Below are 57,671 nucleotides of genomic sequence, written 5' to 3' on the forward strand. Positions count from 1 at the left end.
TGAATTGTATTCAGCAAAGGCAAAGACACGCTCGTAAACCGTGACCGAGCGGCCTTCAAAACTCACCGAAGCGCGCAGGGTTTGATGACGCATTTGCTCTCGAACATCAGACCAATCCACCAGAATAATCGGCATTGGATTAGCGCCACATAGAAGCAATTGACGCCACATTAGGTAGTGATTTCATTAGCGCATTTACAACAACCTTACTTGGTTTATCGGTTTTACAATGTTCTTCAATAGCTCCAACAACCTCTAAAGCATCTTCTTTTTCTTTAACTGACAACTCCAAACGATTTATTTCTGCTTTTAATACATCAAGACTTTCACCCAACTCGTTGTTTATATTTACAACATTATTGGAATTGTCTGTTGAGTTATTATTCACGCGGGCGTTTGGACCGCTAATATTATATGTAATTGACTGAATTGCTTTTTCAGATTCAGGGAGCGCAAGCTTTTTAACTTTCATTTGATAGTGAGCTGGAATGGAATGACCAGCTCCCTCGTGAAAGCCAGGATCAATAACTTGAAATGTTTCAGTTCCTCCATTGGACATAACACGTTGAATCAAGTCATTAGGTTCAACCAGAATGTCAGATCTCATTAAGTAAATGCCTTTAATCTGAACACTTGCATTCATCTCTGTACTTTTAGTGCCATCAGACTTTAAAACTTGAATTTTATCTTTCATCATATCGGAAAATGACATAGAGCCCTCCTTTGCAATTTAACAATTTATTAATGCGACCTTATAAGGTTGGCCTACCTTGCAAGGTAGGTCGTCACCCCAATAATTATCAAAAAAATTTAAACCAATCATACAGTAACCGCGCTAAGCGAGAATCTGAGCCAGCTCACTATTGGCAATACTTCCATCAATAAAATCTTTCTTCGCGATCGGTAAGTAATGCATCGCATGAAAGAAATAGCCAAAGGCCGTTTGAGCGGAGTGAGTTCCGCAGGAGCTCTGGTGTGGGAGAAAAACTACGAGGGTTATAGTTGCGGAATGGTTTTGGGAAGTGGCTTTGAGAGTTTTAAAGGTATGGGGGCATACTTCGATAGTCTCAGTACGAGCGAGACCTAAAATTAGCTAGAAACAAAAAAGCGAACCCAAAGGTTCGCTTTTTTATGTTGGCCTATTAACGCTTTAACGCCATGTAAGCGGTCTTAAAGCTAATTCAACGCACCCAAATGTTGGATGCGTTAAATTAAGTTTGTGAGAGAGGCCCCCAAGGGGCGGGGCCTTGGGAGCCTCTTAATATTAATTAAGTTTGTGATAAATCGTCTACTGGATCGAATCCCGCTCGCCGGAGAGTTTAATTAAGTTTGTGACTGGAAATCTTTTTCTAACGAGCTTGCTCCGGCAGTTAGCTAAAGCAAATGCATCCTTGATGCCTAATCGACCTCACGCACCTCAAGAACATGGGTGATCTTTTGTGCTTTGTGGCTCCAAATGTACCGGTAATGCCCTGTCTGTGAGACAGGAGTTACGGCTTTGGGCTTGAAGGCGGCAACACACTCTCCACCAGAGCTTCGGACACTGTTATAGAGTAAGCCGTCACTCCCATCACGACGCATCTGTTTGCCATAAGCCTGTGGTGCAGCATAGTTCTCTGTAAACAGTTCTTCCCACTTCTTGCCCCGCAAGTCGTGCATTGGCACTGCTACCTGATTCACATAGCATCGCATTGTTAACTCAGCGTCAGGCTCGTCCGTCGCTTTTAGGAACACCTCACGGTGATGCCTTGTTTCTGCGATCGCAGTTCTTAAATCTGAAGCCGCATAATAGATGCCATAGGTACCGTCAGAAAAACGACTCACTCGCTCAGGGCTAATGTGAGTAAATGCCGCCATAACGGGGGAGCTGCCGTGTCCCGAGATGCGATCATCCGGAGCCACTAATAGAAGGTCGCCTGCCTCATCGAGTAAGCGATCATTGGTCAGCGCCTCTAGTGCAAACACGATCTCTAAATCGGCTGGGTCGGCGACATCTTCAAACAACGAGATTGGAGGGAAATGGCTGGCGATCAGTCGATAAGCATCATCCCAACTGACTGCGACTTTGTTAGCCCCGCTGGGCATCTAAGTATCTCCGCATTTCTACCATGTTCAGGATGTTGCCTTTACTCATGTGCTCCAGCGCCGTCAAGCCTCCAAATGTGCTGTTCGGGCGGTTAACCCACGCATCGGCACGTTCACGAATTGGCATGAGGATGCCGATCGCTTTATAGATACCAAGCACCAGCGAGATCCGTGTTTGAACGTCTTGGGACAAACGCGCCGGGGTCTTTCCTTTCTTCCAGTTGAACATGGTGGATTCAGCTGGATTGCCCAGTAGAGCGCACTGTGATGCAGTGTTAGCCTTCCATGCATTCATAACATTGAAAAACACCATGAGGGCAACCTCTGCGGTACGCTTAGGGTTCTCATCAAGCAGAGCTTTGCCGTCAGTTACTGTTTGTTGGCTCGGGTCTTGTTTAGCGACTGTCATGGTTAAACCAAAACAATGATTGAATGGTTTAACCATAGTTCAAAATCGGAGTTAACTCAAAATTTACCTCAAAATTAGAGTTTCTTGCTGGGTCTGCCATTGAGGTAATAGCGTATTACGGTATTACCTCAATGGAGACAGGATAGAAGGTGATGTAAAACAACTAGTAGGTGTTGGCTGGAAGAGGTGCAGCCACGAATCAGGCAGAAGCAAGCCGCCTCTAGGGCAAAGGTTACTCTCATTTGTTTTACTAAACCCAACCAGTACCAAAACAATGACGGCATGGCGGCTTTTGCTGAACCCCTTCGCATTTGGGGCAGTATTTCTTCCCTGGCGGTATTTTGGTTTTCGCTTTGCTGACTTCTTTGTTAGAGCCATACGAGGGCTGTGCCGACAAATTTGTTTTGGCTACTTGTGTGTTGAACTGCTTTGGGGCGGCCTGATGAGGTTTGCTATCCAATTTTGTAATTCGGAACTTGCCGCCTGAGAGTCCATAGCTTGTGGAATAGCGTTTCCACCAGCTTTTGGCCTCGTCTAGTGATGGGAAAGTGGCTATCAACTTGTGTTTCGTACCCAAAGAGACTTTGTCTCCCGTTGCTGAGACCGTTGCATATGGGTTTTTCCAATTTCGTAAACCAGCAGGGATCAGGACTCCATCAAAGGTTAGGTCACTTATGACATCATCGCCGCTTTGCTCAATAGATTTTGAGTGACTGCCAGCGGAGGAGGATGTTACCGGTGTTTGCTCTTTATCAATATAGGTAGCCGGATCCCGTCCAAAAATAGCACGCAAATCATTGGCATGATCGGTGGTGAAGTAGATAGAGCATTGCTCACCAGCCAACACCACCTCAATCTCATTGCCTCTCATGGTCAATAGACTATCAAGCAACCCCAAACGGTCATGGAGAGCATGTTTGAACATCGCGGCATGATTGGGGCATAGACAAAGGTTGTTTTGGTAGTAGTGCTTATCGGCCTCGCCAACAAAAGCAGCTGCCTCAAAATAGAATTCCCCATCAGATTTTTTAAACGGCAGTTCACATTGGCAAACTTGGCAAATAGTAGAACCAGCTTCAGAGTACTGAGCAAGAAGATACTGCTTCGCTTCGGCCTGTTCTGACGAAGTTCCAACCGAAACAGAGCGCTCACGAATAGTCGTTTGTTTGAGTGGAGCATTCGTCAACTCTGATTGAACCTTCAGTGCCCTTCGCTCTGGGTTTCCGGAAACCTTATTTGGTAGGTAGTTAGTTAGCTCAGGTGTTGCTCGTCGACTATCAAAAAACGCGTCTCTCTCGCTCTTTGGTATGCTAAGAAAATCCGATAGGTGAGCCAGGTCGTCTGGGCTACTTATCGGCAACCCTAATGTCTTTGCCGCCTCAACTTTCTCCTCATGAGCATGTGCAGACTCCAGTTCATATTTACAAAATTCTACTTTGCGTGCCCATTCGCTTTTTAGTTCGCTTTTGAAGTTAGTGGGCAGAAAGGATTTCTTCGAATCACAAGGGCGAGCAAATTGACCATTGGTGAGCGGTACCCAAGCTTTCGTAGACAGGTGATGTATCAATAGCGATGGAACGGCTACCGCATAGTTACTTTGGTTTCGGCTATATCGGGCTTCAAGAGCATATGAGCCAAACCGGCGAGAGCGCATCAAGTCCAGCACCATGTTTGCTATATCTTTCGATTTTGCGGCGAGTAGGCGCTCGATTCCGTCAATCGTGTAATCTCGGTTTATTCCTGAACCAGTATGTATTGCGCCTGGGGCTTGCTTTCTAAGGTTTGTCCACTTCGGGTTTTGAGAGCAGGTTATTTCAACTATTTCTAAGGAGCTTTTTGCGCCGAGTCCTTGGAAAAATTTGGCTAACTCCTGGTCTGGTATATCAGAAGAGCTATACAAGTTACTTAATGGATGAAATCTATCTGAGTTCAGCGCATCATAGACCAAATCCATGCGCCTACTGGTGTAAGGGGGGGACAAATAAACTTCAGCTGGTATTACATAGTCAAATTCAGAGTTTTGAGCAATACGGTATTTTGAGAGCACGCTAGAGCTGTAGCGCTCTCGCTTTGTAAATTCAATGAAGCGCTTTAGGTGCTGAATGTGAGTTTCGAAACTGACACTTGCTCGCTCGTGGCGGTAATACCTCTCAAGCAGTCCATGGATTTCTTCACTTTCTCCAAATGTTTGAATGCCAATGGTTTCGAAAAATTTTCTAACTCTCTCATCGCAACTTTTCGGCTCATTGTCATATTTTTTCAATAGACCAGAGTGCACAAACAAATGCGAGGTATTGTGGTGTTTTCCAACAGTGGGGTAATAACAGTTTTCTGCTTGAGCAAATTTATCTGATGATGTTTTTATAAGCTTAACCGCAGCTATTTCATGTGCGAGTTCATCTTCCAATTCGCTGTAGAGCAGAGCGTAAAAATCCCGAAGCCAGACTGCGGGTTTAACGGAAATCCAATTGTTGAACTCTATGTGTTCTAGTTTATTGGCTCGCTTAGAGTTCCCAAAAAAGGATGACTCTGAGTAATAGGTCAAAGCATCGCTTAACTCCTGCTTTGACCAATCTTTAACTCCTACAGACTTTAGAAACTTATCGATGCGGCCGTTTTTCTGATTTGCGACGACAGACCATGAAGATATATAGATATCATCCCCCAAAAAGAGCGACATATCTTCCATAGAAAAAACTCGGTGAAAACTGCTCTTAGACTGCAAAAGCTGTCGCCCCGGCGCGAACTCTTTATTAAAGGTAGGAACGTAAGGACCAGTACTCATGCAATCCAATAGTAGGCTTCGGATTATGTTGTATCGCTCTGGGATTCGATCATCGTTGTTGGGTAGGACGGCTAAGAAATTTGAGTTTAGCAACCCAAGTTCTTTGATCTCTTTTAATGCCTCGCAACAAAGCTCTGCAATAGACTCGTAGAGCTTGGCATTTTCACGTGTATCTTTAACGCTGGCGCGGCTTAACTCGGTAACAAATGGCGCGTGTATATTGAAATATAACCCCGATGACTCTTTTTCAGCAGGAAAGAATGCTGACACAGAGCCATTTACAGGTTCAATTTCGAACCTGTCGCTCAACTGCGTTGTGGTTCCATCGTTAGATTTATGGCTTTTCCGCTGTTTTAGAGCAAATGCAACCGAGGAGTAGAGACTTGATGAATCAGTAATTGGCTTTAAGAACCTTAGCCAATGTTTGGATTCGTCTTTGGCGTTGGTTCTACTGACTATTTCAATATGTTCGTTAGTGTGGTGTATACGTTCTAAACAGTGACCCTGTTGGCCACTAATCTCCCAGCGAATAGACTTGATATTTTTAAGAAAAAGAAGTGATGTGTCGTTAAGCAAGTTAAGGGCCTTGCGAATATCGCTGAAAGATTCTTCAGGCGATTTTTTCTGGCTATTGAACGGAAAGTAGAATTTGGTGCTGTCGAAGCTCTCATCAAAAGAGTGGAAGTTGGGAACAACAAACCGCTCGATGGAAAAATTCACATTACCTGAGTGAATTTTTGGGGACTCGGTGTAAACAAATACAGCCTTAAAACCAATCCCAAAACGCCCAATAGTGTCCTCATCATCACGCTTACTGCTTTCGCCTATGTCCGTGATTGCATCAATATCACTTTGGTTGAACGGCCTCCCGTTGTGCTCATACATTAGCTCATCAGGAAGCAGCTGGAATGAAACTTCGGTGGCTTCTGCATCCTCAGCATTTTGCAAAAGCTCGTAGATAAAGTGAGCCTTGTCCGGATATAAATCCTCTACAATCCTGCGCAAAGCAGGCTTCTTTTCAAGCCAACCGGCATACTCATTTCTGTCTTTTATGAGTTCCTCGTAGAAAGTGTTCATTGTTGGCTGATTACCTCAATAGTGCCGATGCATAGTTCGGTCGCGTGGACATCACCGCTCTCAGCAGCAATTTCTAATGTGGATAAACGTTGTGTGAAATCGGCATTGGCGCGAGCTAACTCACTTTCTTTCATGCGGCGAATTTTGTCGTTCGTAGAATTGTCCATTTGGTTAAAGATTGTCTGACAGCGAGCTTTATGACTATTGGTTAGACTTTGAATTCTGTATTCGGACAATTGGCGATTACTCGCCGCGTGATTAGCTTGCTCTGTGACCCATAACGAATGATGTCGCTGTCGCAAAGTCTCATGTTCACGCTCCTCAACGTTTCCTGAAGAGCTTGTGGTGTCGGCATTTACAAGCCAATGAACAAGTTGTTTCTCAATTTCTTCAGAGCTGCTGACTCCTACTAGCAGTTCATCGGCCTTGATTCCTTTCTTGCTCCACCGATATAGAGCAAAAGGGTACCTGCCAGGAGGAATTGAATTGGTCGCGATAGATACATGGCTTTCTATTTTTTTAGTCAAAGCCAGTGCGGAAGCTGCTTGCTGAACCAGTGGGTGAGATGTCGTGAGTAGAACTGCTTCCTGCTTGGCGTCAATCTCTTGTGGATCGAAAGTAACTCTAAGCTTGCTCGCCGAACCTTCGAGCCAGTTCAGCCAGAGTTTATGCGCAGGGGAAGTGTTGCGAGATGATGATGAAAATTCTCGCCTCAGCAATCTTCTCTGTTCAGCATTCAGCGACAGTGTGGTATGAGCGGAGTCATCGATGAAGTCCTCTTTCACACCTAGAGTGTTTGACAAGTAGGTGTTTAATAAAACAGCGAGCGTTTGAGGTTTTAGTAAAGCCTGTTCGAACAGAGCGTCTTCTTCCGCGTTGCTTTCAGTTGGAATTGCCAAACCAAACAACTCACTTTGCTTCGAGCTCAGTTCGTTATGTTCTTCTATTAAGCGAATTTTGTTATCGGCCAGTTGCTGTAGTTTTTGTTTACGCTCTGTGTCTGATAAGTTGAAGTTGTCAGCGATGCGTAAAATTTCCGAGCTAATATCGCCAAGAATTTCCTCACAGCCGCCAATGGCATGTTCAAAAACTCCGATACGATTCAAGCAACGTTCGTATATGTCTGCATCAACTGTCTCTGGAGTAATGAAGTTTACGATGGCTACGGCTTCGCTTTGTTGTCCGTATCTATCTATTCGTCCAACTCGCTGCTCAACCTTCATAGGATTCCACGGCAAGTCATAATTAAACAAACAGTCGCAAAACTGAAAATCCAACCCTTCACAGCCAACTTCGGAGGATAGAAGGACATCAACACAGCTAGGTTCAGTTGACGGAAGCGAAAACCGGTATCGAATGTCTCGACGCTCTTCATCTGAGATGGCTCCATGAATCACTCCAAACCGACAACCATTCTCTTCGAGCTTGTCTTTGAGGTACGCGATTGTGTGCCTGAAAGTGGTAAAGATGATTATCTTTCGATTTTCTAGTCGCTGTTTCGTAGTGATCATTTTCTGAAAAGCTTCCGCTTTAGGATCATGCTTAGACAGCGATTCAGCCAAAGAGAGTATCTGTTTGATGTCATCTTTTATCTCTGAGAGTTCTATGTCAGAGATGAGGGATGAAACGCCTGCATCAATAGAGTCTCCGCCGTAGAAACTGTCCAATTTCTTGCCAAGGATGTCATCAAGCATCGGGGCTAAACCATATAGACAGCTGGCGGCTTGCCTGCGTATGGTCGTCATCATAAATTTGATATTTTGTTTGCCATGGGTAGCGCTCATTATTCGAGCGATGATGGCTAGTACTCCGTCATGAAGTGCTTTTTGTTCTGGAGTAAATGAGATCGATAAGGTTTCTGGTTTACGTATCGTAAAGTCCCCAATATCTCTTCGACGCGTACGATTAATAAGAGCCCTGAAGGTATTTAGACTTTCAATTTCTGAGATGAGGCTCACCCGTCGCTGCTCACTGTGCTTATCTTGACCCAACGCATCGAAAATTCTCTGGAACTCAGGGGTTTCTCGTAAAAACATGCGCCCCCACTCTGTCGCGGATGCACTTTGCAAAGCAGCTTGAGCTCTTTTGGGCCAACCCATTATTGCTTCTCGGCAAATGTGTACGGCTTCGTTTGTGTATCGATTTGGCGCAGCCATCGCATGAAAGCTGTTTTCGTCAATAATTAAATCTGGACGGAGTACATTGAGTAATGTGAAGAGATCCTTGCTACCCAGCTGAACCGGCGTAGCGCTGAGAAATACGACCGCATTCGCGTTATCACAAAAATATTTCACTGCTTGATGGAGATAAGTGTCGGCGTTTCGAATATGGTGTGCTTCATCGACAATGACCAAATCAAACTTTGGTGGCGGATCTAGGTCTAGCAATCCGAGTTGCTTTCTCCTCTTACTGTCATCGCCATTCAAAAGGTTTGAATCGAAGAGTGAGAATGGGAAGATTGCTTTGTTGTATTGCTGAGGCCACGTGCCATCCAAATCACATTCGTTAATGCAGTAACGAACTCCTCGACCATCTAACGGAATGAAGCTTTCATTAAACCGCTTCATCTCCAACTCCCATTTTCGCTCAGCTACAAGTGCTTTAGGGCAAATGATTAGAATTGACTCGAGATCCATTCGCGCACTTAGCTCTTTGATAATGAGCCCAGCCTCAATGGTTTTACCAACCCCTACTTCGTCAGCAATTAGAATGCGTGGTTGCTCAGCCTTTACCATTTTTATAGCTGGGCGATATTGATATGGGACGAAATTAATGTTCCCTGAGCGAAGGGAGTAAAGGTTTTTGGAGGATGGGTATCTAATGCAGTCAGCGGCCAATGCAGCTAATAATTGGCTAACGGAGGTAGGTGCAGAATCGCTATGTTCTTCTGCGGCCATTGATTGAAGCTGGCTCTCGAAATAGGTTTTTATTTCTCCGTTGTCAAACACCTGATAGGTGTTTTCAGTATCTAGTATTTCCAGTGCAATGACTGGAAATACTTTGCTGTTATCGGAACGCAAGCAAATTATTTCTCCGATCTTGAATAGCGCATTGGAATGATTTCCCTTGTCTTCTTTGGGAGCCGTCTCCTGCGAGGCCTCTGCGCTTACGGTAATTGAATTCAGTTTGGATTGCCGGTAGAGCTCAATTTCAGCCAAAACATCTTCATCGATACCCAAAGCTTGCAGTAATCGCCACATCGTATCTGCATCCCGATATTCTTCACTGGCAGGCATTTCCCGAGATAAGTGAGCCCATTTGTTTCGGACGGTCTGAAGCTCCTTAATCCAGTTTCGTGCTTCTCGAGGTAGCCCAATGGTTTGAGATAGCTCAAACCAGTTCTGATCCACAATGCGGAGCAGCGCAGCTAGATCTAAGTCAGAAAGTGATGAAAACCCTCTCTCTGTTGCTATGGATTGTTGTTGGAATGACAATCTGTCGATGACATGGCTAGCCCACCAATCTGGACTTAGCTTTGGAAGAGATTCTTCCAAGAAACGTTGAAGTGAATTCGTGCATATTTGCAAGAGTTGGTGCATAGCTACCGTTCCAATTCTATATCGAGGGTGAAAGCCAGAACGCTTAGGAGCAAGCCGCAGCCTAACAGGTAGGCATGTATAGCTTATTGATCACTGTCGATTCGCTTTGGTGATCAGTTGGAACTCAAGCCCTGATCCTTTAGTTGCTCTGGTTATATAGCGCTCTGGGTGGTGTTCAAAAAAGTCAGAGAGCTTTTTAAGGCCGTAATTGCGGGGGTCAAAATCCGGTTTTAATCTCTTTAAATAATTACCGGCTTCGCCTAGTTTTGCCCAGCCAGATTCATCTCTGAAGTTCTGCCACGCTTGATGCATGAGCCGCCAAAGCTCTCTGTCGGCTTGCTCTGCGGCGTCTTTGCTCTGTTCGTCACCTAAATTCTCAAGAGCAATAAAATCATCACAAGCATTTTTAAATGAGAACGGAGTCGATGCTTTTCCAACCCCGACAACGTGTATCTCCGACTCTCTCAACCTTGTCGCTAAGGATGTGAAGTCGCTGTCGCTGGAGACCAACGCGAATGCGTCAAATCGTTCACTGTATAGCAAGTCCATTGCATCGATGATCATCAGTGAATCGGTGGAATTTTTACCTGTGGTGTACGCAAACTGTTGCTTGGGCTGGATAGCCAGTTCGTTGAGAGGAACCTTCCAGTTTTTTAGGTGCTCCGAAGAGAAATCACCGTAGGCTCTTTTCACGATGATTTGGCCAAAACTAGATAGCTCTTCAACGATCAAATCTAGCTTCGAATGAGGGGTATTATCGGAATCGATTAAAACGGCGAACTTCCTGTTTGCCATAAGCAATTGCATCCTTAAGTGAACTGAAAATCGTTATAACACATATTGATGCGGGTATCTTCAGTTGTCCTCACAACTTCCATGAGTGAAAAAAAAAGGGATATCTTGCTAAACCGTTACCGAGATACCACGCTCAGCCGATACTCGTGCGCGTATGTCATTCGCCCCAGTATCAATATTGAACATTTGGGCAGATAGAGCATGAACCTCGGCTGCCTGAAAGAAGGTCGCAGCGATGTCTGGCAGTAATAGCTCTGGCTTGGCGGCTTCGCTAATTTGCAGGGTAAGCTTCGCCATATTGCACTCCTATCGTAATTAGATTGCTTTGATTTTTTTAGCCCGCGTTTTTTGCTTTCCCAAGTTGTCGTTCTGATATCGGGATGGTTGGGGGCAAGTGACTATTGAGCCAGTCTGTATCGTTCTTGTAGAGCCATGAATAGGTTGCTTTATATCGCTTTTGAAGTTGAGTTCGACTGTAATTTGGAAATGCATCGGTGGCCTTCAGCAAAGCGGTACGGTGCTTTTGTTGAAGTTTGAAGTACTGGATCTTTTTACGCAGAGGTTTGAGTTCGGGGTAGTAACTTAGCTCCAACTCGATGGCGGCCTTTGAGCAATCCATGATTTTGGCTATTTCGGAGCAGGGCTGGCCGATTAGAAGTAGCCGCCATATTTTCCGCCGCGCCGCGTGATGCAGAAATTTGGGGTTTCTTGAAATCGTTACACCATGTTGAAGGGCGATGCGCTTGATAATCTTGGCGCTACACCGTTGTTGCCGAGATATGGCATTCATACTGAGGCCATCACTTAATTGAGACAGCACTCTGCGCACTAAGGATTCATCTTCATATGGTGTTCGTGGTTGCCTTACATGCCTTTGGCTCAACAATGTCTGGTGTCGTGCGTTTAGTGAGTGGTAGTACTCCAGCATTTCTGTCACTGAGCTGAACAGTGCGCCGATGACCAGTAAATGCCTCAGTGGATGTTGGGACTGATGATAGAAGGACATGCATTTAGGGAACATTTGGCCATGGCCTAGAGAAAGCACCGCCGCCACCGATGGCTCATATCGCAATGCCCGCCATGTTTCCTCTATCTTCTCTCGAAAGCCGTATTGGTCAATGTATAGCTTTTGTGTGGTAGTGGCTAAGCCGAGCTCAGCGAGGCGAATTCGATAAGCTTGTGCTAGCTGGCGCTGAGCTAGGAAGGCGTCAGTGCAGCACAATAACTCAACGCTTAACTGCGCCAGTTTAGTTGCCGCTGACGGGGCGATGACAAGGTGCTGATCTGGGTGCTGGAGCGGTAGCTCCAACATGTTCCTCCATCGCTTTATACCGATAAGGTAAACACCGTGCTTTGCACAGGCGATGCATCCCGGCAGCTGATGCTCCACGTGCCAATAGGCAACACCAAGTCTTAGGTATTCATCCGTCGCGCAAACAGGGCAGTAACGAAGCTCTCTTGGTTGTTGGGATAGTGTGGCGAGCCAACCATGTTGATTGACCATTGTGATTGAGCAGCCCGCTTCAAGCTCAACTCGCAGAGACTCATATTTGCTAGGAGAGGAGAACAGCCGAAAGTAGTTCATGGTTGTATGTTCATTCAACAACTCATCCACGTCACAGAGAGAGTTCTCTGCTAGCGATTTGGAGTAGCCGGGAAGTAGGCTTGTTAGCTGAAAGTGTTGGTCACCAATAAGTGATTTCAGCGCTGCTCTGGGATACGGAAGGCCGCTTAGCAGTACCTGTCGGACTAGCCAACTGTAAACGGTCTCTCTTGAGTAGATAGGCAGCGTTATCACTCAGAATGTTCGCTCTTAATTGACCAGCAGCTCTTGCTCAAGCAGGGGAGTTGTCGAGTCTCGGGCTTCGAGGGTTTCGGGCTCTATGTTGGGAGCTCCTAAAAACTTCATCCACATCAGATGACTCATTGGCGGCAGAGCTCTTGGAAACTTAGCGGCGGAGCCAATACTCAGGATCCGTGGCGATGTTACTTCTAACTCCGACCCCATAAAAAAATCGATGAGTTGGTAGCTATCAAACCAGCGCTTGAATTCTTGTTGCAGTTGCTCAAACACAACAAGCTGGTTCTTTGCTGATCGCTTGAAGTGGGTTGACGCGAGTAGGCTGCTTACGCCATGAGTCATTGAAAATTCATAGTTCGGCCGCTTCATACAAGGTTGAGACATGAGCTGTAAGCTCACGGACTTCAACCAGTCGGTCACTTCATTTTGAGTGCCCTTAGGCCCAAATACTTCGCCGCAAGACGGGCAGTTATTCGTTCCCGGAGGCAGAGGATGATGCTTCAAGTCTCGAATGTTAAAACCGCAGCGAGCACACTCTTTGAGTAGTATTTGCTGCGGATGCTTGTAACAACTCAGTACCGATGGCAGTTGGTGTTTAGCATGCCAGTATGCCACCCCATGTTGTTTCTCATCTTCTTGCACACAACATGGGCACCAGCGCCAGAACCAAGCAAAGTTCAAGTGACCTTGAAGTGGTTGTGGTCTGAGTCTCTCTGCCAATTTTTTATCAATATCCAGCGCCGTAAGTCGCTGCTGGAACTTCATCAGAGGGGCATAGTAGGGAAATAGAGTATGCTTGCTTAAGAGCTTTTCCCTGTTCGCCATTCGTCCGTACAGTTGAAATAGATCGTTATAGATAGGGTGGAATGCTTTGCCAGGATTGAGACTATCGCGATTGGTGGTTAGCCCACGTAATGAGTCTTTGACATCTTTATTCCCAGTTAGGACAAGCCAACGGGCAACTGTGCTTAACAAGTGCTCTTCAGGCAGTGGTGACGGCATGAAAGTTGGGAGCCTAGCCATGATCAGCCTCCGCATGGTCCATGCCGCTCAAAAATTTGCTTTCAGGCAATAGATCATGACTGGAAGCGACTGATGTTCCGGTGCGATCGTTGTTTTTATCAACCGCGGGAATAGACAGTTTCTCTTTCTGTTTGGCGTTTTGTTTCTTTACCTCCTGATTGGAGAATGTCGCTTTTTCTTGTCCATCCGATGTAATCGACTTCTCGTAAGATGAATGATGGCCGTACCGTAATTGCTGTAATGCCGAATCAATCAAATTGAATTGACCTTTGTAGATCCTGTTTAAAATCGCAATGTCTCCGGTTGAAACATCCTTGCGATTTTTTCGCAGCTCAATAATGGTTTCATGATGCATGCGAGCAAGTCTTACCATAACTGCGGTCAGCCCACAGGATAGGTAGTGGAACCTTTGTTTGAATTCATCTCCCGGCGACTCGCGTTCGGTAGATAATGACTCTGGATACAATGCATCGAATAATTGATTGAATGAATCAGAGCCATAGTTGTGGAGCTTGAAGCTGAATTGACGGTCACTGAGCATTCTGCGTGCAGTGGTGATGTCTAGTCCGAGCCGTGTGTCATTGGATAGCTCACTATCGAATAACTCCAACCCCTGTGAAGTCATCGACATCACCAGAGGGACACCGAGTTTGTTAAACAGTGACTCGATAATCTGAAAATTTGGACTGTCTTTCTTGTTCGCGTATTTGAGCAGGAATTGAACCTCGTCCAGATGCACTAATCCAATGTGATGGGTTGTGATGATGACCTGCATTGCGCCGTAGAATGCATCAACATTCTGTTTATATTTTGCAGACCATTCTTGGTAGTAGTCGGTGCCAATAGCGCTATCAACGGCCTTGAAAAAATTCATCGCAAGCGCCTTGGGGGATGGAGTGGCGGGCATATCAAACGATACCCAAACAAGTTGTGTAGCCTTAAACAGCTGTCCATCAAACTCTTCATGAGCGATCACTTGCGGGATAGCTTTGAGTACAGTTCGGACGGTTACTGTTTTGCCCATGCCTGACAGGCCCGAGATGACGACAGCTGGACCTATTTTATCCTCAGGCATTGCATCGCCAACGTAGTGCTGACCTGCTTTGGCTGCTGTGCCGAGCAAGAACTGAAATCTCACCGTATCAGCCGCCAGCGGGTGGCGATTTCGGTAGCTGGAAAGTAGCAGGCTAACGAATTTCTCATATAACATTTCAACTGTAGGAGAGGGGGGAATATAGAGATCATCTAACAGTGCAATCTGTGTTTTTTTGAACAGATTTGAAAGTTGCCAGAAATCATCCTGGATTTGCGGTATTTGAGTAAGCGAGTCGAGCAACTTTCGATCGTTTGTCTCGACTGATAGTGCCTCGCAGAGTGGGTTACCATTTAAGCTCTGATCAGGGTGCTCGTTGTAGGTCGCTTGGATTTTCATTGTCTCATCCTTGAGTCGTTAGCCGTAAATATCATCGTCATCATCATTGATGTCGTGGTGAATTTGAGGTGCTGGCGTATCTGGTTCTGACGAGTTCGAACCTACTGCCGCAGCAAGGTTTCTAGCATCCATTGCGGCCTGGAACTGCTTGTATTCATCTTGACGCTCTTTGACGCCAGTCTGCATCGATTGGTTGGTATTTGGGCTAGATTGCTCGAGCACTTGCTTGATCCCCTCGACAGTGTCCGATATCAACTCATCTGAGTAATTCATCGCATCAAGCTCATTTTCCTTCAGGTCTTTCGCGATATCTTTGTTCTGTTCGAGCCGATGGAGAACTGCTGCCCAGCATTGATTCAGGTATGGAGATTCATTATTGGTATTTTTGAGCGCAAGCTTGATGTATTGGCCCTCTTCGGTTCTGTGCCAGATAGTGTTCACGCAGTTCAGCGTGCGCTTAACTGGGATTTTGAATCGCTTTGCCTTGGCTTTAGCGTATAAACCACGGCATTTGAATTCGGGGCTATGGTATTTAAGCCCTTTGAAATAGACGCAGTCTGCTCGCACCGTTGCGGTTTCTTCGGGAATAAACGCCCATCGAATGGTTGCCTCCTCCTCGGGGGCAGTGCCATGGCCACCGTTCATCTCTTCTTTTAAGCTGTAGTTAAAGATCCCCTGTGGCGTAGCTTCTACGTCGTCTCGCATCATATTGATGTTCTGCTTTGACAAACGATTGGCAGAATTGTTGTACTCGATGATAATGGTAATGAGCTTGCGAACTAGGTCGTCATAGCTATAGGTCGCGTTATTTGATGGATGCTGATCGGTTCGATCTTGCTCCTTGAAAATTGATCCCGCTAAATATTGGATACGTTCGTTGTTAACGATCGCGAATGTACCCTCGACGACGCCCTTCATATCCCCCCGATACGCGGCTGCAAATGAAAAGCCCTGAATTCCGATCTGTTCAAGAAGTGCTGAATTTACAAGCGCATCCTTATGCTCTGCCCCGTTATCGGTAAGAACGTTCTTAGGTACATGGTGAATGGGCCAGTCATCAGGTTTGATTGTTATGCCGTAACTTGCGGCGAACTGAACTTTATCCATGCATGCATTGACGTATGCGTTGGCCATGCCCTGCCAGTTTGGCCCGCTAAATCCAATATAAAATCCTGCGATGGCAGTGGAATAAACATCAACAACAAGATAGAGAACAGGACGTCCCATGGTGAGTCGCTCAGACCGCGTATACGGGTATCTGACGTATATATCTAAAACCGTTGCGTCGGTCTCATAACGATCGGTAGCACCTAAAACGCCATCGTGGCTGTGGCCCTGGCGATCGGCGTGGTCTTTTTCGTAAACAGTTGCTCCATGAATCAAAATTTTCTTGGCTTCGGGGCCCAACAGTTTTTTCAGGTGATATCGGAATTGCTGTTCCGATATACGGTCTTGCTCACGTTTCTTGATGTAATACGGGAGCTCTTTTCCTGATGAAGGGTATTTGCGGAGTAATTCCGTACGACAAAATTGTTTTTGATAAACCCGCCAGGCTCGCGAGACGGAAAACTTCTTTTTCTCCCCTTTTTTCAGTTGCTTGATAATCGACTTGATATCTTTTTTATCTTGTTCAGTGATACCACGTGTTTTCGACCGGCTTTGGGCGTTGTCGTGCCCCCCTCGGCCGCGTTTTATTGGCTTTCCGTTAATGTCGACGTACTTGAAATTGCTTCCCGTATTTTTGAGGTTAAATGGCGTTAGCGCCAGCACATTCATACCAAAAGTGATGTACCGATTCAGTGCGTTGTAGAACGCACCCGGAGTTCTACATTCAGTCCCTGAATCAATTAATTCAGCGATTTCAGAGCCGATCCCATCCCCATACAAATACTTACGGATGACGTGTTCCGCTGTCAGAGGCTCTATAAGTTCAAATCGACGACTGCGCTTTTCAAGCCATTTTTCTCTGTTTTGCTCAATCAGCATTTCTGGGCTAACCCTCATTCCGAGCGGTAATTCATAGAAGCCGCTTTCGAGCGATTTTTGGGCGATAAGTTTCCGGAGTTTTTTGAATGTATAGACTGTCGGTTTTTTGCAATTGTTGTTTGTTAATGCTGCACCCATGTCAGCGATGGCGGCGACGTTTAGCCTCGGACAGACATGACAGACACGCCAATCAATGCCTTTTTGCTCGTTGTATAAACATATGCCTACGCGGAAATTCATGGCAACAATCTCACGGGACGAAATAGACGAATTTCCGCTGAGTTAATGTCGAACGGAATAAGACGGTGCAAGCCCGCCTTTTTGAGAAGGGTTTGAGCGCGCTGGAAAGTGGTTTTGAGCTCAGTCGCTGCTGCGCTGATGATGTCTTGTAGCTCAAGGAGTGGGTTGTCAGACCATACTCGGATAAACGAATGACAAAAGTCTTTGAGTTCATTCTCAGAAACCTCGGCCTCATATTCAGAAGCGAAGTAGGCGAGGTTCCACGCCATGACCTTGGTTGCATCTCGCTCAGTGATCAGACGGTATTCGATCTCTCGCCTGTGCCAGTATTCCCGTTCGATTGCGAATTTCTGCCATGTTCGGAGGTTTTTGGGGATCGCTGAGCCATTCTGATCCTCCTTGTAAATTTTATTCCAATATTTAAACGAGTAGGCGATTGTCTTGATGCCGTTGCTCGAACATGTTCGACGAACAACAAAATCTGTCGTCATGACAATGGCCTCATTTGTTTCCCATTTTTGTGGGTGTGTTATATCGAGCATGCCTGCAATCGACATTGTTTCATCGATATCGAGCGCATACTGATCCATCACTTCCCGTGTGTTCGGGTGCCAAATGAGAGCCAGGTAACTGTGATGCTCGCCATCGCTCATCAGCTCGACCAAGCGTTTTTGCCGAGGACAAAACTTCCGATGTCGCCGGCCGATTTTATTAGTCTGGCGAATACTGAAAAACGACTTATATGGATTCGGAGGCGCAATTTCTCGTTTCCACTGATTCAAGTGCTTTACTGTTTGGGCGGTTATTTCTGGCTGCTTGTTCAAACGTAACTCCATTTGCGATGACTAACTGCGTTAATCGTTTTAGCAATTTGAGAGTATTAGGTCCAGGCCTTGAATTTTTCAACATTATGATAAATAAGGAAAATTATTGAAATTAAACAATGGGTGGGGAGTGATATGATTGAATTTATACAATGGAGGAAAGGGTGGATTTGATTGTATAAATTCAATGAAAGAGCTAACGCTGCGCCGAGGTTGAATTTTTTAGATGGTCAGCGGCCGTTACGAGCAATAGCCGATCCCATTTAGATGGCCGCCAGATTGATAAAAATTGAAATTAAGCAATGAGTTATCAGATTTTGGCTTTACTAAAAATTATTTTTTAAGTTCTTCTTTTTGCGACAAAGATCATACTTTTATTTGGTTGTACTGATTGATGATGGGGTTTGCCTAAGGTGTTGCTCGACCCATTACTCACTCAAATACAGCTCAGCCATGCCATCGAGGCGGCTTTTCACTTCTTTCCAGTTCGGCATGACGCTGCTGAGCAAACGCCAGAATCGCTCGCTGTGGTTGTATTCAGCGATATGGCAAAGCTCATGCAGGATCACGTAGTCAATGCATTCCTTAGGCGCTTTCACAAGGTGGGGGTTGAGCATCAACTTGCCTTTGGCTGAGCAACTGCCCCATTGTTTGGTCATGGGCAGCACACGAAAGCTCGGCAAGCCTGTTACCCACTCAGCTTGGGGCAACATGACCGCCAAACGCTCGTGAAAGATTCGTTTGGCGCGATTGAAGTACCATTGTTGAACCAGCGCTTTGACTTGCTTCGTTTTGCTTTCATCGAAGCGGCGCAGCGTCACCAGCAATTTGCCTCGCTGCATTTTGACCGAAGCGATTGCGTCGTTATCTTCAACCACCTTCAACACATATCGCCGGCCCAAATAAAACTGCATTTCGCCGCTGACATATTGCTTGGCTTGCACGTATTCCAAGTGGCCACGAAACTCTTTGAGACCATCGTAAATCCACTTGGCTCGCTTCATCACGGCGTCATGAATATCGGAGCGCTCTGCATCATCAGGTGCAGAGACAATCACTTCGCAATTTGGGTGTACCTTGATGGTCACTTTTCGCTTAGCGGTTTGCTGAGACGCACCTTGTGAAAGAGGCTTGCGAACGACCTCGTAGCAGACAGCTTCATCCCCGTAGACAAAGCTGTATTCCTCTTTGGCGCGCTCTGGTGATTCAACCGATGTCATCGTTAAACAGCACCAACACCCAAGCGAGTGATTTGAATCGTGTCGCCAATGATTTCTTTCGCCTTGTCCATGCCGACCGCCTTAAACAACACAGGCAGCAATTGGCGTCGGATGTGGTTCTCAATCTCCTGGGGGTTAATTGAAAACTCAGCAACAGCAGCCGTCACAATGGCTTCGATTTGTTGGGCGTAAGCGAACATCTCATCTTCGGTTAGCATATTGCCTTCACCTAATCGGTGCGGGAACAAACCATAGTAGGCTTGTACATGACGCCTGATTTTCGGATCGAGTTCAGCAAATCGATCGTTCGGCATGCCATCGACTTTTCGCTCTTTAACCTGCTCTTCAAAGTCAGCAAACAGCAAGTATTGCTTCACTGGCGCTTCGAACATTTCTTTGGCTTGCTCGATCGCCTGTTTCAGCAACTTGGAGAAGTATTCCTGGGCATAAGGGTCGTCCGCCAGGTCTTGGTCAATCATCTTGGTAATGCGGCCAGTAATCGCATCTTTCTTATTGCGGGCTTCATCGTCAGACATTTCGCTTGGTGACGCGCTTTTGCCCATATTACCAACGAGGTATGCGCCGTCAGGCTCTTGAATATTCACCCCGCCAATGTGCTTATCAAGCATGGTGCGAATGCTCTCGGCATACTCATCGTAACTGACCGTTTCTTCGGCATCTTCACGTACTTGCTTGCGCAGCTCAGACATCGACTTGAGTGTCTTTTTGTAAAGGTCGCGTTTACCCAAGCCCGTTTTCGGATCGATGGCATCAAAGCTTTTATCTTCAAAGTAGGTAGCTGATTGCAATGCCACTTTAAGGCAATTAGCAAACGCCGTGAGTGCCTCGTAAAAGTCCTCACGCTTTTTCAGGTTGGTATCGGTGAGTTGACCATCAATGGTATCGATTTTAGGAGCCAAAACTTGCCGCAGCGCTTGACCGTCTTGTTTGTTCTGAACGCCTTCAAAAATGGCCCACAAGTCATCGTACAACCCCGGCAGCTTCTTGTACTCGGTGTCCATGCGGTTGTACAAGCCTTTGAGATCGTCGATGTCAAAGCCGTCTTGAGTCCGCTCGGCCAAGTCCTGATAGTCGGCAATGGTGGCGTCCAGTTCTTTGAGGATGCCGCGGTAGTCAATCAAGTAACCAAACTGTTTGGCTTCATGCAGACGATTGACCCGAGCAATGGCCTGAATGAGGTTGTGTTGCTTGAGCGGCTTGTCAATATAAAGCACCGTATTCTTGGGCTCATCAAAGCCGGTTAAGAGCTTGTCGACCACAATCATGATGTCTGGCCCATCAGGCTTACCGAACTCAGCAATAATGTGCTGGGTATAGGCTTTCTCATCCTGACCAAAGTCCGAGTTAATGACGTTGGCTTTCCACCAGTTCTGAACAATGTCCTTGCTTTCGCAATCCACGGTATCGTGGCCTTCTCGGGTATCTGGTGGCGACATCGCCACAACCGAGGTGACTTTGCCAATCTGATCGAGCAGCTTTTTGTATTGAATGGCCGAGGCTTTGGAGTCACAAGCCAGCTGTCCTTTAAGCCCTTGTCGTTTGAAGTTCTGGAAGTGATCAGAAATGTCGTGAGCGATCAGCTCTAGGCGGCCTTCGGTTTGGTAAATCTGACCTTTTTGTCCGAATTTTTTCTTAAGGTCGGTGCGCTGCTTTTCTGAGAGCTTGTCCGTAATCCGATCAAACCAAGCATCAATGGCTTTGTCATTGGTGCTTAAATCGGGAATGCGCTCTTCATACAACAGTGGCGTCACGGTTTTATCTTCCACCGCCTGTTGCATGGTGTAAGAGTGGATGATTTTACCGAACTTGTTTTCGGTCTTGTCATCTTTGAGTAGCGGCGTGCCGGTAAAGCCAATGTAGGCTGCGCGTGGCAACGCCTGTTGCATGCGAATGTTGTTCTCACCGTTTTGGCTACGGTGTCCTTCATCCACCAATACAATAATGTCTGGGCTTTCGTTATAGCACTCAGGCAGCTCAATCGCGGTGCCAAACTTATTGATGATCGAAAAGATAATGCGCTCATTGCCCTTGCCAATTTGCTCGGCCAAACGGCGGCCAGTTGTGGCCATGGCGGACTTCTTATCTTTGTCCGAAAGCGCACCGCCCGAAGCAAAAGTGCGAGCCAGCTGATCTTCTAAATCAACTCGGTCGGTCACCACCACCACGCGGCATTTCGCTAGCTCTTTGAGCCAAATAAGCGCTTTGGATAAGAACACCATGGTGAAGGATTTACCCGAACCCGTGGTGTGCCAAATGACGCCGCCATTTCGTGCCCCTTTGCGAGCGCCACTCAAACTATCGTCAAAGGTGGTGACGCGCTCAATCAGCGCCTTAATGCCAAATACCTGCTGATAGCGGGCAACAATCTTGCCTGCTTTTTTATCAAACAAGGTGAATAAGCGGGTCATTTCAAGCAAGCGATCGTGGCGAAGCAACGACACCAATAAACGGTCTTGATCGGTCACCACTAAGTCGCCGCCGCTCACGAGTGAAAGATACTCATCACGAACCTTGGCTGGCCGATGATTGAAGATGGCATCCAGCTTCTCTTGCGCCAATGGCGTGTTCTTAAGGCGGCTAAAGGTGGCGTCGGTGATTTGTTCTTCTTTCCACTTGGCCCAAAACTTACTTGGCGTGCCACAAGTGCCGTACAAGCCGTCATGGCCGTTGACCGACAGCAATAACTGGCTGTAGGCAAACAAGTGCGGGATTTCATCGGTCTTTTGATTGCGAATATTTTGCGAAATGCCTTCGCTTACCGTTGGTTTGCCTTCGTGCGATGAGTCAGGTCGCTTGGCCTCAATCACCACCCAAGGTAAGCCATTAACAAAACACACCACATCTGGAATGCGATGGCCGGTACCGCGAGCATTCTCCACTTCCAACTCTTCAGTAAAGTGGAATTGGTTATTGCTTGGGTTTTCCCAGTCGATGAGGTGAATGGTGGGCGATGCCTTTTTGCCATCCACAAACTCAGTCACGCCAATGCCGTAGGTTAGCGCGTTATAGAGCTTTTCATTGGCAGCTTTGAGGCCTTCGTTCATGGCAGGGTTCGCCAGCTCTTGCACAATCTTGTCAATGGCCGCTTCTGACAAATGCTGCTCTTTGCCCATAAAGGAATAGGTTTTGGTGGCCAGCACATTGCGCAAAACGTTAGGCAAAATCACCGAAGATTTATTGCTGCGCCACGCTAAGCATTGCTCAGGCGGAACAAAGGTGTAGCCGAGGTTGGTTAGCAACGTTAGCGCTGGGATTTTGGCACTGAATTCTTCGTTGAAATTAGCGATATGGCTTTCCACGGCGCTCTCCTATGAAATCAGTGTCATGGTTTGAATAGCATCAGCAAGAATCTTTAGCCTGCTACCTGCTCTGGGAGGAAATCCGTGTCTTTGAAATAGACCATTAAAGTAACTCTCCCAGTGAGGTTTGGCTTCTTCTGTTGGCTCATACGAGCCTGCATTTTTAGAACACTCTTGGCCTAGCGCAACTAAAAGGGCATGGTATTGCTGGGGATATGGATAATCACCATTCCAGTCAATAATTCTAGTTTCATTAAACAATATGCCTATTTTCTCGGCGTCTGACTGGCCATTTGCAATCGACTGAGCAACCTTTGGGTGAAATGTAAACAACGCAACTGCCCAAATTCGTATGAGTTTGTAGCCAAACTTGACGCCCGACAGCCCTTTTTCTCCAGTCAGGATTTGATATATCGCTAGATGACGTATCAGCGTTTCAACTTCTCTAAGTGATAGATTGTTGATCTCAATAATTTGGTTGATTAACTCTTGGCTCGCGTCTTTACATATCTCAGCGCTAGATAAAATATCGGACTCATCAAGTAGCGATTTTGCATGGTTTATTGATGCATTTAGCAACTCGTGGCCATTGATTTTAAACGTACTTGGTAGTCCAAAAGAAAATTTAAGAAATTTATCCAAGTAGCGCTGCGTATCTACGGTTGGCCCGTAACAATGACTAATTGATGCTTTTAGCTGCTGGGTGTTGGTGACAAGAACAAACTGGACGCCCGGTACATCGAAGGTGTGTTTGATGATCTCAAGCATATCCACCGCGAAATCTGGGCGGCAGCGATCAAGCTCGTCCACAAACAATACGATGGGTTTTTGGGCTGCCCACGCTTCCAAAGCGTCCTGTAAGGCTTTTAAGTTTTTCTCGGCTTCAACATGGTCTTTGAGAACCGATTCAACGGTTGCGTCTATGGCTTTATCTGCTGTTTGCTGAATTGCATCATCAAACTCCTCAACCACATCCGCTGCATCTTGACGCAACAAATGCGATACAACGGCTTTGCCCACAGCTTTAGCCCCAAAGCGAAGTACTGGCAGCGCTTTATCCTTGAAGCCTTTTTTACCATCCTCATCCGGGATGAGTTTGATGACTTCGGCCAAGACCGACATCAATGGTTCATTGGCGTGGTCGGCTTTAAAGGCATCGATATAAACGATTTGATGTGAGTCTTGCTCTCGCATCAAATTCATTAGCTTGTGGCAAAACTCTGTTTTGCCCGTACCCCAGCTGCCATCGATGACCATGGGCGACACATCGATGCCCGATTGCAGTAACGCGATGGTTTGATCGGCAATTTTCTTACGCTGAAACTCATCCCTTGAGCCGAAAGTTAGTTTCCTAATATCCATATGTTTAAGCGGCCTCTTGCTCGTCAGTTTTAACCCTACGCTTGCCGGTGAGTAGTTGCTGCATCAGGGCTTTTTTCTCTTGTTTGAGGTGGGCGAGTTTGGCTTGCTGCACTTCGATTTCTTTATCAGCGGCGGTTAGCACAGAGGAGATTTTTTGTTGTTCGTCAACTGAAGGTAGCGGAAGCATAAAATGCTTTATATCTTTAGCACTTATGTGGGGAATCGCGGTAACAGTCTTAACCGCATCTACGTATGATTTAAAACGCTCTGATGCAATGTGCTGTAACAAATAATTGTGCTCAAGCGCAGTTTTACATCGAATCCTCGCAACTCGCTGCACTAACAGCATAGGCTCATGATTGTTCTCTGTGATTAATGCATAGTTTCTGCCAACTAGAGAGCCATCCATGCTAATAACAATATCACCAACATTTACCAAATATTTTTCAAACCCATTTACGTTGGTCCATGAAAATGTTTGCTCTTCACCCCAACGCAAAGTTCCACGTGTAATATTAATTCCTCGCAGCAGTTTGTAACCTGAGTCTTTTTCAAACGCAGAGCTTTTAAAGGCATGGCCACTTAAAAGATTAATGTAAGATTCCAACCTAACCTCTTCCCACTCCCCTTCAAACGGTTGGCCGGTGTCGGGGTTTGTGAGGCGTTTTTTGCCGGTGAGCAGTTGCTGCATCAGGGCTTTTTTCTGCTGCTGGCTGGCGGCGATTAACTTTTCGGAGGTGGCGATGGCCTTATCCCAAGTGGCAAGAATCTTGGCGATTTTGCGTTGTTCTGGGAGGGGGGGGATTGGTACATGTATATTCTTGATAATCCCTGCGCTCAGGTTCTGCTGCCCACCACTATTAGCCAATTCTCGAATGGCGTCATATTGGCTGGTTAAAAATTGAAAGTAATAGTCAACTTCGCAATCATCATTAAGAAGAAGAGCGGCACACGCTTGATTAGTTGAGGCTTCAATCCCTAACTTTGCTACCTGGCCTCTTGTTTTTCCTTGCCCATACATAGCTATGAGTAGGGTGTTTTCAGGAAACATTTTGGCCGAGGAATTATCTAAGCCTTCCTGAGTAATTTTTTGCTCAGTATCGGTAATAACTCCAAACTTTACTTCTGATGTTGTTACCCAAGGTATATGGCCATTCCAGTAAGAGTCATTTTTACGGCTAGGTGTCCCGCCTGAAGTTACTGTAGCAATATCCTCTACTGAGCCTTTTTTCCAACCGCTAGGCACCATAACCAAGTTCCTTCAAGTAGCTAGCCATTTCGGTTTCTAACTCGGCCAGTTCATTTTGCAATGCTAGGCGTTCGGCTCGCACTGCAACCAAATCGATTTCTTCCTCTTCTTCAAAGGTATCGACGTAGCGCGGGATGTTGAGGTTGTAGTCGTTTTCTTGAATCTCTTTGAGTGAGGCAAGGTACGCGTATTTATCAACGCTTTGACCATTGCGGTAGGTTTCAACGATTTTGGCGATGTTGTCGGCGGTCAGCAGGTTTTGATTTTTGCCGGATTTAAACTCGCGGCTAGCGTCGATGAACAAGACATCCTCATCATCCTTGTGCTTTTTGAAAATCAAAATCGCCGCGGGAATGCCGGTGCCGAAGAACAGCTTTTCTGGCAGGCCAATGACTGCATCTAGCAGGTTTTCATCAATCAGTTGTTTGCGGATTTTGCCTTCGCTGGATGCGCGGAATAGCACACCGTGGGGCACCACCACGCCCATTCGTCCCCCCTCTTTACCTTGAGAACGTGGCTTCAAGGTTTCAATCATGTGGGAGATAAACGCATAGTCGCCTTTGGTCTTGGGTGGAATGCCTCGGCGAAAACGACCAAAGTGATCGTTGCTGGCATCTTCATGGCCCCACTTATCGAGTGAGAATGGCGGGTTGGCGGTGACCACATCAAAGTGCAGTAGGCCACCGTCTTGATCCTGAAGCTTAGGATTACGAATGGTATCGCCCCACTCAATGCGGTGGTTGTCTTCGCCGTGCAGGAACATGTTCATTTTGGCCAATGACCAAGTGGAGCCAATGGCTTCTTGACCATACAGCGCATACTTCTTGGAGCCGCTAAAGTTCTTTTGAATTTGCTGGCCACACTTCATCAACAATGAGCCCGAGCCACAGGCCGGATCGCAAATGCTGTCGCCTTCTTGTGGGGCCAACAAAATGGAGAGCAAGTCGGACACTTCGGGCGGGGTATAGAACTCACCGGCCGATTTACCGCTGCCTGCGGCAAAGTGCTTGATGAGGTATTCGTAAGCGTTACCAATTACGTCTAGCGAGCCGACGCGGCTTGGGCGCAGATTCAGGGTGTCTTTACCAAAGTCCTCAAGCAGGTGACGCAGAATGTCGTTCTTTTGCTTTTCATCACCCAGCTTGTCGGTGTTAAAGCTGATGTCTTGGAATACGTTTTTTAGCTTGGTGCCGTTGGCTTCTTCAATGGCATGCAAGGCTTGGTCAATGCGTGAGCCATTGCCCGCTTCATGGCGCGCTTCATACAAATCCCAAAAGGTATTGTTGGCTGGGATTTTAAATGACTGGCTTTCCATCATCTCATTGATTAGCTCTGGCACGTCACCGTATTCGGCTTTGAGCTCATCGTATTTGTCTTGGTGCACATCGGAGATGTACTTCAAGAACAGCATGGTGAGGATGAAGTCTTTGTAAATCGATGGGTCAACGGTGCCACGGAAGGTATCGCAAGCCGCCCATACGGCTTTGTTGATTGCATCTTGATTGATTGGTGACTGGGTCATTGGTGTTCTCTTGGTTAATTCGGTTCTTAACTAATGGCAGCTACTGCAAAATGTCTTTTGCAATGGCGTCGAGTTGTTTATGGCGGTTGTCGATGAGCTGCTGAAGCGCCGCCTTTTCCTTGATGGCGCAGGCTTCCAGCTCTGCAATGACATGTTGTTTGCTTAGTTCCGGGAACGTGAGAGGCACGTTCTCCAGCACTTCACGACGAATACTCATTTGGGCACTTCCTTCTGCCGACTGTTTGAAATAGCGCTGGGCTGGTTGTTGGTTCAACTGCCACGCCAGAAACCCTGGGTTTACCTGAGCAGTAGCGCTCAACCGTATATGGAAAAAGTGAGGAGCACATACCACTGGCCTATCAACTTCTTTAACACTGGCTGCCAAATGCTTTTGTCCCCTGGCAATAAAAAGAACATCGCCAAGCTCTAAAAGTTGAGGAGATTTTCTTCCGGTAATCGTTGTGCGGATGAGCTGATCCCACATAATTTGACCATCTGCGCTTATATCCCTTACTTGGATCACCCAGACCTCTCCATGCTCGTCTTCGGGGATTTTTCCTCTAAAGGAGTACCCAGCTTTAACAGAGGCCACCCCTTTCAATAATGTCTTCACAATATCTTGCACCATTTAAAAGATGCACAAATAATGCTTGACGGGCATCCCATTGTCAATATAGCTTAACGTAAGTTAAATTTTGCATCATGTGAATGGTGCAGTTGCATTTGAGAGGTAACAATGGGATATGAAATTGATGTGCTCGCCGTTGGAGAAAAGTCTAACAGTGGTGATGCTATTGCTATTCGCTATGGTGACTTGCATGGTGAACGAGGGGATCAAACGGTCGTCATTATTGATGGCGGTTACAAAGATGACGGACAGAAATTGGTGGAGCATGTGCAAACGCACTTCCATACCAGCAAAGTAGATTTAGTGATTTCTACTCACCCGGATCAAGACCACATTAACGGGCTTTCAACAGTTATTGACGAACTAGAAGTCACTGAGTTGTGGATTCATCAAGCTTGGGAGCACAATGAAGGCCTTGCAGAAAATTTTAAGGATGGTCGTATTACTGATAACAGCATCGGTGAAAAGCTCAAGGATAACCTGGAATCGGCATATAAGCTCGTACAGCAAGCCAAAGGTAAGGGGATCAATGTTTGTGAGCCCTTTACTGGTAGTTCTTTCGACTTTGGCAGTGTGAAGGTTTTAAGTCCTAGTCTGAAATACTACGAAGAGTTACTACCTAAATTTGATGGGATGCCTGAAACCAAAGCTGCTACGGAAGATCGAAGTGCCCAAGGACTGATGGCTGCTTTGGAGGCTTTTACAGCTAAAGCCGCCAAAGCCCTCAAAAAAGTATTTGCTTCTTGGGGGGAGGATCAGCTTGATAATGACGATACAACTTCTGCGAAGAACAACTCTAGCGTTATTACGCAGCTAATCGTTGATGGGCGGCGCTTGCTCTTCACTGGTGATGCAGGGATTACTGCATTGAACAACGCTGCCGATGAAATTGATACCTGTGCAAGTGGTGCTGAATTGAGGTTTATGCAGATTCCTCATCATGGTAGTAAGCGAAATATTGGACCCGACGTACTTAACCGACTTATCGGAGAGCCTGTTAGTGTAGGTAAAGAGCGACAAATTTCTGCTATTGCATCATCAGCTAAAGAAGGTGCACCTAAGCATCCCCATCAAGCAGTATTGAATGCGTTTAAGCATCGAGGTATTCCAGGAGCAAGAGCCACTAAAGGCGGAGGCATTAGGCATCACTATGACGCACCTGATAGGGCCGGTTGGAGTTCGCTAACCCCAGAACCATACTGCTATGAATATGATGAGGAAGCTTAATAGAAATGGCCAATTTAAAAGAAGAAAACAAACTAGCACTTGCTGGCCTCATGGGAACCCCACTTTTGCTAACTCTTGTGCTGCAAGTTGGTTTGGAAGAGAGCAAGGGGTTCTTAGATTATGCGATGGCGGCAGGCTTCTCGGCTTTGGCTACTGTTGTCCTTGTTATGCTTGCTGATGTTTTACCGCAAAGCCTAAAGCATAAGCTGGTCTTTCTTAGGTTGTGGCACGAGCTTCCTGGCTACCGTTGTCATCAGCTCTGTTTTTCTGACGCTCGCCTTGATAGGGAAGAGCTAGTAGACGCATGGCCTCATGTATTTGGTAATGAAGTTGAAAAGTCTGACAGAAATCGACTTTGGTATAAGCATATTTATAAAGACGTAATGGAAAAGCCTCAGGTACGCTCAGCTCACAAGCGATTTTTGCTTTACAGGGATTCATGTGCAGGAACACTGGTCGTTTTATTGACTTTGATTTTGTGGACTACAACTGGATTAGATGTTCCCCACTTAGGCCTCTTGCACCCTTGGGCTATCTCTATTCAAGGTGGCTTCTTGATGTTGCTACTGCTTAGCGCACAATCTAACGGAAAACGAATGGTCGTAAATGCAACAGTGACAAAATTGAGTATCGATAGTGAGTAATATGGGATAGAAGAGTTATGTTGTTAGATCAAAAAAGCGAACCAAGTGGTTCGCTTTTTCATATTGGGCTTATTTGCTCACAAACTTAATTAAAGTCACAAACTCTATTAAAGCAGTCACAAACTTAATTCATCGCACCCAAATGTGTAACGGTGCGTAGCCAGTGCTGTTAGCGGAACATCGCAGAGATAGACTCTTCGTTGCTAACCCGACGGATAGCTTCAGCCAGCAAGCCAGACATGGTGAGCTGGTTTACGATTGGCAAGGCCGCCATTTCTGGGTGCAATGGAATGGTGTCAGTCACAATCACTTCGTCGAGCACTGAATTTTTAATGTTCTCAATCGCATTGCCAGAGAATACTGGGTGCGTTGCATAAGCAAACACGCGCTTAGCGCCTTGCTCTTTCAGTGCTTCGGCAGCTTTACACAAGGTGCCGCCGGTGTCGATCATGTCATCAACCAGAATACAATCGCGATCTTTCACGTCACCAATGATATTCATCACTTGTGAAATGTTGGCGCGAGGGCGACGCTTATCGATGATGGCTAGATCGCAATCGTTCATCATTTTAGCAACGGCACGTGCACGTACTACACCGCCAATATCTGGCGATACGATGACCGGATCTTCAAAGTCTTTCGACAGCAAATCTTCTAGCAAAATTGGCGAGCCAAAACAGTTATCGACTGGTACATCGAAAAAGCCTTGGATTTGCTCTGCATGCAAATCAACCGTCAAAACGCGGTCGACACCAACGCTAGACAAGAAGTCTGCAACAACTTTTGCGGTAATTGGCACCCGAGCGGAGCGCACGCGGCGATCCTGACGAGAGTAACCAAAATACGGGATAACTGCGGTAATACGACCGGCCGAGGCGCGGCGCATGGCATCAACCATAACAATGAGTTCCATCAAGTTGTCATTGGTTGGTGCGCAAGTACTTTGAATGATGAATACATCCAAACCACGCACGTTTTCCTTAATTTCAACGGCAATTTCGCCATCGCTAAAACGGCCTACTGATGCTTGGCCAAGGCGGACGTACAAACGGTCTGCAATTTTTTGAGCGAGTTCTGGCGTTGCGTTGCCAGCGAAGAGCTTCATATCGGGCACGGTGTTAACCTCGTCGGGGTCGTGTCTGCCTGTGTGTTGATGATGGCTGGGGTACCAAGATCTGAACGCGGGAGTGGTGGCAGCAAAAGCCGCTATATTACCGCTTGGCGATACCCCAATCGAACTAATTATATTGCTGCAATGCATTGTGTAAAGGTGAGGTATTACAACCTTTAGCGACAAATCCTGTCATTGGCTCAGGTAAGTCTAGCAGCGTCTGATGAGCCTGCTGTTGGGTTTCAAATGATGCAAAAACACAACTGCCAGTGCCTGTCAGCTTAGACGGCGCGTATTCTAACAACCAGCGCAGGGCTTTTTCAACTTGCGGATAGGTTTTGCTCACCAGTTTTTGGCAGTCGTTGCCAAGATCGCTGGCGAGTATGTTGGCGCTTGCTAACTTGGGGGTGCTACGTGGCAAGTCCGGATGCTGAAAGATAGTGGCCGTATTGACATGCACGTTGGGGAAAATCACCAAGTACCAAGGCTCTGGCGGGTTCATGTCGGTAAACTTCTCGCCAACGCCTTCGGCAAGTGTTGCTTTACCGTGAACAAACACGGGCACGTCGGCGCCCAACTGTAAACCCAGTTTGGCTAACGTTGCTGCTGGCAACTTAGTGTTCCATATGTAATTACAGGCTAACAGTACGGTGGCTGCATTGGAGCTACCGCCGCCAATACCACCGCCCATGGGCAGCACTTTATCAATGCTAATGGTAACGCCTTGGTTACAATCGGTGTGTTGTTGCAGCAAGCGTGCCGCCCGCACAATTAAGTTGTCGTCATGGGCAACGCCAGCCATTTCAGTGGTCAACACAATGTTGCCATCGGCACGGCTAGAAAAAGTCAGGCTGTCGCCGTAATCAATAAACTGAAACAAGGTTTGCAGTTCATGGTAACCATTGGGTAGCTGGCCATTAATGTGCAAAAACAAATTCAATTTGGCCGGTGAGGGCAGGGTAATAGTGTTTGTCATATCGATTGCCAACGACTGATGGCGAGTTTAATGGTCAATTGCGGGTTGTCTGGATTGGGGTGAGTTAGCGTAATACGCGATGGCAACGCCGGCTGAGATTTAGTTGCAGGATAGTAGCCATTATACCTGACTTGCCATTCTCCCCAATTGGGCAGTTGTTGAGAAAAGCCCAGTAAATAGCCGTTGGTATCGAGCTCAACGTTGGAAATCTCTGCTAAGTTGGCATACCCCGTGAGCCATTGGGTCATGGCCTCAAATGGCGCGCGATAACCGCTAAGTTGTGCCACCAAACTGGTTAATGACGAACCGGAGTAGGATTTACCATCCACTTCTAACGTCGCATGGGATTCACGTTGCTGTGCTTCTAGTAAGGTAATACCGAGCGTATTGGTGAGTAAAATATGGCTCTGAGTTGGGCTGTGCTGCCAGTTTACTCGGCTGCTTTGGCGCTGCTCTGGGTTAATAAAGGCTAACTTACCGCTAGCTGACCACTGATCAAATTGCAGCAGCTGAGCACTATGTTGTTGATATGCTCTCAGCAATTCTGGAGTGACATTGGCATGTTGGGAGTCCGGCGGTAAAGTGGCACAACTGGCCAAACCAAACAAAGCAAAGAGCCAAAACCAATGTTTCACAGGCAATTTTCCATTTGTAGATGGGGGAATTGGCGCCAGTATATCAAGCCTCGAATAATCAGCCAGCAGCAATCGACTGGCCGTGGTAACAGAAGTTTTCTCTATCGCCCTTTTCACGTAGAATAGCGGCCATAACAATACAACGTAACTCGCTCTGATAGGGAATCGATAACCTTGCGCAGAGCGATAGTGAGCTGGACAGACACGCTAACATCATCGTTAGCCAAATCAGAAAACATGGCGTTAATCGCATTAGGAATTAATCACCAAACGGCACCAGTGGCATTGCGTGAACGGGTTGCTTTCGACCCCGAAACCTTGCCGCAAGCGTTGCAACAACTGCACAACCGAGAAGGGTGCAGGGGCGCGGTGATCCTATCAACTTGTAATCGTACCGAAGTGTATGTGCAAGATAATGCCTCGCCACAAGTGTTACTCGAATGGTTGGCAGCCTTCCATCAAGTAACATTGGATGACCTCGCCCAGCACACCTACCAACTCAATCAATTACAGGCTATTACCCACTTAATGCGGGTGGCTAGTGGTCTTGACTCGCTGATCCTCGGTGAGCCGCAAATCCTTGGCCAAGTTAAACAAGCTTATGCCCAAGCTAAGGCTGTGGGCACCTTGAGCTACCGCCTTGAGCGTTTATTCGACCGAGCGTTTAGCGTTGCCAAGCAAGTTCGCACGCACACCGACATTGGCGCTAGTGCAGTGTCTGTTGCTTATGCAGCAGTGAATCTGGCTAAGCATATTTTTGGTGACTTAACGAAAGCTCGGGTGTTGCTGGTTGGCGCCGGCGAAACCATTGAACTGGTGGCTAAACATTTGCGCGATCAGGGCGTACAAGCACCCGTCGTGGCCAATCGAACCTTGCTGCGTGCAGAACATTTAGCGAACGAATTTGGTGGCCAGCCCATTACCTTGCATCAACTTGGCGATGCGTTAGGCCACGCTGACATCGTGATTTGCTCTACAGCCAGCCCAATGCCAATTGTTGGCACAGGGGCAGTGAGTCGAGCGCTCAAATTACGTCGTCGTCAGCCCATGTTACTGGTGGATTTAGCGGTGCCGCGTGATGTGGAGCCGGAAGTCGGTGATTTGCGCGATGCCTACTTGTACACGGTTGATGATTTACAAAACATCATTGCCGATAACATGAGCTCTCGCGAGGCCGCAGCTAAGCAAGCCCAAGCCATCATTAATGAACAAGCTGATTTGTTTATCCAATGGCTTCAATCGCAGCAATCCGTATCGGCCATTAAGCAGTATCGCCAACAAGGTGCAGAAACGCGCGACGAGTTAGTTGAAAAAGCCCTGCAATCCTTGGATAACGGCCAGCCGGCAGAACAAGTGGTTCGTGAACTGGCTTATAAGCTAACCAATTCGCTCCTTCACCCAACAACCAAAGCATTGCAGCAAGCTGGCATTGAGCAGCAAACGCAATCGTTATCAGATTTGGCCAACAGCCTTGGCCTTGCCCTTAAAAACGACGAGCGTTAGCACGCTCGCACACACATATTTGGATCTATGAAACCGTCGATTATTGCCAAACTCGAAAGTTTGATTGAACGCTATGAAGAGTTACAAGCCCTGTTGGGTGATGCCTCTGTGATTGCCGATCAGGAACAATTTCGAGCGTTATCAAAAGAGTATTCGCAGCTTGAAAGCGTTGTAAGCTGCTATCAGTCATTGCAACAGGCACAAGACGACTTGGCTTCGGCTAAGGAAATGCTGGCCGAAGATGATGACGAAATGCGTGAAATGGCTGAAGAAGAAATTGCTGAAGCCAATGAGCGTATCGAAACGCTTGATAGCGAATTAGAAATTCTGTTGTTGCCGCGAGATCCCAACGATGACAATAACTGCTACTTGGAGATCCGCGCTGGAGCTGGTGGTGATGAAGCGGCTATTTTTGCCGGTGATTTGTTCCGTATGTACAGCCGTTATGCTGAAACGCGTGGTTGGAAGGTATCAGTCGTCAACGTCAATGAAAGTGAGCAGGGCGGATTCAAAGAAGTCATTGCCTACGTGGTTGGTGACGGTGCCTATGGCGTGATGAAATTTGAATCCGGTGGCCACCGCGTGCAACGCGTTCCTGAAACCGAGAGCCAAGGCCGGATTCACACCTCGGCGTGTACCGTGGTTGTGATGCCTGAAGTACCTGAAGCGGAAGCCATTGAAATTAATTCCGCAGATTTGAAAGTTGATACTTTCCGCGCTTCTGGTGCAGGTGGTCAGCACGTTAACAAAACCGATTCCGCCATTCGTATTACTCACTTGCCAACAGGCACTGTGGTGGAGTGTCAGGATGAACGTTCACAGCACAAAAACCGTGCTAAAGCCATGGCCGTACTTAGTGCACGTTTGCAAGCTGCTGAAGATGAAAAGCGCCGCAGCGAAGAAACCACCATGCGCCGTTCATTGGTTGCTTCTGGCGATCGTTCAGAGCGAATTCGCACCTATAACTACCCGCAAGGACGGGTAAGCGAACATCGCATCAACCTGACGTTATATCGGTTAGATGAAATTATTAACGGCGAATTGGATGCGGTGCTGACACCGCTGATGCAAGAGCATCAGGCCGATTTGCTGGCGGCTTTGGCTGAAGGTCAGGGGTAATGCGAATTGACGAGGCGCAAGCCTGGGCAACTCAGCTATTACAGCAACAAGAAGGCGCCACTGATGCAGTGGCATTGCTGACCTTTGTACTGCAGAAACCGCGTAGCTTTTTATACACCTGGCCAGAGCAAATCTTGTCGGCCGAGCAAGACGTGCAATTCCGTCAGTTGGTTGCGCAGCGTCGAGAAGGCAAGCCCGTCGCGCATTTGACCGGTGAAAAAGAATTTTGGTCTTTACCATTGCAAGTGGATTCCAGCACCTTGATTCCACGGCCCGACACCGAATGTTTGGTTGAGTGGGCGCTTGAATTAGCCGAACGCAGTTTGCCCGCCGCTCAACTCACCACCGGTCATTTGCAAGCCAAACACCGCGTATTGGATTTAGGCACCGGCACTGGCGCCATTGCATTGGCGTTGGCAAGTGAACAACCCAATTGGCTATTGCTTGCTGTTGATCAACAAGCGCAAGCGGTCGCTTTGGCTCGGGCGAATGCTCGCTCACTGAAGTTAGCGAATGTTTCAGTCTTGCAGAGTGATTGGTTTGAGCAGGTGCCAAGCGATTTTAAGTTTGATTTGATGGTGAGCAACCCGCCTTATATTGCCGCCGATGATGAGCACCTTAGTCAGGGCGATGTGAGATTTGAACCGAATTCGGCACTTGTGTCAGGAGTCGATGGGCTGGATGATATTCGTCATATCATTGACCAAGCACCAGAATATCTGAATGATGGCGGCTGGTTGTTACTCGAACATGGCTATGACCAAGCCGAAGCGGTGTGCCAATTATTACGAGCGCGAGGCTTTGCTCAGGTTAACTGGCGAAGCGATTTGGCTGATCAGCCCCGAGTGAGTGGTGGTTGTTGGCGCGCAGCGTGAAACGGCGAATGCATAACCAAGAAACATTATTTGAGATAATGGCGTTAAATCACTTAGTGCAAACAACAGGGATAAAGGGACGAGGGTAAACATATGTACACAGGATTAAAGCATTTACACGTTCTGCTGGTGGCTCTGTCCGTTGGCTTACTGATTCTTAGAGCCATTTGGTTGATGCGCGGCAGTGCGTTAATGCAGCGCAAATGGGTCAAAATTGTACCGCATGTGATTGATACCGCATTGCTGGCTGCTGCCATTGGCATGGTGAGTATGATGCCGGGGCTGAATCAGCCTTGGTTATGGGAAAAGTTGGTGTTAGTGGTGCTCTACATTGGCTTTGGTTTCTATTTGTTTAAATTTGCCAAATCAACTGGCGCTCAGATTGCCGGCTTGATTGGCGCTCTTGCTTGTGTGGCAACCATCGCCCATCTCGCACGTAGCAAAATGCCTTTTATTCTCGGTTAAAAATAACAACAACGTTTGTTCGATTAGGAGTTTTTAATGTCGCAAGAAATACACCAAGCGTTAATCACCAATGATGCAGTTGTGCTTGGTCTGCTGGCGATTATTTTGGGTGGTATTTTTGTCACCCACGCAAGCCCACATCCGTTTTGGCGCCGGTTTTACACCGTTATTCCTGCGGTATTGTTGTGCTACTTTTTGCCGTCGTTGCTGAATACCTTTGGCATTGTCGACGGCCACGAGTCGCGCATGTACCACGTTTCAACCCGCTATTTGTTGCCCGCTTGCTTGGTCTTATTGACCATTAGTATTGATTTTAAAGCCATCATTGCACTTGGCCCTAAAGCGCTCATCATGTTTTTAACCGGTACTTTCGGCATTGTCATTGGTGGCCCTATTGCCATTTTGCTGATGTCGATGGTTTATCCTGATGCCGTTGGTGGCGCAGGCCCCGATGCAGTTTGGCGCGGTATGACAACCGTGGCCGGTAGCTGGATTGGTGGTGGTGCGAACCAAGCCGCAATGAAAGAAGTGTATGAAGTGGGCGACAAGATCTTTTCCTCCATGGTGACGGTGGATGTGATTGTTGCCAATATTTGGATGGCTTGCCTGTTGATGATGGCGGGTCGTGCGAAACAGATTGATGCCAAAGTGGGCGCCGATAGCTCTGCCATTGAAGCACTAAAAGATAAAGTGGAAGCCTATCACGCCGAGCATGCACGTATTCCTACAGGCACTGATCTGATGAAGATTGTTGCTTGGGGATTTGGTATTACCGGCTTAGCCCATTTCGGCGCTGACTTCCTTGGCCCTTGGTTTGCTGAAAACTATCCAGCGCTGAAACCTTATAGTGTGCACAGTAAGTTCTTTTGGCTGGTGGTGATTGCCACGACTGTTGGTTTGTCGCTGTCGTTTACTCGGGTTCGCCACATTGAAGCCGCTGGCGCGTCTAAACTGGCGTCTGTGATGATTTATATCTTGGTTGCATCCATTGGTTTGCACATGGATATCACGGCCATCGCCAAATCACCGCAGTATTTTGTGGTGGGTATGATTTGGATGGCGATTCACGCAAGTTTGATGTTAATTGTTGCGCGCCTTATCAAAGCGCCGCTGTTCTTTATGGCAGTAGGCAGCCAAGCTAATGTGGGTGGCGCGGCTTCGGCACCCGTGGTGGCGTCGGCATTCCATCCGTCTTTAGCGCCCGTTGGCGTGTTGTTGGCGGTGTTGGGCTATGCCCTAGGTACATATATGGCTTGGCTTTGTGGCCAGCTGATGCAAATCGTGGCGCCATAAAGTTGGCGAAATTGTACTGACACGTGCCGCGACTAATAAGTAGGACAAAATCATGCAACACAAAACCGTAACGGTTCAATCTATTGAAGTTGCCAACGACAAACCTTTTGTTTTGTTCGGTGGTATGAACGTATTAGAGTCACGTGATTTGGCCATGAGTATGGCGGAACATTACGTAAACGTGACTGAAAAATTGGGCATTCCGCTCGTATTCAAAGCATCTTTCGACAAAGCCAATCGTTCCTCGGTCTTTTCTTACCGAGGGCCAGGCTTGGAAGAAGGAATGAAGATTTTTCAGGAAATTAAGCAAACCTTCGACATTCCTGTCATCACCGATGTTCACGAAGCTGCACAAGCCGCGCCGGTTGCCGAGGTTGCGGATGTTATTCAACTACCAGCGTTTTTGGCTCGACAGACTGATTTAGTTGAAGCCATGGCAAAAACGGGCGCTGTCATCAATATCAAAAAGCCGCAGTTTTTAAGCCCCGGTCAGATGAAAAATATTGCGGACAAGTTCATTGAGTGTGGCAACGACCAACTGATCTTGTGTGAGCGTGGTACTAACTTTGGCTATGACAATTTGGTTGTTGATATGCTTGGCTTTAGCCAAATGTTTCAGGCGACTGATGGCCTGCCGGTGATTTTTGATGTGACCCACTCGCTGCAATGCCGAGATCCACTCGGAGCCGCATCAGGCGGCCGACGTTCGCAAGTAGCCGAATTGGCTCGTGCGGGTATGGCTGTTGGTTTGGCGGGCTTGTTCCTTGAGTCCCACCCCGATCCGGATAACGCCAAGTGTGACGGCCCATCGGCACTTCCTCTTAGTAAATTAGAGCCGTTTTTGGCTCAAATGAAAGCCGTTGATGAAACCATCAAAAGCTTTGATGTGCTGGATACACAAAACCCATAATCTAGCCTCCGTCGCTAAGCGCAGCAAAGCGCTTGGCGACGATTAGTTGCTGCCGTGTTACTCCGCTTCAATTCTCTCCCGCTCGTTTATAACCCGATGACGATTATTACATCGCGATAACATTTCGTGATGCACAGCGTTGCTAGCCTCTCGCTCCTGTTTTAGAAACAGGTTATGCTCGAATATCATTTTCGCTAAGGATGGATCCGAGAGCATACTTTGATGAAAAAATTGGCTCGCAATCTGCTGGTAACCTTGTTTACCTTCACCGCATTGATCGTTTTGACAGCCTTCGCTTTGTTGAGTAGCGACCCTGTCATTCAACCATCCAAAGGGCTGGCACCTGCGGATGTTCGCGCAGCTAAGAACAAAGTTAAAGCGATTCGTGAGCAACTCATTTCTCGGCATTCTCGTGTCGAACTACAACTCAGCCAGCAAGACATCGACGCCATCATGGCCGTGGCTAGCTATTCCATTCCCAATGCCCAATTTGGCGGCTCTGTTACGCCCTATGGGATGGCTGTTGCTGGCTCTGTTCGGATCCCTTTGGGGTTTAAAAGCTATCTAAATGTGTCATGTATGTTACTGCCAGATTTTGACGCAAGTGGCTTACAGGATTGCAAAATCGGCAGCATTCCACTGCCTTCCGGATTGATTCAATCGACTGCTGTCATGGGCTTTGGCTGGGTTTTTGGTGATGAAGCCAAGAGGACGCTGGATCAAATTATCTCGGGGGCACAATTTAAGTCGGGCCAGTTGATGCTGGTGGCAGACAAGCCCACTGATTTTCGTGAACAAATTAAAGGCGGCATTCAAGGGTTGGCGAACACGGCCAAAACCATCCACCGCCAAGACCAAATCGAATTGGCCACCATTGATGTTTACCTGACGACGCTGCGCACCATGAGCAATAAACCAAGCTCGCTGGCACCTTATGTCCAAGAGGTGATGAAAACTGCGTTGGCAAGAACAGCCGCTGGTGCCGATCCGGCAGAGGAAAATACCGCCGCGTTGTGGGCGCTGGCGATCAAGTTTGGTAGTTATCGATTTGCTTCATTGGCGGGGTATGACGGCAAACCTAATGTCGGCAAGCGTCGCTCTGCGGCACTGCAAGGGCGGCAAGATTTGGCGTTACACTTTTTGTATTCAGCCATCTTAGAGCAATTGGGGCGAGCCGAGTTGGCCTTCAGCATAGGTGAAATCAAGGAATTGCTCGATGCGAATCAAGGCGGCTCCGGTTATAGCTTTGCTGACTTGGCAGCGGATAAAGCAGGTTTGAAGTTCTCCGAATGGATTGCTGAAAATGATAAACAAGCGCGACGAGCCCAAGACATGTTGGCCTTTAGTTCGTTTGAAGAAACCTTTTTCCCATTGGTGCATGATTTGCCTGAAGGCTTTCGAGAAAAAGAATTTAAAGCCATCTTTGGTCAGGTCGGCTCTGCTAAATACAAAGCCCTTGCGCAAAAAATTGATGTTCGTATTGATGCCCTTGCGCTTTATTCCGATGGTGATCAAGTAAACCAGCGGCGCGGTTACGCAATGCCTGTTGAGGCTATTTCATCTGGGCAATGGTTAGTCGTTGATACCCATACCCACACTAAATTCTCTGACGGTAGCCATACCGTGGCAGAAGTTGCCAACAAGGCCGCCTCGTTTGGTTGTGATGCTATTGCAATTGCCGATCATAGCGATCGTAACTTAAAGAAAGTGGCCAGCCGCGCTTACGTTGATGCCATTCGCGATGCCGATCTTAACCACCCGCAAATGTCGGTCATCACCGCGTTGGAATGGAATGTACCACCGTTTATGGGGCGCGAGCATGCAACCGTGCTGTTTCCTCAATCGGCCGATTTACTGGCTCAAATTTCGACATTCAGAAATCGTTACGACAGCTACAAAAAGCGCACCGAAGAAATGTTGTCAGCGAAGCCTGCTCTGACCTTTCTTGAAGACATTGATGTGTATGGCACGCAACCTGTGGTGTTTTATAACCACCCGAGCCGTAAAACTTTTTATTTAACTGAAATCGTCCATGATATGGAATCGTGGATGGCTGCCAGTAAGCTGGTCATTGGCATGTCAGGATCACCGGGTCATCAGAAGAAAAAAGGTAAAAATAATGGCTCGTATACCTTCAAACATCGCACCGTTGCCGGCTGGGATCCTGCAGTAGCGCGTATTGGCGGTAAGTGGGATGAGTTATTGCAAAAAGGCTTTAACGTTTGGGGAGCTAGGGCTAACTCTGACTTCCACAGCACCAAAATGGATTATTGGCCTTGCCAGTTTTCTACAACACATTTATACGCGCGCAGCAATCGTCATAACGACGTTATTCAAGGGTTGCAGGCTGGCCGGTTCTGGGCCCAGCATGGCCGATTCATCGAATCCTTGGAGTTTTCAGCCAGTACCACTAATGGTCAAACCTTGCAGATGGGCGAAACTGGCCTCAGCAAAAAGCGCACTGAAGCGATCATTAATGTTGATGTTCAGTTGGCTGCAGCCGATTGGCAGGGCCTAGTACCGCAACTATCAGAATTGGAGTTGGTGGTGGTATTACCGCATTCCGTCAGAAGTTATCCATTGGAATTTGAAACCTCGCCTATTGGCTCTATTCGTGTTCGATACCCGCTAACCATCACTGCAGAGTCAACGGTGGTACGCATACGGGGTGTTAGCAAACAGCCTGACCGACGAGATTACTGGTTTTACTCCAACCCGATTCGAATCCAAGGAGCAGGGTGATGTTGTATCGACAAAGGATGGCTAACCTTTTCAAGGTATTGCTTGTTGTACTCCTAGCTGGTTGCTCTGAAGCGCCTGATACTAATAAGGCTAGTGAGGGTGGTGCAGGCGTTGCTCCTAAAATAAAACTAATACAACGAACGCAGGACGAGGTGCTGGGCACCGTGTTTACGCCAGTTGATTTGAACCGTGAAGTGTTGGTTGAGAAAATCTCATTTAGCCAATTGCAACTTGACGCAGAGATGGACGCGATATGGGGAGCAACAGGACGCGATGATGCGGGCAACATCTATTTTGGTGTTTCGAGTCACGGTGGGCAGCAAGGCACTTCTGAACTTTTCAAGTACAACCCATATAGTGGTCAATTCAAATCGTTAGGGGACACTGTCAGCCAACTGACGAAGCTTGGCCTTGCTCCTTCAGATGTGAAACAAAATAAATTGCATAGCAAAATTATTGCCGCAGATGATGGCTACCTTTACTTTTCAAGTTTTGATGAGAGCGGCGAATCCCAGCGTAACCTGACGTTACCCACTTGGGGCGGACACTTATGGCGAACGCGCCCTGGCTCGGCTCAATGGGAGCATTTGCTGGCAACCGAACATGCGCTAATCGCAGTGCAAGTGCGCGACCGCTACGTTTACGCACTGGGCTATTGGGGGCATGAATTATTCCAATTCAACATGGTCTCTGGTGAGGTGAAAACAGTGTCTGTTGGCTCGGATACCGCCCATGTATCCCGCAACTTCCTCATTGACCAACATGCAAATGTCTATATTCCCAAAGTTAGAGAAACGGGAGATGGACTTAGCTATGCGTCACTCGAACACTATGATCGCAAACTAAATCATGTCACTAGCTACATAATGCCAAACTACGTATCGAAATCGTGGGACGGTTATCATGGCATTACGGGGTATGCTGAAACTCAAAATGGTGACGTTTACTTCGTTACGCAGGAAGGCAGGCTTTATAGGCTCGATTCAACCACGGGCGGGTTGGATAAGCTTAAAGAACTGGGTTTCATGCACCCAAAAGGTAACGCATCAATTGAAAGTCTCTTTAGCCTAGATGGCAATCAATATCTTGGTGCAGTAGCACGTGCCAAAGGCCAAAAGAAGGCTCAGTGGCTTACTTATGATTTAAACCTCAAGCAAGCTACAGCAACGACTTTACCCTCCATTCCCAGTAACCGTCTGATTTATGGTTCGGTAACTAGGGACAATGAAGGACATATTTATCTGGTTGGGAGTCATTGGCAGGGGCGTAAGGGCAAGCCTACAGCTTGGAAAATATCTATCTAATTTAGCCTATTTCATCATTAATCAGTTCTGTTTCGGCAGTCTTTTGCTCTATAATCTCGCCATTAGAAAATGTTATCGGTGAGGTTGCTGTGTCCCGTCGTTTACCACCGCTGAATGCGCTTAAAGCCTTTGAAGCTGCCGCTCGTCATATGAGTTTTACCCGCGCGGCAGAAGAATTGTTTGTGACTCAGGCTGCCGTCAGTCATCAGATCAAAGGGTTAGAAGAATTTTTGGGGCTGAAACTGTTTCGCCGCAAGAATCGTTCGCTATTGCTAACCGAGCAAGGACAGAGCTACTTTCAGGATATTAAGGAAGTCTTTACCCAATTAACAGAAGCGACCGAGCGCGTACTTGCTAGTACTGCGAAAGGTGCGTTGACCATCAGCTTGCCACCAAGTTTTGCCATTCAATGGTTAGTGCCTCGGCTCAATGAATTTCATATGCTCCACCCCGATATTGATGTTCGCATCAAGGCGGTAGACCGTGATGAAGGCTCGTTGGCGGAAGATGTGGACATTGCCATTTACTTTGGCCGAGGCCGTTGGACTGGCGTGGTGGCCGACAAACTGCATGCTGAATTGCTGGTGACCGTCTGTTCGCCACAGCTTTTTGATCAAGGCATTCCGCTGGAATCGCCCGCTGATTTGAAGCGCCATGTGTTGCTCCATGACATTGACCGTAAAGATTGGAAAGCTTGGTTGAAGATGATGAGCATTGAAGGCATCAATGTGAACCAGGGGCCGATATTCAGCCACACGGCAATGGTATTGCAGGCCGCAGTTCACTCGCAGGGAGTGGCATTGGTCAACAGTGTTCTAGCTCAGCCAGAGTTACTCAGTGGGCGCTTGGTGTGCCCATTTACTGAAGCATTAACCAGCCAAGACTCTTACTATCTAGTCTGTGAGCCATCGCAAGCCGATTTGGGCAAAATCAAAGCCTTCCGTGATTGGATGCTAGAGCGAGTTCGCAAAGAGCAGGAATCGATTAAACGCATGACTGGAGCAAATACAGTTGGCGAATAAATCATTTGCTCGTATTTTGCTCGCTCACGGCGCAGGTGCTGGTAGTGACTCGGAGTTTATGCAGCAACTGGCTAACGCGCTAAATCACCATGGCGTGGCGCCTATATTGTTCGACTTTCCATACATGGTCAAAGCGAAAGCGTTGCAGAAGCGACGCCCACCCGATCGTATGCCAATTTTACTGAAAGCGATGACAGATCAAGCGGCTCAGCTGCCAAGCGATCTGCCATTAGTGCTGGCTGGAAAATCGATGGGCGGGCGAGTGGCAACTATGTTGTTAGATGAGCTGGGCGTGCCGGGCATTGCCTATGGTTACCCATTTCACCCTTTGGGTAAGCCGGAAAACTTGCGGGTGGAACACCTGCAAACCATAAATCAACCGCTCCTTGTTCTGCAAGGCGAACGAGATGGTTTTGGCAAACCGGAAGAAGTTGCGGGTTACTCGTTGCCAACGAATGTTGAAGTGTGCTGGCTTGCCGATGGCGATCATAGCTTTAAACCGCGCAAAGCCAGTGGCTACTCTCAGTTGGAACATATTGAATTTGCAGCAAAGCGGAGTGCGCAATTTATCCAGGAGCACCTATGTTAAAGCCATTGGCAGCTGTTGGTGCGTTGCTTTGCCTTTTTGCTGTCGCGTTGGGCGCTTATTCCAGTCACGGCGGCGGCATAAGTGAAGCTGAACGGCGTAGCTTAGAAGTCGCCGTGCGATATCAAATGTGGCATGGATTAGCCATCATACTACTCTCTACTTTGCCCCTTAGCCGGCGTTGGTTAACGGGCATAGGAAGCAGTTTTGTCTTGGCCATTGTGTTGTTTAGCGGCAGCATCTACGGCTTGATATTCGGTCAATGGCACGCCCTTTGGTGGATGACACCTGTTGGCGGTAGCTTGTTGATTGGGTGCTGGGCTGCTCTCATCCTTGGTTGTTATATAGGACAACGCAAATGAAACAGATCATGTTGTACTGCCGGGCAGGTTTCGAAAGCGAAACTGGCGCGGAGTTTGCGGCACTTGCCGAAAAATACGAAAACTGGGGTTATGTTCGCGCCAGCAAAGACAGTGGCTTTGCCATTTATGAAACGTATCAGCAAGAAGATGCCGATGCGCTGTCATTAGTGCCGATCCGGAGCCTGATCTTCGCGCGTCAGTTAATTTTTGGCGATACCATTAATTTTGAGCCGGAAGATCGCGTTGGGCCGATTTTGGCGCAAGTGGCGGAGCTTGGCCCGTTTAGTGAATTGCGTATAGAAACGCTGGATACCAATGACGGTAAATCACTCAATCGCTTGGCTAAAAAATTAAACATTCCGCTTACCAAAGGGTTAGAGAAACAAGATAAGTTGAACCCCAAGGACAATCAGTTACCCGTACTTCATGTGTGTTTAATCGCTGGAACGCAAGCGTTTGTGGGTACCAGTGAGCCGGGTCGTCACAGCCCCTACCTGAACGGTATTATGCGTCTTCGCGTACCGTCTGCAGCACCGAGCCGATCAACACTTAAGCTCGATGAAGCACTACTGTCCTTTTTCTCTGAAGCAGAGTTAAAAGCGCGTATGACGTCGGGCATGAAAGCCATTGATTTAGGTGCTTGCCCCGGCGGCTGGACCTATCAGTTGGTACGCAGAGGTCTATTTGTCACTTCTGTCGATAACGGTTCAATGGCCGAGAGCTTGATGGAAACCGGGCAAGTTAAACATTATCGCGAAGATGGTTTTGGCTTTGATCCAAAGCGCAAACCAGTGGCGTGGATCCAACGCCAATTCGCCAATGGTAAACGATTGCGCTGGCCAGAAAATGCACCTTCAGAGTGGATGGTGTGTGATATGGCGGATAAGCCACGACGAGTGGTTCACATGCTGCTCGAATGGTTTCAGCAGGGCAATACCCGCAATGCTATTGTGAATCTCAAATTGCCAATGAAAGCGCGCTGGGAAGAAGTACAAACCTGCATGAATATTTTGCGTGATGAGTTGCCAACCGGCATGGTGATTAAAGCCAAACACCTGTACCACGATCGCGAAGAAATTACCGTGTTTGTTGGCTACCCGAAAATGTAATCAGCGCTGCCAGCTGTTCGCTATCTAACCATTTGGTAGCGGACAGAAGGCACTACCACAAGCCAACACGGCATCGCGTGCTTCATTGAATTGCTTGTTACTGATGTCTAGTCGGGTCATGAGCGCGGTGCGTTCATTCCAATCACTTTCTTTATTGAGCAACTGAATCATCAAGTGCCCCGCCAGGACTAATAAATAGTATGGGTGGCGAGATTTGAGCGGCACCTCTTCTGGCAGGTATTCGTCGGCAAAAACTTCTAATGATTGCAGTAAGTTAAACGGAAGTTTCCATTGCCGAGCGGCATTTAACCCCTTTTCTGCCAGCTCTGCAGCTGGCGTTGCTGATAGCAGCTCAAAGACGCTGTATAGCTCTAACTCATTCTGTTGGCGATCTTTCAATTGAATTCGGTTGCTCATTTCTTCATCCGAAAACCAGCCCGCGACGGCGAATGTCGCCAGCGTACGAGCTTGTTCTGGCATCATAAAATAGCTTTGGGTAGCGAGCTGCGCGGCACATTCGGCAAACAGATCAACGTACTGGTAAACCCAATGATCCATCGGAAATCGCCGCTGCTGGCATTGGCCTAATAAGTCGCTCCGCAGCAACATTGGTGCTAACCGGTCGAGCCCAATCATCATGATGGCGTGTTTAATGGCACGAGTCGGTTTTGCTGTATCGATTTCGCGATTAGCCATCTTAAACAGCGTTTCGGTCAGCAACGGCTCTGACTCAATGTATTCCGATATCTTGGTGATATTTGGATTTTCTTGATTGAGCAATTGGCTGAGTTTTACTTTCAGTGCACTGGGTTCAAGAGTTGGCTCTGGCCAATTTTTGCTGAGACTATTGCTCATTTGGCGATGCCCCTCGAGCCAAAGTTCGAGCAAGTCCATTTTGTCGACTTTGAGCATTGGGTAGACACGCGCAATGTCATGAGCCATCAGCTTAATGACTTCAACCCCTTTCACACCTTGGCGTGAATAGTGTTTTACCGCCCAGACGTAGTTGCTAACCGGTTTACGAACGACTAACGCAATGCCGCCACGCTTCAAGCCTAATTGCGCACCAACCGGGAGCGGCTGGAATAACTCACACAAGGCGTTTAAATGACTGCGGTGATAGCAATGACGGCGCCAATATAATCGCGCCATGACGGTTTCTGGTGCGATGCCTTGACGCTTTGCCGTTGGCATCAACAACTCTAAGGCGTCGGAAACCAAACCTAATAAAGGTGCCGTGGCCAATAACGCATTGCCATGAATTCGGCTTGGAAAACCAGAGCCATTGAGGCGTTCATGGTGTTGCAACACGTGGCTCAGCCAAATGCTGTCAGTCACCCCGCGCTTGCGCAATAACGCAAAACTCAATACTGGGTGCTTGCGCCATCGTGTTTTAAGATCTGCACTGAATTTTCCTGTCGTGACACGAGCCTGAATGATGTCCTGTACTGACAGATCCATGGTAATTGCCGCACAGACTAAACGTCGGGCAATGGTTTCTTGAAAGCCAAGTTTATGGGCGAGTAGGGCTGTTAGGCTGCCGGCTTTAACGATCCACTGAGCGGCTGGTTGATAGCGATTGCTGAAGATCGTCAATAGCGAATGAGACAGCGGACTGTCGTTAGCCGCTGTGGTACATAGTTTGGCACTGAGGCGGCCAGCTATTGCCACTAAATCGGCTTTTTCAGGCATAGCTGCAGCAACCAGTAACTCTTGGGCTAGCTGGTGGGTGTCAGATATGTACTTGCCGATATCGTCCATTCAATTGCTCTAACGTTGTGTTACCAAGGAATTGGGGCGCCATCATAATTAATGAACTGGCCGCTGTCACCGAGCTTTAACTGTTCTATCACCTTGGTCATACCTGCCACCGACTGCTCCGTGGTGATCATGGCATTAGGCCCGCCCATATCCGTTTGTACCCAGCCTGGATGCAAGGTCACGATGGCTAGCTCATCGTCATACCAATCATGGGCTAATGATTTAACCGCGGCATTAAGTGCGGCTTTAGCACTGCGATACATATAGCTACCGCCGGATTGGTTGTCGGAGATACTGCCCATTTTGCTGCTAATAAAGGCCACTTTACTGGCTGCTTTCAAGCTCGGCTTGAGCGCACGCGTAACCAGTAGCGGGGCAATGGTATCGATGTGCAGTACATCGAGCCAATCGTCTGTGGTGACTTGTTCAAATGAAGCACCTTTCGGGCCATAAATGCCGGCGTTGTTAACCAATACGTCGATTTTGTTGGAGCCAAGTCGTTTGGCAAGTGCTTCAATTTGCTTGTGGTCTGCTATATCTAATGGCTCGACCGAAAGTTCTGCGTATTGCTGAGCCAACTCTGTGAGTGCCGTGGCTTGCGCTGGCTGACGGCAGCAAGCAATAACTTGCCAACCGGCTGCTAAGTAATGCTTGCAGAATTGAAGGCCGATGCCACGGTTAGCGCCGGTAATTAAAACGGATTGGGTCATGGGGTATACCGTAAATCTGAAAGTTTAAAGCCAAGTTCACACTCGGTATTTAAAGTCACTAATTGTTGAAATATAGCGACTAAATGTTGTTCTTGCTGCCAGCTTTTTTGTTTGGCCGGCGCTAACGTCGTGGGGTCGTCATCATTGAGGATAAAAGCCTTCGCCGTTGCTGGCCCAAAGCCACTGATGCCCGGAATATCACTGCTTGATTCGCCGGTCAGGGCTTTATATTTCGGCCATTGCTGCTGGTGAATGCCAAATTTCTGTTGGTAATGTTCGGGCGTCAACCACTGCTTGGCAAAGCAGTCGTATTGGTGAATGTGCTCATTCAACAATTGATAAAAGCCTTGATCCGTTGACACGATATGAACCATTACCTGATGCTTAGTCGCTTTCACCGCTAATGTTGCAATGACATCGTCAGCCTCATCAGACTGTGGTAACACGCTATCGATTCCCGCTTGCAGCCAATATTCTTGTACCTCATCTAAGCCATCTGCCAATGTTGCAGGTAGAGGCTTTCGACTAGCTTTGTAACTTGGCCATAGCTGATGACGCCAGCCGGGTTGCAGCCCATCAAATACGGCTACAGCATGACTGGCATGTTGCTGTTGGAGTAGCCGATGGAGCTGTTTGAGAGACTGTATCTTTAAACGCTCAATGGCATCATCGGTATGTTCTATTGCCGCATAGGTGCGGCGTAATAGGTTCATCGCATCAATGAGAACCAAGACTGGCGTTGTTTGGCTCATCAGTTAGGTTTGCACCGTGTAGCAAGGGTGATATTCGGAGCCCGGCAATTTCATGCGGCCCTGGCCAACAAAAGCTTGCAGCAGTTTGTCGAGTCGCTTCATCAGATCTTTTTCGCCATGTAAGGCAAATGGGCCGTGTTTCTCAATAGCACGTATGCCTGCTTCTTTTACGTTGCCAGCAACAATACCGGAAAAGGCTTTACGCAGGGCAGATGCGAGTGCTGCTGATGATTGGTTATGATGCAAATTCAACTGCGACATACAGTCGTGATTAGGCTCGAATGGAAGTTGAAACTCCGGCTCAATATGCAATGACCAGTTAAAGTGATACGCATCGCCAAGTGCTTTTCGATGCAATCGAACATCTTGCATTGTATCGCTGATGTAACGTGCCACGGCAACTGGATCATCAATGATAATTTTGTAGCGTTGTTGCGCTTCGGGGCCAAGCGTATCGCCAATGAACTGATCGATGTGCTCGAAGTATGGCGCGGCGCTCTGAGGGCCGGTCAATACCACGGGTAATGGTTCATTGGCATTGTTGGGGTGGAGTAAAATGCCGAGTAGGTACAGTAATTCTTCAGCTGTGCCAACGCCGCCAGGGAAAATGATGACACCATGACCCAAACGCACAAACGCTTCGAGGCGTTTTTCAATGTCGGGCATGATCACGAGTTCATTAACGATGGGGTTGGGCGGCTCCGCAGCAATAATGCTGGGCTCCGTTAAACCTAAATATCGGCAATTGCTGCGACGCTGTTGAGCGTGCCCAATGGCGGCGCCCTTCATCGGACCTTCCATCGCTCCGGGGCCACAACCGGTGACAATATTTAACTCTCGTAAGCCTAATTGGTAACCCACTGAGCGGGTATACGAAAACTCTTCTTCCCCAATGGAGTGGCCGCCCCAGCAAACAATCATGTTTGGATCGGCCTGCGAATGGATAGCGCGAGCATTACGTAGAATATCGAAAACGACGTGAGTGACATGGGTGGAGCTGGTGAGATTGATGAGACGATTATTTTGGTATTGATTTTCAACGTACAGAATATCACGCAGAACCGAGAACAAGTGTTCTTGAATTCCTCGGATCAGCTCGCCATCAACGAATGATTGATCAGGCGGATTCAATAGTTCGAGCTTAATGCCGCGCTCTCGGCGCAGCACATTGATATCAAAACTCTTGTAGCTATCTAAAATTTCTCGACTGTTATCGGTTTGCGCACCCACATTTAACACGGCTAAACAGCAGTTTCTAAACAGGCGATATAAGTCGGATGTAGATGTTTGCTTGAGTCGGTCAACTTCCAGTTGAGACAACAGATCCATTGATCCGACAGGATTAATTTGGGTGATCATAAGCTAGGCCTTAACGAACGACGACTGATTGAGTTACTCGGCGGTAACCACCTGGTTTCTGCCTTGGCTTTTGGCTTGATACAACGCGTTGTCTGCACGATCAAAAAGAGCAATGCGAGACTCTGGCGCGGCCATCTGAGCGACACCAATGGACATGGTGACGTTTAACTTCTGCCCTTTATAAATGAATGGTATGGAAGCAATTTTATTGCATAGTTTTTGCAACACGGGTAGTGAGGATGTTTGTGTCTGTTGCGGCAGCAATACCACAAATTCTTCGCCGCCATAACGAGCAACAAAGTCGGTTGTGCGTAACCATTGTTTGAGCAGTTTACCAACGGCGCTTAAGGTTTTGTCACCAGCAACGTGGCCATGGTTGTCGTTGATTGACTTGAAGTGATCCAAATCCATCACGGCGATGGTGAGTGGCACTTCGTAGCGCTGAGCACGTTCAAATTCAATTTCAAAACGTTCATCGAAAGCGGCACGGTTTTTCAAACCGGTCAGGCTATCGACATATAATTTGTGGCGCTGCTCTTCGAGTCGAGTTTGGTAATCTTTTGATTCGCTTTCAAGTTCGCTCAATCGAGAACTCATTTGTTGCAGGCTTTGTTGCAACTGGTGCTCTAAATCAGAGTCAGAAGACCGTTTGGCGAGCAGCTGATTAATCGATTCGAGGCGAGAAGCAATCTGCACTTTCAGCGGCTCGAGTTTATCGCTGCTATCCACATCTTTTGACAGCTCGGATAATTGCTCGCGGATCTTTTGCTCGGTTTCGAGCTGAATTCGATTGAGTTTATCGGAGGTTGAGACTGAATGCTCAAGGGCTTGGTTGATGCGATCCAAGCTGTTATTCAAGAGTTTTAGGAATTTCTCTGAGCCATTTCGCTCACTGCGCACCGCTTCAACAATGATCTTCATTGAGTCGATGCATATGGTTACTAGCTGTTCAGCGTCTGATGCGTTACCCAGCGCTGCGCGCTGCTGCTTAATTGCATTCGCCGCATCGGAATCAAAATCAAATTCAGACAGCATATTCATCAGCGAGTTGCTGAGATTATGAATATTGCTCGACAGGGTTTCTGGCTCGATGCCTTTTTGCTGCTGCAAATGCTTCAAGGTTTGACTGTACAGATCGGCCAAGGTTGTGAGGTGAGGCAACAGGTGAGTCAGCGTATTTTCAGGCAGCTGTGACTGCTCAATAACCGTTCTGAGTTGGCGGCGGGTTTCTGGTTCTAAACCACGAGCACGCTGTAACGTCGAGCAGGAGTCAAAGAAGCTCTGTTTGGCAGCGGTCAAATCCGCTTCAGTGCGAGCAGTTACTTGCTGCAGTAAGGTATCGACTTGACTCGTTAACGGCTTAATGTTGTCGAGATCGACATTTTCCTTCAGCGATGTTCTTAACTTGGCTAGCTTGTTGTCGAGTTCCGGTAATTGGCCTTTGCATGTGTGTGACATGCGTTCAATTAAACGGCTTAGCACCTCTCGGTGATTCAGGAACTTAGACTCTAATTCCTTGTAAGCTTTGTTAAGATCCTTCAATGCGTTAACTCCTGAGAGAAGGTTTAGGCCTCCGGCCTGTTAAAGTTATCAAGCTCTATTCTAGAACTTGTTGCGTCAACGTACATCCAAACTTTGCAAATTTACGGCTGTTAACTGTCTTGGCGCACAAAATTTGGATGTCACTTCGGAGTCGATGGCTAGGGGTGGCTTAAATTTAGCCAGTTTGTCGCAAATTATCGTGAGTTGGATTGATGCTGGGCGCCAAAAGTTCAATGTCCTTGGCGCACGAGTTAAACGCCTTGTCTCGTCGAGCTAGTTATTTTCTCGCAAAACAACGCTATGACTCATGCCAGTTGACCTCGCTTTTATCGAAATTCGATAACACGCGAATGAATCCCTTGTTAATACCCAATAAGGTATTTTCGCGAGCGCGTGAATGGAACAAGCTGACAGGCGCTGCCTCAATGGCTTCTAATCCAATCCAAGCGTCTTGCTCATGTCGGTTAGTTAAATCCATTGCTGCAGATAATGCGAGCAGCAACATTTCACTGGCCGCATTGGCGTTTACCGCTTTACTATTTTTCTGCGTGAAGGGGTAATGCATCATGGCAACGCTCAGCGGTAAGCCTGAAGTCACGCCCGGCGGTGCAAAACCATGCAAGGTGTCGATCACCCGCTCTGCACTCGAGTTTAAGTTGGTGCCCGGTAAAATAACCGCAATGATGTCATCTCGCGGTTGGAATAGGGTGGGGTCGGCAAATCGGCTACGCAAAAACTGGCCATATTTCATTTCAATTTTTCGAGCACTTTCATAACCGTTGCGTTGGTATAAATTGGCCAGCATAGGAACGTGAATCAAGGCCAGTAACTTGCCCGGAGGATGCTCGCCAACCGTGCCGGATGCATACCAATTCTCTTGTTGGCGTTGTAGTTTGAGTGTTTCTTTCACTAGCACAGGTAACAGCATGCGACCATTGCCCAAACCGGTGAATTGCGTGTGTACGGCATCATGTTCGGCCTCTCGGAGGTTTTGCCGTTGCACTCTCAGTTTGCGCCATTGGCTAAGAATAGAGCCGACCGCTAGTACTGCAATGACGAGCAGAGCACTGGCGTAATTGAGGTAGCGTTCGGACAGAACTGACTTTTCTTGGGCCTGTTGTTTGCTTTTGGTCAGCTGCTTTTTCAGAAGCTGGAGCTGATGGGAGCTTTGCACTTGATTGACGCGCTGGTGGACATTAGAGCTCATATTCTGACGCAAGTATTCGAGTTCTTCGGTCATTAGCTCACTGGCAGATTGAAACTCTTGTTGCTCCAGCAGAAGCTCGATGAGGGTATTGCGAACTCGAACATCAAAGTCGGTATTGGTTTGGAGTTGCGGCGTGGCGTCTCGGAGCAGTTCGATCGCTTGTTTCGTTAGGCCTCCGGCATGCAACAGCTTCGCATTCAGTACTGCCAAATTGAGCAATGCTTGTTCATCGTGTAGTTGGCGGTACAGTAATTTAGCTTGCTGGAAATATTCGTTGGCTTTGACGAGCTCGTCGAATTGGCGATAGACATCAGCAATTTGTGCGCTGATATTTGCAACCCCTTTGGCATTATTTAGCGCTTGGTTGAGGTTGAGCGCGTTGAGATAAATAGCCATGGCTTGGTTTAGCTGGTCGTTGCTATGGTAAAGCTCTCCAAGAAGGGTAAGGGTGCGCGCGGCTTGCACGGCATCATTCAGCCGTTGGTAGTGTTCGACGGCTTGCTCTAAATTCCCAACCGCCTCTTTAATGCGTCCTTGGCGCTGGTAAACCATTCCGATATTCACCAAGGCTTTGGTTATTAAATGCTCGTCACGCTGTTGTTCAGAGATGTCTAACGCCTGATAAAAGGCCTCAATGGCAAGATCGAGTTGCTGCAATCCAAGTTGACTTTCTCCGAGCAAAAACATCGCATTTGATACCAGCCACGGCATTTGCTGCGCCTCAGATAACACCAAGGTGGTTTCCGCTGATTCGATGGCATTGATATATTGCATGCGGCTTAATTGCAGTTGCCCGCGCAATAAATAAAGGTGGGCCAGCAAAACGGTGTGTAAGTGTTCGTCAGCCACAGACTGGCTGGTAAGAATCGTTAACGCTTGCTCTAATTGTCGCTCGCTATGTTGCAATAACTGGCGTCGTACCAGTGAATCACGAGCAAGGTGGTAATAGCCTTCTGATTCCAATAATGGCATTTTTAGCATTATGGCCAAATCAATGACCAGTTGGGCATACTGAACCGAGTCCGTTTGGTTGGTATTGAGCGAGGTACCTCGTAAGTAAACCAGGGCGGCTTGAGCCACTTGCTGACGTTCAGTGGCCGACAAATCAATTAATGATTGCGCGTCAAAGGTAGGCAGTGATTGATTAACGAATGCTTTCCCTGCATTGATAATCGATTGTTCGGACGGATGCCATTGCTGTTGATACAATGCGCTCCACTGAATAGCTTCAGATGCCTTGACCGATAGCGGAAAAAACAACAATACAACCGTTAGCATCCGTGCAATTTGGGTCATGGCATCAACATGTATAGCAGTTAAATTAGTGCTGTTCAGTGTAACTAACTAATGCCGATAGAAACAGGTTTCCAATTCGTATGTTGAACAAAATCTTAGTGTTACTCACATTCCTTGTGACATTTTCCAGTTGGGGTCAAACTTTAGTTCGCCTAACTCCCGTCGCGCCTCAGCAGCATTTATTGCAAGTTGAGCTGATTATGCAGCAAGTCCCAAACGATACCGTCACGATGACGATGCCAATCTGGCGCACCGGGCGTTATCAGCAGCTCGACTTTGCTCATGCCATGACCAACCTTGAAGCCGCGGATAGCGCGGGTAACAAGCTTGAAGTGACGGCTTTGTCCGATCATCAATGGCAACTGAAGGCGCCGAAATCGGGCGAGCTAGTCGTTCGTTATCAATTAACCGCCGATGAGTTAGCGATGAGAACGCGGCACCTTGATGAGTCTCACTTGTTTGCTGACTTTGCATCCGTGGTGTTAGCCGTTGATGGCATGCAACAACATCCGTATGAAGTTGAATTAATTGCCCCTAAGCATTGGCAAATCCGTTCCGGACTGGCACCAGCAGAGCGCCCAAACGTACTGCTGGCTCGCGATTACCAAACGTTGATTGACTCACCGATTGAAGCCGGAGAACATGAGCTACGCACCTTTTATTACCAAGGCGCGCTATTTGAGCTTGTTGTGTGGGGGCATACGCCGGCTGATTTAGACCAACTCAATGACGACATTAAGAAGCTCGTCGTGGCTGCATATGAGTTGTGGGGCAAATTCCCATTTGAGAAATACGTATTCATGGTGCATGCCACGGACAATATTCGCGGCGGTACGGAACATCTTAATTCCACCATCATGCAATGGGATCGCTTTAAGTTTAATAAAGAAGACGATTACATGGCGTTCTTGGGCTTGGTTGCCCACGAGTTTGTCCATACGTGGAATGTTAAGGCGTATCGCCCTGCGGCGTTTGTACCTTACGACTTAACCGAGCGCCATCACTCAACCTTACTATGGCTTGCAGAAGGTTCAACGAGCTACCTGCAAGACAAGTTGTTGCTCAAGTCAGGCTTGATTGATAACGACAAATATTATCAGCGCATCGCTAAACGTCTTGCACAACACCAAGCAACGCCTGGAGGCTTCCATCAATCGGTTGCCGATGCTAGCTGGTATAGCTGGAATCAGCGTTCGGGCCAACATCGTCACAATTGTGATGCCAACATCTATCAAGAAGGTTATGCCGCAACGTTAGCGCTGGATTTGTGGATGCTAGAACACTCAGCTAAACGCCATGGCGTGGCCGCACTGCATCGCCAACTGTATGAACAGTACAGCTTGCCAAACGGCTTGACCGTAGGGCAGGTACAAACGGCAATTCAAGCGTTAGTTGATCCTGATGCTGATGTAATCGGCTGGTGGCAGCAACATGTTGACTCGCCATTAGCGGTGGATTGGGAGCGACTGTTGGCAAATGTAGGGCTGACCATTGAGCCCAAAAAAGAGACTGTTTTCCATATTGGAGCGAGCATAAAGCCGGTGCCAGAAGGCTTGTCTGTTTCGAATGTGAGTCAAAACAGTGCCGCATGGGAAGCTGGCTTGACCGCCGGCGACCGTATTGTGGCCGTTGATGGCTTTGCCGTGAATGAAGATAACTATACCCGCATGCAGCATAGCTGGGCCGCCGGCCAGACCTTAGAATTACATTTGTTCCGTCAAGGTATTCTCACAAAGCGGACGTTAACGTTAGCTGAGCCCACTCTGCATATTCACAAGTTAGCCGAAGATGAAAGCGCATCAAGCGCGGATGAAAAATGGCGTAAAGCTTGGTTGGATAACCGTTAAGGAAGTTAGCTGGGCGTGGCTCAGGAGGTCAAAAAACTTCCTGAGCCTTGCTGAAATCTGCTAACTGCCCGCTCTAGGAACTAGCGAATCGCCGATTATTGGCGAGCGAGTCGGAACGGCGCAGGCTCCGCTTCAAAATTTGAACGAAACGGATTGATGTCGAGACCACCACGGCGAGTATAACGGGCCAATACCGACAGTTTTTCCGGCTTACAAAACTGCATGATGTCGGTAAAAATTCGTTCGACACATTGTTCATGAAATTCGTTGTGCTGCCGAAACGAAATCAGATAGCGCAGCAGGGCTTCGTGGTTGATCTGACGGCCCTCATAACGGATCTGGACAGAGCCCCAATCCGGTTGGTTGGTGATCAAACAGTTTGATTTGAGCAAATGGCTGACCAAGGTTTCTGACACCACAGGGCCATCCGCGGCAGCTTCTAGTAGCTTGTTATTGAAGTCAAAGTTTTCGATTTCAATATCGAGTTCATCAATGCAGGCGCCTGAAAACTCCGTCAACGGGAATTGCTGGAACTGCTCCGGCGTTAACAGCGACACTTTAACATCGCCACCAGCGCAACCCGACAAATCGATGCTCATCTGCGCTTGAACGGCGTCAATACTGTCAAAACGGCTTTGATTAAAGCTGTTTAAGTAGAGCTTAAACGATTTTGACTCAATCAAATTGGGGCTGGTGCAGGGTAATTTAAACAGCCCGATAGCCACCATCGGCTTGCCTTTAAGATTTAGCCAACTCACTTCATAACCAGTCCAATCATCGCAGCCATGGAACGGTAACTCATGATCTCGAATACTAATGCTATCGCGGTTTAATGAGCGAGGTACGGCTTGCAATTGGCTGGCATCGTATTGCTCTGGGTAACTTGTGTGTTGGCCGAGGCCAAGCCCTTCCAGTTCGGGGGCATCTTGATAAAGTTTGCTCATGGCTGTGGTTGCTACGGGTTGATTGAAAGAGGGTCTTAAAAAGAGTCGCCATAGTGTATACCATGATGCCCCACAATAGCCTTACGGAACCTTATTATGTTGCCTTCGACTCCCATTGCTAATGCGCTTGTGGATTTAATTCAACGCTATCAAGCGCTTTACCTGCAAGAAAATGCTAAGCCTTCGATGGTTGATGTAGAGGAAGACTGGCTATCACCCTGCTTGCCGGAAGGAGCTGAAGAGGGCGAACAGGTCAGCTGGCAACCTCATGTACGTGCTAACGATGACCAGTTTGCCGAACTAGAAAGCGCCGTGGGTGTGGATTTACATCCAGATGGCAAAGCCTACTGGAACAGTTTGTTTAGTGCCGGCATTTATATCCAAACTGAGATTGGTGCGGTTGAGTTGTTGCAACCATGGAATAACGACGACTATGTGCGTTTTCTGCAAAACTTAACGGGCCACTTGCTCACGCAACAACGCTTTAAGCTCGAGCCGAGTATTTTTATTGGCGTGTCACTAAACTCAGAGCATGTGGTGTCGGTCGCTGATGATGGCAGTGTGGTTGTTGAGTTGCCGGGGCGTAAGCCCAATCAGCAGTTGGCGCCAAACCTAGCCGAGTTTTTACAACAAGCCACGCCTGTCATTCTGGATTAACTGCCGCGCAATTCGCTAATTTGCTGTTGCAGTGAAATGACTTGCTGCTGCAGCTGCTTAACGGCAGTGGTTAACTGCTCTGGGCTGAGGGTTTCTAGTGCCGGCTGCTCCGATGCTTTTGACACAACTTTGCGTGCAGATTCTGATTCTTGCCCAGCTTGCTGGGCGGCTTTGACTGCCGGCATGAGTACGGCCAATGGCACGGGGCTAGACAAATAACGTTTGACGCGCGCGACGGTGGGTTCTTGGTGATCGGCGCGAATGCGGGCAACAGCTTCGTCAACGATAGCTTGATAATCAGGCATGACAGTTCTTTATTGGCTTACAAAACGCCAGTTTACCCAACTCCTGCTAAAACGGCGAGCCTCGCTATTTAGACCGCGAAAATAAAATCCCATCCGCAGGCGGCGCATCGT

At 47.6% G+C, this 57,671-nt stretch carries 45 protein-coding genes and 1 pseudogene; 16 read left to right on the forward strand and 30 right to left on the reverse strand.

Annotated features, from left to right (window positions below):
- The 19 genes and pseudogenes from K0504_RS12265 to K0504_RS12355 form a co-directional block, all read right to left on the reverse strand.
- A pseudogene (locus K0504_RS12265) lies at positions 1 to 168 on the reverse strand (IS4 family transposase); the annotation flags it as partial.
- The gene (locus tag K0504_RS12270; protein ID WP_220104487.1) at positions 140 to 712 is read right to left on the reverse strand and encodes a hypothetical protein; all 573 of its coding nucleotides are present in this window, start codon (positions 710 to 712) and stop codon (positions 140 to 142) included. The gene K0504_RS12270 and the pseudogene K0504_RS12265, both read right to left, overlap by 29 nt.
- Positions 713 to 1,398: 686 nt before the next feature.
- On the reverse strand, positions 1,399 to 2,085 hold the full coding sequence (locus K0504_RS12275) for an RES family NAD+ phosphorylase (protein WP_220104488.1): 687 nt from the start codon (positions 2,083 to 2,085) through the stop codon (positions 1,399 to 1,401).
- Positions 2,069 to 2,494, reverse strand: a complete 426-nt coding sequence (locus K0504_RS12280) for an antitoxin Xre/MbcA/ParS toxin-binding domain-containing protein (protein ID WP_220104489.1) — start codon at positions 2,492 to 2,494, stop codon at positions 2,069 to 2,071. Before K0504_RS12280 ends, K0504_RS12275 begins: the two co-directional genes overlap by 17 nt.
- Positions 2,495 to 2,744: 250 nt before the next feature.
- The gene (locus tag K0504_RS12285) at positions 2,745 to 6,356 is read right to left on the reverse strand and encodes a sacsin N-terminal ATP-binding-like domain-containing protein (RefSeq protein WP_220104490.1); all 3,612 of its coding nucleotides are present in this window, start codon (positions 6,354 to 6,356) and stop codon (positions 2,745 to 2,747) included.
- Entirely contained in the window at positions 6,353 to 9,895 is a 3,543-nt protein-coding gene (locus K0504_RS12290) for a helicase-related protein (RefSeq protein ID WP_220104491.1), read from the reverse strand. The genes K0504_RS12285 and K0504_RS12290 overlap by 4 nt, the downstream gene beginning before the upstream one ends.
- Before the next feature lie 90 nt (positions 9,896 to 9,985).
- On the reverse strand, positions 9,986 to 10,690 hold the full coding sequence (locus K0504_RS12295; RefSeq protein ID WP_225918121.1) for an NYN domain-containing protein: 705 nt from the start codon (positions 10,688 to 10,690) through the stop codon (positions 9,986 to 9,988).
- 108 nt (positions 10,691 to 10,798) lie between these two features.
- A complete protein-coding gene (locus K0504_RS12300) occupies positions 10,799 to 10,987 on the reverse strand; it encodes a hypothetical protein (protein WP_220104493.1) in 189 nt (62 codons plus the stop codon).
- A 37-nt stretch (positions 10,988 to 11,024) separates the two neighbouring features.
- Positions 11,025 to 12,488: a TnsD family Tn7-like transposition protein gene (locus tag K0504_RS12305; protein ID WP_220104494.1), complete on the reverse strand. Its 1,464-nt coding sequence runs from the start codon at positions 12,486 to 12,488 to the stop codon at positions 11,025 to 11,027.
- Positions 12,489 to 12,503: 15 nt separating this feature from the next.
- A complete protein-coding gene (locus K0504_RS12310; protein WP_220104495.1) occupies positions 12,504 to 13,514 on the reverse strand; it encodes a TniQ family protein in 1,011 nt (336 codons plus the stop codon).
- A complete protein-coding gene (locus tag K0504_RS12315) occupies positions 13,507 to 14,946 on the reverse strand; it encodes an AAA family ATPase (RefSeq protein ID WP_220104496.1) in 1,440 nt (479 codons plus the stop codon). The genes K0504_RS12310 and K0504_RS12315 overlap by 8 nt, the downstream gene beginning before the upstream one ends.
- Positions 14,947 to 14,964: 18 nt before the next feature.
- Positions 14,965 to 17,172 (reverse strand): hypothetical protein, encoded by a 2,208-nt coding sequence (locus K0504_RS12320; RefSeq protein WP_220104497.1) that lies wholly within the window; start codon positions 17,170 to 17,172, stop codon positions 14,965 to 14,967.
- Positions 17,169 to 17,996: a TnsA endonuclease N-terminal domain-containing protein gene (locus K0504_RS12325; protein WP_220104498.1), complete on the reverse strand. Its 828-nt coding sequence runs from the start codon at positions 17,994 to 17,996 to the stop codon at positions 17,169 to 17,171. The genes K0504_RS12320 and K0504_RS12325 overlap by 4 nt, the downstream gene beginning before the upstream one ends.
- Before the next feature lie 428 nt (positions 17,997 to 18,424).
- A complete protein-coding gene (locus K0504_RS12330) occupies positions 18,425 to 19,216 on the reverse strand; it encodes a M48 family metallopeptidase (protein WP_220104499.1) in 792 nt (263 codons plus the stop codon).
- A 2-nt stretch (positions 19,217 to 19,218) separates the two neighbouring features.
- A complete protein-coding gene (locus K0504_RS12335) occupies positions 19,219 to 22,536 on the reverse strand; it encodes a type I restriction endonuclease subunit R (RefSeq protein WP_220104500.1) in 3,318 nt (1,105 codons plus the stop codon).
- Between the two features lie 9 nt (positions 22,537 to 22,545).
- A complete protein-coding gene (locus tag K0504_RS12340) occupies positions 22,546 to 23,898 on the reverse strand; it encodes a KAP family P-loop NTPase fold protein (protein WP_220104501.1) in 1,353 nt (450 codons plus the stop codon).
- Positions 23,899 to 23,902: 4 nt separating this feature from the next.
- Positions 23,903 to 25,147 (reverse strand): restriction endonuclease subunit S, encoded by a 1,245-nt coding sequence (locus K0504_RS12345; protein ID WP_220104502.1) that lies wholly within the window; start codon positions 25,145 to 25,147, stop codon positions 23,903 to 23,905.
- Entirely contained in the window at positions 25,137 to 26,669 is a 1,533-nt protein-coding gene (locus K0504_RS12350) for a type I restriction-modification system subunit M (RefSeq protein ID WP_220104503.1), read from the reverse strand. The genes K0504_RS12345 and K0504_RS12350 overlap by 11 nt, the downstream gene beginning before the upstream one ends.
- Before the next feature lie 40 nt (positions 26,670 to 26,709).
- Entirely contained in the window at positions 26,710 to 27,297 is a 588-nt protein-coding gene (locus tag K0504_RS12355; RefSeq protein ID WP_220104504.1) for a restriction endonuclease subunit S, read from the reverse strand.
- A 108-nt stretch (positions 27,298 to 27,405) separates the two neighbouring features.
- Here K0504_RS12355 and K0504_RS12360 point away from each other — a divergent pair, with 108 nt between their 5' ends.
- A complete protein-coding gene (locus K0504_RS12360) occupies positions 27,406 to 28,524 on the forward strand; it encodes a ComEC/Rec2 family competence protein (RefSeq protein WP_220104505.1) in 1,119 nt (372 codons plus the stop codon).
- Between the two features lie 5 nt (positions 28,525 to 28,529).
- Positions 28,530 to 29,168 carry a hypothetical protein gene (locus K0504_RS12365; RefSeq protein WP_220104506.1) on the forward strand — a complete coding sequence of 213 codons (639 nt, stop codon included), beginning with the start codon at positions 28,530 to 28,532 and terminating at the stop codon, positions 29,166 to 29,168.
- Positions 29,169 to 29,337: 169 nt separating this feature from the next.
- Here the strand turns inward: K0504_RS12365 and K0504_RS12370 are convergent, their stop codons facing one another.
- The 3 genes from K0504_RS12370 to lolB form a co-directional block, all read right to left on the reverse strand.
- A complete protein-coding gene (locus K0504_RS12370) occupies positions 29,338 to 30,282 on the reverse strand; it encodes a ribose-phosphate pyrophosphokinase (RefSeq protein ID WP_220104507.1) in 945 nt (314 codons plus the stop codon).
- A gap of 124 nt (positions 30,283 to 30,406) precedes the next feature.
- Positions 30,407 to 31,255, reverse strand: a complete 849-nt coding sequence (ispE, locus tag K0504_RS12375) for a 4-(cytidine 5'-diphospho)-2-C-methyl-D-erythritol kinase (RefSeq protein ID WP_220104508.1) — start codon at positions 31,253 to 31,255, stop codon at positions 30,407 to 30,409.
- Positions 31,252 to 31,890 carry a lipoprotein insertase outer membrane protein LolB gene (lolB, locus tag K0504_RS12380; protein WP_220104509.1) on the reverse strand — a complete coding sequence of 213 codons (639 nt, stop codon included), beginning with the start codon at positions 31,888 to 31,890 and terminating at the stop codon, positions 31,252 to 31,254. The genes ispE and lolB overlap by 4 nt, the downstream gene beginning before the upstream one ends.
- A gap of 237 nt (positions 31,891 to 32,127) precedes the next feature.
- Between lolB and hemA the strand changes: the two genes are divergently transcribed.
- From hemA to rlmM, 12 genes are all read left to right on the forward strand, one after another.
- The gene (gene hemA / locus K0504_RS12385) at positions 32,128 to 33,393 is read left to right on the forward strand and encodes a glutamyl-tRNA reductase (protein ID WP_220104563.1); all 1,266 of its coding nucleotides are present in this window, start codon (positions 32,128 to 32,130) and stop codon (positions 33,391 to 33,393) included.
- A gap of 27 nt (positions 33,394 to 33,420) precedes the next feature.
- Complete coding sequence (prfA, locus tag K0504_RS12390) at positions 33,421 to 34,512, forward strand: peptide chain release factor 1 (protein ID WP_220104510.1); 1,092 nt, start codon at positions 33,421 to 33,423, stop codon at positions 34,510 to 34,512.
- Positions 34,512 to 35,387 carry a peptide chain release factor N(5)-glutamine methyltransferase gene (gene prmC / locus K0504_RS12395; protein ID WP_220104511.1) on the forward strand — a complete coding sequence of 292 codons (876 nt, stop codon included), beginning with the start codon at positions 34,512 to 34,514 and terminating at the stop codon, positions 35,385 to 35,387. Before prfA ends, prmC begins: the two co-directional genes overlap by 1 nt.
- Before the next feature lie 93 nt (positions 35,388 to 35,480).
- Positions 35,481 to 35,852: a SirB2 family protein gene (locus K0504_RS12400; protein WP_220104512.1), complete on the forward strand. Its 372-nt coding sequence runs from the start codon at positions 35,481 to 35,483 to the stop codon at positions 35,850 to 35,852.
- A 36-nt stretch (positions 35,853 to 35,888) separates the two neighbouring features.
- Positions 35,889 to 37,145: a DUF819 family protein gene (locus K0504_RS12405; RefSeq protein ID WP_220104513.1), complete on the forward strand. Its 1,257-nt coding sequence runs from the start codon at positions 35,889 to 35,891 to the stop codon at positions 37,143 to 37,145.
- A 52-nt stretch (positions 37,146 to 37,197) separates the two neighbouring features.
- Positions 37,198 to 38,055 carry a 3-deoxy-8-phosphooctulonate synthase gene (gene kdsA / locus K0504_RS12410; protein WP_220104514.1) on the forward strand — a complete coding sequence of 286 codons (858 nt, stop codon included), beginning with the start codon at positions 37,198 to 37,200 and terminating at the stop codon, positions 38,053 to 38,055.
- 222 nt (positions 38,056 to 38,277) lie between these two features.
- On the forward strand, positions 38,278 to 40,797 hold the full coding sequence (locus tag K0504_RS12415; protein WP_220104515.1) for a PHP domain-containing protein: 2,520 nt from the start codon (positions 38,278 to 38,280) through the stop codon (positions 40,795 to 40,797).
- Positions 40,797 to 42,101 carry a ligand-binding sensor domain-containing protein gene (locus K0504_RS12420; protein ID WP_220104516.1) on the forward strand — a complete coding sequence of 435 codons (1,305 nt, stop codon included), beginning with the start codon at positions 40,797 to 40,799 and terminating at the stop codon, positions 42,099 to 42,101. Before K0504_RS12415 ends, K0504_RS12420 begins: the two co-directional genes overlap by 1 nt.
- 89 nt (positions 42,102 to 42,190) lie before the next feature.
- A complete protein-coding gene (locus tag K0504_RS12425; protein ID WP_220104517.1) occupies positions 42,191 to 43,123 on the forward strand; it encodes a transcriptional regulator GcvA in 933 nt (310 codons plus the stop codon).
- Positions 43,113 to 43,712 carry an alpha/beta fold hydrolase gene (locus K0504_RS12430; RefSeq protein ID WP_225918124.1) on the forward strand — a complete coding sequence of 200 codons (600 nt, stop codon included), beginning with the start codon at positions 43,113 to 43,115 and terminating at the stop codon, positions 43,710 to 43,712. The genes K0504_RS12425 and K0504_RS12430 overlap by 11 nt, the downstream gene beginning before the upstream one ends.
- Positions 43,706 to 44,071, forward strand: coding sequence for a DUF423 domain-containing protein (locus tag K0504_RS12435; protein ID WP_220104518.1), 366 nt, complete (start codon positions 43,706 to 43,708; stop codon positions 44,069 to 44,071). The genes K0504_RS12430 and K0504_RS12435 overlap by 7 nt, the downstream gene beginning before the upstream one ends.
- Positions 44,068 to 45,180, forward strand: coding sequence for a 23S rRNA (cytidine(2498)-2'-O)-methyltransferase RlmM (gene rlmM / locus K0504_RS12440; RefSeq protein ID WP_220104519.1), 1,113 nt, complete (start codon positions 44,068 to 44,070; stop codon positions 45,178 to 45,180). Before K0504_RS12435 ends, rlmM begins: the two co-directional genes overlap by 4 nt.
- 24 nt (positions 45,181 to 45,204) lie before the next feature.
- On the opposite strand, the gene K0504_RS12445 is transcribed toward rlmM, so the two are convergent.
- The 6 genes from K0504_RS12445 to K0504_RS12470 form a co-directional block, all read right to left on the reverse strand.
- Positions 45,205 to 46,941 carry an HDOD domain-containing protein gene (locus K0504_RS12445; RefSeq protein ID WP_220104520.1) on the reverse strand — a complete coding sequence of 579 codons (1,737 nt, stop codon included), beginning with the start codon at positions 46,939 to 46,941 and terminating at the stop codon, positions 45,205 to 45,207.
- 20 nt (positions 46,942 to 46,961) lie between these two features.
- Positions 46,962 to 47,651 carry an SDR family oxidoreductase gene (locus K0504_RS12450; RefSeq protein WP_220104521.1) on the reverse strand — a complete coding sequence of 230 codons (690 nt, stop codon included), beginning with the start codon at positions 47,649 to 47,651 and terminating at the stop codon, positions 46,962 to 46,964.
- Positions 47,648 to 48,403 (reverse strand): 5'-3' exonuclease H3TH domain-containing protein, encoded by a 756-nt coding sequence (locus K0504_RS12455; protein WP_220104522.1) that lies wholly within the window; start codon positions 48,401 to 48,403, stop codon positions 47,648 to 47,650. Before K0504_RS12455 ends, K0504_RS12450 begins: the two co-directional genes overlap by 4 nt.
- A 3-nt stretch (positions 48,404 to 48,406) precedes the next feature.
- Positions 48,407 to 49,762, reverse strand: a complete 1,356-nt coding sequence (gene ppnN / locus K0504_RS12460) for a nucleotide 5'-monophosphate nucleosidase PpnN (protein WP_220104523.1) — start codon at positions 49,760 to 49,762, stop codon at positions 48,407 to 48,409.
- 33 nt (positions 49,763 to 49,795) lie between these two features.
- Positions 49,796 to 51,304 carry a GGDEF domain-containing protein gene (locus tag K0504_RS12465; protein ID WP_220104524.1) on the reverse strand — a complete coding sequence of 503 codons (1,509 nt, stop codon included), beginning with the start codon at positions 51,302 to 51,304 and terminating at the stop codon, positions 49,796 to 49,798.
- A 298-nt stretch (positions 51,305 to 51,602) separates the two neighbouring features.
- Positions 51,603 to 53,807, reverse strand: coding sequence for a tetratricopeptide repeat protein (locus tag K0504_RS12470; protein WP_220104525.1), 2,205 nt, complete (start codon positions 53,805 to 53,807; stop codon positions 51,603 to 51,605).
- A gap of 80 nt (positions 53,808 to 53,887) precedes the next feature.
- Here K0504_RS12470 and K0504_RS12475 point away from each other — a divergent pair, with 80 nt between their 5' ends.
- Positions 53,888 to 55,654, forward strand: a complete 1,767-nt coding sequence (locus tag K0504_RS12475; RefSeq protein WP_220104526.1) for a M61 family metallopeptidase — start codon at positions 53,888 to 53,890, stop codon at positions 55,652 to 55,654.
- A gap of 95 nt (positions 55,655 to 55,749) precedes the next feature.
- Here the strand turns inward: K0504_RS12475 and queF are convergent, their stop codons facing one another.
- The gene (gene queF / locus K0504_RS12480; RefSeq protein WP_220104527.1) at positions 55,750 to 56,598 is read right to left on the reverse strand and encodes an NADPH-dependent 7-cyano-7-deazaguanine reductase QueF; all 849 of its coding nucleotides are present in this window, start codon (positions 56,596 to 56,598) and stop codon (positions 55,750 to 55,752) included.
- Positions 56,599 to 56,694: 96 nt separating this feature from the next.
- On the opposite strand from queF, the gene syd reads away from it, so the two are divergent.
- Positions 56,695 to 57,255 (forward strand): SecY-interacting protein, encoded by a 561-nt coding sequence (gene syd, locus K0504_RS12485; protein WP_220104528.1) that lies wholly within the window; start codon positions 56,695 to 56,697, stop codon positions 57,253 to 57,255.
- Here the strand turns inward: syd and K0504_RS12490 are convergent.
- Positions 57,252 to 57,560, reverse strand: coding sequence for a hypothetical protein (locus K0504_RS12490; protein ID WP_220104529.1), 309 nt, complete (start codon positions 57,558 to 57,560; stop codon positions 57,252 to 57,254). The two genes, syd and K0504_RS12490, sit on opposite strands and share 4 nt — an antisense overlap.
- Between the last annotated feature and the right edge of the window lie 111 nt (positions 57,561 to 57,671).

The sequence above is a fragment of the Neiella holothuriorum genome (assembly GCF_019457915.1).
Taxonomy (GTDB): Bacteria; Pseudomonadota; Gammaproteobacteria; order Enterobacterales; family Neiellaceae; genus Neiella; species Neiella holothuriorum.

What these genes read in the sequence shown, in the direction of transcription:
- K0504_RS12345 (WP_220104502.1), bottom strand. Translation starts at nt 25,147, where the DNA reads ATGGTGCCTAGCGGTTGGAAAAAAGGCTCAGTAGAGGATATTGCTACA.
- syd (WP_220104528.1), top strand. Translation starts at nt 56,695, where the DNA reads ATGTTGCCTTCGACTCCCATTGCTAATGCGCTTGTGGATTTAATTCAA.
- K0504_RS12490 (WP_220104529.1), bottom strand. Translation starts at nt 57,560, where the DNA reads ATGCCTGATTATCAAGCTATCGTTGACGAAGCTGTTGCCCGCATTCGC.
- hemA (WP_220104563.1), top strand. Translation starts at nt 32,128, where the DNA reads ATGGCGTTAATCGCATTAGGAATTAATCACCAAACGGCACCAGTGGCA.
- K0504_RS12290 (WP_220104491.1), bottom strand. Translation starts at nt 9,895, where the DNA reads ATGCACCAACTCTTGCAAATATGCACGAATTCACTTCAACGTTTCTTG.
- K0504_RS12285 (WP_220104490.1), bottom strand. Translation starts at nt 6,356, where the DNA reads ATGAACACTTTCTACGAGGAACTCATAAAAGACAGAAATGAGTATGCC.
- prfA (WP_220104510.1), top strand. Translation starts at nt 33,421, where the DNA reads ATGAAACCGTCGATTATTGCCAAACTCGAAAGTTTGATTGAACGCTAT.
- K0504_RS12400 (WP_220104512.1), top strand. Translation starts at nt 35,481, where the DNA reads ATGTACACAGGATTAAAGCATTTACACGTTCTGCTGGTGGCTCTGTCC.
- K0504_RS12420 (WP_220104516.1), top strand. Translation starts at nt 40,797, where the DNA reads ATGTTGTATCGACAAAGGATGGCTAACCTTTTCAAGGTATTGCTTGTT.
- K0504_RS12275 (WP_220104488.1), bottom strand. Translation starts at nt 2,085, where the DNA reads ATGCCCAGCGGGGCTAACAAAGTCGCAGTCAGTTGGGATGATGCTTAT.
- K0504_RS12455 (WP_220104522.1), bottom strand. Translation starts at nt 48,403, where the DNA reads ATGAGCCAAACAACGCCAGTCTTGGTTCTCATTGATGCGATGAACCTA.
- K0504_RS12310 (WP_220104495.1), bottom strand. Translation starts at nt 13,514, where the DNA reads ATGGCTAGGCTCCCAACTTTCATGCCGTCACCACTGCCTGAAGAGCAC.
- K0504_RS12350 (WP_220104503.1), bottom strand. Translation starts at nt 26,669, where the DNA reads ATGACCCAGTCACCAATCAATCAAGATGCAATCAACAAAGCCGTATGG.
- K0504_RS12330 (WP_220104499.1), bottom strand. Translation starts at nt 19,216, where the DNA reads ATGACATCGGTTGAATCACCAGAGCGCGCCAAAGAGGAATACAGCTTT.
- K0504_RS12470 (WP_220104525.1), bottom strand. Translation starts at nt 53,807, where the DNA reads ATGACCCAAATTGCACGGATGCTAACGGTTGTATTGTTGTTTTTTCCG.
- K0504_RS12315 (WP_220104496.1), bottom strand. Translation starts at nt 14,946, where the DNA reads ATGAAAATCCAAGCGACCTACAACGAGCACCCTGATCAGAGCTTAAAT.
- K0504_RS12270 (WP_220104487.1), bottom strand. Translation starts at nt 712, where the DNA reads ATGTCATTTTCCGATATGATGAAAGATAAAATTCAAGTTTTAAAGTCT.
- rlmM (WP_220104519.1), top strand. Translation starts at nt 44,068, where the DNA reads ATGAAACAGATCATGTTGTACTGCCGGGCAGGTTTCGAAAGCGAAACT.
- K0504_RS12360 (WP_220104505.1), top strand. Translation starts at nt 27,406, where the DNA reads ATGGGATATGAAATTGATGTGCTCGCCGTTGGAGAAAAGTCTAACAGT.
- K0504_RS12300 (WP_220104493.1), bottom strand. Translation starts at nt 10,987, where the DNA reads ATGGCGAAGCTTACCCTGCAAATTAGCGAAGCCGCCAAGCCAGAGCTA.
- K0504_RS12340 (WP_220104501.1), bottom strand. Translation starts at nt 23,898, where the DNA reads ATGGATATTAGGAAACTAACTTTCGGCTCAAGGGATGAGTTTCAGCGT.
- prmC (WP_220104511.1), top strand. Translation starts at nt 34,512, where the DNA reads ATGCGAATTGACGAGGCGCAAGCCTGGGCAACTCAGCTATTACAGCAA.
- K0504_RS12405 (WP_220104513.1), top strand. Translation starts at nt 35,889, where the DNA reads ATGTCGCAAGAAATACACCAAGCGTTAATCACCAATGATGCAGTTGTG.
- K0504_RS12320 (WP_220104497.1), bottom strand. Translation starts at nt 17,172, where the DNA reads ATGAATTTCCGCGTAGGCATATGTTTATACAACGAGCAAAAAGGCATT.
- K0504_RS12365 (WP_220104506.1), top strand. Translation starts at nt 28,530, where the DNA reads ATGGCCAATTTAAAAGAAGAAAACAAACTAGCACTTGCTGGCCTCATG.
- K0504_RS12295 (WP_225918121.1), bottom strand. Translation starts at nt 10,690, where the DNA reads ATGGCAAACAGGAAGTTCGCCGTTTTAATCGATTCCGATAATACCCCT.
- ispE (WP_220104508.1), bottom strand. Translation starts at nt 31,255, where the DNA reads ATGACAAACACTATTACCCTGCCCTCACCGGCCAAATTGAATTTGTTT.
- K0504_RS12280 (WP_220104489.1), bottom strand. Translation starts at nt 2,494, where the DNA reads ATGACAGTCGCTAAACAAGACCCGAGCCAACAAACAGTAACTGACGGC.
- K0504_RS12355 (WP_220104504.1), bottom strand. Translation starts at nt 27,297, where the DNA reads ATGGTGCAAGATATTGTGAAGACATTATTGAAAGGGGTGGCCTCTGTT.
- kdsA (WP_220104514.1), top strand. Translation starts at nt 37,198, where the DNA reads ATGCAACACAAAACCGTAACGGTTCAATCTATTGAAGTTGCCAACGAC.
- queF (WP_220104527.1), bottom strand. Translation starts at nt 56,598, where the DNA reads ATGAGCAAACTTTATCAAGATGCCCCCGAACTGGAAGGGCTTGGCCTC.
- K0504_RS12450 (WP_220104521.1), bottom strand. Translation starts at nt 47,651, where the DNA reads ATGACCCAATCCGTTTTAATTACCGGCGCTAACCGTGGCATCGGCCTT.
- K0504_RS12445 (WP_220104520.1), bottom strand. Translation starts at nt 46,941, where the DNA reads ATGGACGATATCGGCAAGTACATATCTGACACCCACCAGCTAGCCCAA.
- K0504_RS12475 (WP_220104526.1), top strand. Translation starts at nt 53,888, where the DNA reads ATGTTGAACAAAATCTTAGTGTTACTCACATTCCTTGTGACATTTTCC.
- K0504_RS12415 (WP_220104515.1), top strand. Translation starts at nt 38,278, where the DNA reads ATGAAAAAATTGGCTCGCAATCTGCTGGTAACCTTGTTTACCTTCACC.
- ppnN (WP_220104523.1), bottom strand. Translation starts at nt 49,762, where the DNA reads ATGATCACCCAAATTAATCCTGTCGGATCAATGGATCTGTTGTCTCAA.
- K0504_RS12435 (WP_220104518.1), top strand. Translation starts at nt 43,706, where the DNA reads ATGTTAAAGCCATTGGCAGCTGTTGGTGCGTTGCTTTGCCTTTTTGCT.